Annotated in this window: 52 protein-coding genes and 2 pseudogenes (1 of these 54 cut by a window edge); 20 read left to right on the top strand and 34 right to left on the bottom strand. The window is 64.6% G+C overall.

From position 1 onward, the window contains the following. The 6 genes in view from QBK88_RS25715 to QBK88_RS25690 are tightly spaced (each overlapping or abutting the next) and all read left to right on the top strand, a layout consistent with a single transcriptional unit that may run on beyond the window. A protein-coding gene (locus tag QBK88_RS25715; RefSeq protein WP_277964242.1) for a monovalent cation/H+ antiporter subunit A crosses the window boundary here: on the top strand, positions 1-496 show its final stretch. The gene continues 2,426 nt to the left of window position 1, outside the view; only the last 496 of its 2,922 coding nucleotides appear in the window; its start codon lies beyond the left edge, outside the window; it ends in the stop codon at positions 494-496. After that, positions 496-840, top strand: coding sequence for a Na+/H+ antiporter subunit C (locus tag QBK88_RS25710; RefSeq protein WP_277964241.1), 345 nt, complete (start codon positions 496-498; stop codon positions 838-840). Before QBK88_RS25715 ends, QBK88_RS25710 begins: the two co-directional genes overlap by 1 nt. Beyond that, positions 837-2,453, top strand: coding sequence for a monovalent cation/H+ antiporter subunit D (locus QBK88_RS25705; protein WP_277964240.1), 1,617 nt, complete (start codon positions 837-839; stop codon positions 2,451-2,453). Before QBK88_RS25710 ends, QBK88_RS25705 begins: the two co-directional genes overlap by 4 nt. Beyond that, on the top strand, positions 2,450-2,938 hold the full coding sequence (locus QBK88_RS25700) for a Na+/H+ antiporter subunit E (RefSeq protein WP_277964239.1): 489 nt from the start codon (positions 2,450-2,452) through the stop codon (positions 2,936-2,938). The genes QBK88_RS25705 and QBK88_RS25700 overlap by 4 nt, the downstream gene beginning before the upstream one ends. Continuing rightward, positions 2,935-3,213: a K+/H+ antiporter subunit F gene (locus tag QBK88_RS25695; protein ID WP_268141392.1), complete on the top strand. Its 279-nt coding sequence runs from the start codon at positions 2,935-2,937 to the stop codon at positions 3,211-3,213. The genes QBK88_RS25700 and QBK88_RS25695 overlap by 4 nt, the downstream gene beginning before the upstream one ends. Then, positions 3,210-3,560 (top strand): Na+/H+ antiporter subunit G, encoded by a 351-nt coding sequence (locus QBK88_RS25690; RefSeq protein WP_277964238.1) that lies wholly within the window; start codon positions 3,210-3,212, stop codon positions 3,558-3,560. Before QBK88_RS25695 ends, QBK88_RS25690 begins: the two co-directional genes overlap by 4 nt. Before the next feature lie 88 nt (positions 3,561-3,648). On the opposite strand, the gene QBK88_RS25685 is transcribed toward QBK88_RS25690, so the two are convergent. Together QBK88_RS25685 and QBK88_RS25680 are read right to left on the bottom strand one after the other, a co-directional pair. Then, a complete protein-coding gene (locus QBK88_RS25685) occupies positions 3,649-4,647 on the bottom strand; it encodes an ABC transporter substrate-binding protein (RefSeq protein WP_277964237.1) in 999 nt (332 codons plus the stop codon). A gap of 52 nt (positions 4,648-4,699) precedes the next feature. After that, on the bottom strand, positions 4,700-5,167 hold the full coding sequence (locus QBK88_RS25680) for a hypothetical protein (RefSeq protein WP_158154749.1): 468 nt from the start codon (positions 5,165-5,167) through the stop codon (positions 4,700-4,702). Positions 5,168-5,545: 378 nt separating this feature from the next. On the opposite strand from QBK88_RS25680, the gene QBK88_RS25675 reads away from it, so the two are divergent. Both QBK88_RS25675 and QBK88_RS25670 read left to right on the top strand, forming a co-directional pair. After that, positions 5,546-5,797 carry a hypothetical protein gene (locus QBK88_RS25675; RefSeq protein WP_277964236.1) on the top strand — a complete coding sequence of 84 codons (252 nt, stop codon included), beginning with the start codon at positions 5,546-5,548 and terminating at the stop codon, positions 5,795-5,797. Between the two features lie 54 nt (positions 5,798-5,851). Next, positions 5,852-6,241, top strand: a complete 390-nt coding sequence (locus QBK88_RS25670; protein ID WP_277964235.1) for a hypothetical protein — start codon at positions 5,852-5,854, stop codon at positions 6,239-6,241. A gap of 95 nt (positions 6,242-6,336) precedes the next feature. On the opposite strand, the gene QBK88_RS25665 is transcribed toward QBK88_RS25670, so the two are convergent. Both QBK88_RS25665 and QBK88_RS25660 read right to left on the bottom strand, forming a co-directional pair. After that, entirely contained in the window at positions 6,337-6,915 is a 579-nt protein-coding gene (locus QBK88_RS25665) for a hypothetical protein (RefSeq protein ID WP_277964234.1), read from the bottom strand. Further along, positions 6,908-7,510 carry a hypothetical protein gene (locus QBK88_RS25660; RefSeq protein WP_277964248.1) on the bottom strand — a complete coding sequence of 201 codons (603 nt, stop codon included), beginning with the start codon at positions 7,508-7,510 and terminating at the stop codon, positions 6,908-6,910. The genes QBK88_RS25665 and QBK88_RS25660 overlap by 8 nt, the downstream gene beginning before the upstream one ends. A gap of 182 nt (positions 7,511-7,692) precedes the next feature. Here QBK88_RS25660 and QBK88_RS25655 point away from each other — a divergent pair, with 182 nt between their 5' ends. Then, positions 7,693-7,932, top strand: coding sequence for a DUF2789 domain-containing protein (locus tag QBK88_RS25655; RefSeq protein ID WP_268141382.1), 240 nt, complete (start codon positions 7,693-7,695; stop codon positions 7,930-7,932). Here the strand turns inward: QBK88_RS25655 and QBK88_RS25650 are convergent. The 13 genes and pseudogenes from QBK88_RS25650 to QBK88_RS25590 form a co-directional block, all read right to left on the bottom strand. Beyond that, positions 7,920-8,135, bottom strand: a complete 216-nt coding sequence (locus QBK88_RS25650) for a hypothetical protein (RefSeq protein ID WP_268141380.1) — start codon at positions 8,133-8,135, stop codon at positions 7,920-7,922. The two genes, QBK88_RS25655 and QBK88_RS25650, sit on opposite strands and share 13 nt — an antisense overlap. 118 nt (positions 8,136-8,253) lie before the next feature. Then, positions 8,254-9,282, bottom strand: a pseudogene (locus QBK88_RS31000) (methyl-accepting chemotaxis protein); the annotation flags it as partial. Positions 9,283-10,061: 779 nt separating this feature from the next. Further along, positions 10,062-10,466 (bottom strand): TraR/DksA family transcriptional regulator, encoded by a 405-nt coding sequence (locus tag QBK88_RS25640; protein WP_027979546.1) that lies wholly within the window; start codon positions 10,464-10,466, stop codon positions 10,062-10,064. 337 nt (positions 10,467-10,803) lie between these two features. Then, complete coding sequence (locus QBK88_RS25635; protein ID WP_268141374.1) at positions 10,804-11,829, bottom strand: ABC transporter permease; 1,026 nt, start codon at positions 11,827-11,829, stop codon at positions 10,804-10,806. 11 nt (positions 11,830-11,840) lie between these two features. Next, complete coding sequence (locus tag QBK88_RS25630; protein ID WP_277964232.1) at positions 11,841-13,397, bottom strand: sugar ABC transporter ATP-binding protein; 1,557 nt, start codon at positions 13,395-13,397, stop codon at positions 11,841-11,843. 27 nt (positions 13,398-13,424) lie between these two features. After that, positions 13,425-14,321: a sugar ABC transporter substrate-binding protein gene (locus QBK88_RS25625; protein ID WP_277964247.1), complete on the bottom strand. Its 897-nt coding sequence runs from the start codon at positions 14,319-14,321 to the stop codon at positions 13,425-13,427. A gap of 196 nt (positions 14,322-14,517) precedes the next feature. Continuing rightward, positions 14,518-15,552 (bottom strand): Gfo/Idh/MocA family protein, encoded by a 1,035-nt coding sequence (locus QBK88_RS25620; RefSeq protein ID WP_277964231.1) that lies wholly within the window; start codon positions 15,550-15,552, stop codon positions 14,518-14,520. A gap of 22 nt (positions 15,553-15,574) precedes the next feature. Continuing rightward, positions 15,575-17,512 (bottom strand): 3D-(3,5/4)-trihydroxycyclohexane-1,2-dione acylhydrolase (decyclizing), encoded by a 1,938-nt coding sequence (iolD, locus tag QBK88_RS25615; RefSeq protein WP_277964230.1) that lies wholly within the window; start codon positions 17,510-17,512, stop codon positions 15,575-15,577. Between the two features lie 54 nt (positions 17,513-17,566). After that, on the bottom strand, positions 17,567-18,388 hold the full coding sequence (locus tag QBK88_RS25610) for a TIM barrel protein (RefSeq protein WP_277964229.1): 822 nt from the start codon (positions 18,386-18,388) through the stop codon (positions 17,567-17,569). A gap of 122 nt (positions 18,389-18,510) precedes the next feature. Beyond that, on the bottom strand, positions 18,511-20,010 hold the full coding sequence (locus QBK88_RS25605) for a CoA-acylating methylmalonate-semialdehyde dehydrogenase (protein ID WP_277964228.1): 1,500 nt from the start codon (positions 20,008-20,010) through the stop codon (positions 18,511-18,513). A 25-nt stretch (positions 20,011-20,035) separates the two neighbouring features. Beyond that, complete coding sequence (iolB, locus tag QBK88_RS25600; protein WP_277964227.1) at positions 20,036-20,845, bottom strand: 5-deoxy-glucuronate isomerase; 810 nt, start codon at positions 20,843-20,845, stop codon at positions 20,036-20,038. Then, positions 20,842-21,750: a myo-inosose-2 dehydratase gene (gene iolE / locus QBK88_RS25595; RefSeq protein ID WP_277964226.1), complete on the bottom strand. Its 909-nt coding sequence runs from the start codon at positions 21,748-21,750 to the stop codon at positions 20,842-20,844. Before iolE ends, iolB begins: the two co-directional genes overlap by 4 nt. Positions 21,751-21,786: 36 nt before the next feature. Continuing rightward, on the bottom strand, positions 21,787-23,730 hold the full coding sequence (locus tag QBK88_RS25590; protein WP_277964225.1) for a bifunctional 5-dehydro-2-deoxygluconokinase/5-dehydro-2-deoxyphosphogluconate aldolase: 1,944 nt from the start codon (positions 23,728-23,730) through the stop codon (positions 21,787-21,789). Positions 23,731-24,037: 307 nt separating this feature from the next. Between QBK88_RS25590 and QBK88_RS25585 the strand changes: the two genes are divergently transcribed. Continuing rightward, on the top strand, positions 24,038-24,946 hold the full coding sequence (locus tag QBK88_RS25585) for a MurR/RpiR family transcriptional regulator (protein ID WP_268141358.1): 909 nt from the start codon (positions 24,038-24,040) through the stop codon (positions 24,944-24,946). 55 nt (positions 24,947-25,001) lie between these two features. Here QBK88_RS25585 and QBK88_RS25580 read toward each other — a convergent pair whose 3' ends face one another. Together QBK88_RS25580 and ercA are read right to left on the bottom strand one after the other, a co-directional pair. Next, positions 25,002-26,324 (bottom strand): hybrid sensor histidine kinase/response regulator, encoded by a 1,323-nt coding sequence (locus QBK88_RS25580; RefSeq protein WP_277964224.1) that lies wholly within the window; start codon positions 26,322-26,324, stop codon positions 25,002-25,004. Further along, a complete protein-coding gene (gene ercA / locus QBK88_RS25575; protein WP_277964223.1) occupies positions 26,308-27,471 on the bottom strand; it encodes an alcohol dehydrogenase-like regulatory protein ErcA in 1,164 nt (387 codons plus the stop codon). Before ercA ends, QBK88_RS25580 begins: the two co-directional genes overlap by 17 nt. Before the next feature lie 178 nt (positions 27,472-27,649). On the opposite strand from ercA, the gene QBK88_RS25570 reads away from it, so the two are divergent. Both QBK88_RS25570 and QBK88_RS25565 read left to right on the top strand, forming a co-directional pair. After that, on the top strand, positions 27,650-27,781 hold the full coding sequence (locus QBK88_RS25570; RefSeq protein ID WP_277964222.1) for a hypothetical protein: 132 nt from the start codon (positions 27,650-27,652) through the stop codon (positions 27,779-27,781). Positions 27,782-27,824: 43 nt separating this feature from the next. Continuing rightward, positions 27,825-28,490 (top strand): response regulator, encoded by a 666-nt coding sequence (locus QBK88_RS25565; protein WP_268141350.1) that lies wholly within the window; start codon positions 27,825-27,827, stop codon positions 28,488-28,490. A gap of 2,077 nt (positions 28,491-30,567) precedes the next feature. Here QBK88_RS25565 and QBK88_RS25560 read toward each other — a convergent pair. Beyond that, entirely contained in the window at positions 30,568-31,890 is a 1,323-nt protein-coding gene (locus QBK88_RS25560) for an EAL domain-containing protein (RefSeq protein WP_277964221.1), read from the bottom strand. A gap of 188 nt (positions 31,891-32,078) precedes the next feature. On the opposite strand from QBK88_RS25560, the gene QBK88_RS25555 reads away from it, so the two are divergent. Beyond that, positions 32,079-32,741, top strand: coding sequence for an HAD-IA family hydrolase (locus QBK88_RS25555; protein ID WP_277964220.1), 663 nt, complete (start codon positions 32,079-32,081; stop codon positions 32,739-32,741). A 7-nt stretch (positions 32,742-32,748) separates the two neighbouring features. Here the strand turns inward: QBK88_RS25555 and QBK88_RS30995 are convergent, their stop codons facing one another. Both QBK88_RS30995 and QBK88_RS30990 read right to left on the bottom strand, forming a co-directional pair. After that, complete coding sequence (locus QBK88_RS30995) at positions 32,749-33,450, bottom strand: methyl-accepting chemotaxis protein (RefSeq protein ID WP_445765000.1); 702 nt, start codon at positions 33,448-33,450, stop codon at positions 32,749-32,751. Positions 33,451-33,678: 228 nt separating this feature from the next. Further along, a pseudogene (locus QBK88_RS30990) lies at positions 33,679-33,750 on the bottom strand (hypothetical protein); the annotation flags it as partial. A gap of 923 nt (positions 33,751-34,673) precedes the next feature. Between QBK88_RS30990 and QBK88_RS25545 the strand changes: the two are divergent. From QBK88_RS25545 to QBK88_RS25535, 3 genes are read left to right on the top strand one after another with little or no spacing between them, the layout of a single operon-like run. Further along, entirely contained in the window at positions 34,674-35,393 is a 720-nt protein-coding gene (locus QBK88_RS25545; protein ID WP_277964218.1) for a DUF899 domain-containing protein, read from the top strand. Positions 35,394-35,451: 58 nt separating this feature from the next. After that, positions 35,452-35,934, top strand: a complete 483-nt coding sequence (locus tag QBK88_RS25540) for a GNAT family N-acetyltransferase (RefSeq protein ID WP_268141340.1) — start codon at positions 35,452-35,454, stop codon at positions 35,932-35,934. A 40-nt stretch (positions 35,935-35,974) separates the two neighbouring features. Next, the gene (locus QBK88_RS25535) at positions 35,975-36,493 is read left to right on the top strand and encodes a YbhB/YbcL family Raf kinase inhibitor-like protein (protein WP_277964217.1); all 519 of its coding nucleotides are present in this window, start codon (positions 35,975-35,977) and stop codon (positions 36,491-36,493) included. Between the two features lie 58 nt (positions 36,494-36,551). Here the strand turns inward: QBK88_RS25535 and eutC are convergent, their stop codons facing one another. The 3 genes from eutC to eat are packed head-to-tail and all read right to left on the bottom strand — an operon-like array spanning position 36,552 to position 40,134. Continuing rightward, entirely contained in the window at positions 36,552-37,352 is an 801-nt protein-coding gene (gene eutC / locus QBK88_RS25530) for an ethanolamine ammonia-lyase subunit EutC (protein WP_277964216.1), read from the bottom strand. A gap of 10 nt (positions 37,353-37,362) precedes the next feature. Then, entirely contained in the window at positions 37,363-38,757 is a 1,395-nt protein-coding gene (locus QBK88_RS25525; RefSeq protein WP_277964215.1) for an ethanolamine ammonia-lyase subunit EutB, read from the bottom strand. A gap of 15 nt (positions 38,758-38,772) precedes the next feature. Then, positions 38,773-40,134: an ethanolamine permease gene (gene eat / locus QBK88_RS25520; RefSeq protein WP_277964214.1), complete on the bottom strand. Its 1,362-nt coding sequence runs from the start codon at positions 40,132-40,134 to the stop codon at positions 38,773-38,775. Positions 40,135-40,506: 372 nt separating this feature from the next. On the opposite strand from eat, the gene qhpR reads away from it, so the two are divergent. Continuing rightward, positions 40,507-41,562 carry an AraC-like transcriptional regulator QhpR gene (gene qhpR / locus QBK88_RS25515; RefSeq protein WP_277964213.1) on the top strand — a complete coding sequence of 352 codons (1,056 nt, stop codon included), beginning with the start codon at positions 40,507-40,509 and terminating at the stop codon, positions 41,560-41,562. 5 nt (positions 41,563-41,567) lie between these two features. Here qhpR and QBK88_RS25510 read toward each other — a convergent pair whose 3' ends face one another. Together QBK88_RS25510 and QBK88_RS25505 are read right to left on the bottom strand one after the other, a co-directional pair. After that, positions 41,568-42,062 (bottom strand): GFA family protein, encoded by a 495-nt coding sequence (locus QBK88_RS25510; RefSeq protein ID WP_277964212.1) that lies wholly within the window; start codon positions 42,060-42,062, stop codon positions 41,568-41,570. A 61-nt stretch (positions 42,063-42,123) separates the two neighbouring features. Beyond that, a complete protein-coding gene (locus tag QBK88_RS25505; RefSeq protein ID WP_277964211.1) occupies positions 42,124-43,278 on the bottom strand; it encodes an MFS transporter in 1,155 nt (384 codons plus the stop codon). A gap of 303 nt (positions 43,279-43,581) precedes the next feature. Between QBK88_RS25505 and QBK88_RS25500 the strand changes: the two genes are divergently transcribed. Further along, entirely contained in the window at positions 43,582-45,588 is a 2,007-nt protein-coding gene (locus QBK88_RS25500) for a mechanosensitive ion channel domain-containing protein (RefSeq protein ID WP_277964246.1), read from the top strand. Positions 45,589-45,646: 58 nt separating this feature from the next. On the opposite strand, the gene QBK88_RS25495 is transcribed toward QBK88_RS25500, so the two are convergent. Continuing rightward, entirely contained in the window at positions 45,647-46,963 is a 1,317-nt protein-coding gene (locus QBK88_RS25495; protein WP_277964210.1) for a PAS domain-containing methyl-accepting chemotaxis protein, read from the bottom strand. A gap of 358 nt (positions 46,964-47,321) precedes the next feature. After that, a complete protein-coding gene (locus QBK88_RS25490; RefSeq protein WP_268141319.1) occupies positions 47,322-48,245 on the bottom strand; it encodes a hypothetical protein in 924 nt (307 codons plus the stop codon). Between the two features lie 249 nt (positions 48,246-48,494). Between QBK88_RS25490 and QBK88_RS25485 the strand changes: the two genes are divergently transcribed. Further along, positions 48,495-48,989 (top strand): DUF1003 domain-containing protein, encoded by a 495-nt coding sequence (locus QBK88_RS25485; RefSeq protein WP_277964209.1) that lies wholly within the window; start codon positions 48,495-48,497, stop codon positions 48,987-48,989. A gap of 391 nt (positions 48,990-49,380) precedes the next feature. Here QBK88_RS25485 and QBK88_RS25480 read toward each other — a convergent pair whose 3' ends face one another. The 3 genes from QBK88_RS25480 to QBK88_RS25470 are packed head-to-tail and all read right to left on the bottom strand — an operon-like array spanning position 49,381 to position 51,787. Beyond that, positions 49,381-50,253 carry a metal ABC transporter substrate-binding protein gene (locus tag QBK88_RS25480; protein ID WP_268141316.1) on the bottom strand — a complete coding sequence of 291 codons (873 nt, stop codon included), beginning with the start codon at positions 50,251-50,253 and terminating at the stop codon, positions 49,381-49,383. A gap of 8 nt (positions 50,254-50,261) precedes the next feature. After that, on the bottom strand, positions 50,262-51,122 hold the full coding sequence (locus QBK88_RS25475; protein WP_277964208.1) for a metal ABC transporter permease: 861 nt from the start codon (positions 51,120-51,122) through the stop codon (positions 50,262-50,264). Next, a complete protein-coding gene (locus QBK88_RS25470; protein WP_277964207.1) occupies positions 51,122-51,787 on the bottom strand; it encodes an ATP-binding cassette domain-containing protein in 666 nt (221 codons plus the stop codon). The genes QBK88_RS25475 and QBK88_RS25470 overlap by 1 nt, the downstream gene beginning before the upstream one ends. Positions 51,788-52,005: 218 nt before the next feature. Between QBK88_RS25470 and aroQ the strand changes: the two genes are divergently transcribed. After that, positions 52,006-52,443: a type II 3-dehydroquinate dehydratase gene (gene aroQ, locus QBK88_RS25465; protein WP_277964206.1), complete on the top strand. Its 438-nt coding sequence runs from the start codon at positions 52,006-52,008 to the stop codon at positions 52,441-52,443. A 106-nt stretch (positions 52,444-52,549) separates the two neighbouring features. Here aroQ and QBK88_RS25460 read toward each other — a convergent pair whose 3' ends face one another. After that, on the bottom strand, positions 52,550-53,644 hold the full coding sequence (locus QBK88_RS25460; RefSeq protein ID WP_277964205.1) for a DmpA family aminopeptidase: 1,095 nt from the start codon (positions 53,642-53,644) through the stop codon (positions 52,550-52,552). 13 nt (positions 53,645-53,657) lie between these two features. Further along, positions 53,658-55,022 (bottom strand): APC family permease, encoded by a 1,365-nt coding sequence (locus QBK88_RS25455; RefSeq protein ID WP_277964204.1) that lies wholly within the window; start codon positions 55,020-55,022, stop codon positions 53,658-53,660. Positions 55,023-55,144: the final 122 nt, after the last annotated feature.

The following is a 55,144-nucleotide window of genomic DNA, read 5'->3' as shown; positions in this document are numbered from 1 at the left end:
GGCCAGCGACACCGCGCTGGGCTTCATGATGGTGCCGGCGGTGCTGGTACGCCTGCTGTTGCCATTGGCGGTGGTGGTGTCCATGTACTTGTTCATGCGGGGGCACAACCAGCCCGGTGGCGGCTTCGTCGCCGGCCTGGTGATGGCAGTGGCGTTCATCCTCCAGTACATGGTGGCCGGCACCCAATGGGTGGAAGCGCAGATGCGCCTGCGGCCGCAACGCTGGATGGGCACCGGCCTGCTGTTCGCCACCCTCACCGGCGTGGGGGCCATGCTGCTGGGTTACCCGTTCCTCACCACGCACACGGCCCACCTGCACCTGCCCGTGCTGGGTGACGTGCACGTGGCCAGCGCGCTGTTCTTCGACATCGGCGTGTTCTGCGTGGTGGTAGGCTCGACCCTGCTGATCCTGACCGCCCTGGCGCACCAGTCGGTGCGCGCGCACAAACCCACCGGGCTGCCCAAGCCCATCGCCCCGCCACAAGGAAGTGCCTGATGGAAGAAGTCATCGCAATCGCCATCGGCGTGCTGGCCGCCTCCGGGGTCTGGCTGGTGCTGCGGCCACGGACCTTCCAGGTGATCATGGGCCTGTGCCTGCTGTCCTACGGCGTCAACCTGTTCATCTTCAGCATGGGCAGCCTGTTCATCGGCAAGGAGCCGATCATCAAGGACGGTGTCGCCCAGGACTTGCTGCACTACACCGACCCCCTGCCCCAGGCCCTGGTATTGACGGCCATTGTCATCAGCTTTGCCATGACCGCGCTGTTTCTGGTGGTGCTGCTGGCGTCGCGCGGCCTGACCGGCACCGACCATGTGGATGGCCGGGAGACGCGGGAATGAGCACGATGCCGTCACTGCTGATCGCCCCTATCCTGCTGCCGTTGCTGACGGCCGCGGTGATGCTGTTGCTGGGGGAAAAACACCGCCCGCTGAAGGCGCGCCTCAACCTGCTGTCGACCTTGACCGGCCTTGGCATCGCCGTGCTGTTGATGCTGGGCGTGCAGCAACAGGACCAGGCCAGTGCCATCGGTGTATACCTGCCCGGCAACTGGCAAGCCCCCTTCGGCATCGTGCTGGTTCTGGACCGCCTGTCCGCCTTGATGCTGGTGCTGACGGGTATCATCGCCAGCGCCGCCCTGGTGTTCGCCATGGCTCGCTGGGACCGCGCCGGGGCCAGCTTCCATGCGCTGTTCCAGATTCAATTGATGGGCCTGTACGGTGCCTTCCTGACCGCCGACCTGTTCAACCTGTTCGTGTTCTTCGAGGTGCTGCTGGCGGCGTCCTACGGCATGCTGCTGCACGGTTCCGGGCGGGCACGCGTGTCCTCGGGGCTGCATTACATCGCCATCAACCTGCTGGCTTCCTCGCTGTTCCTGATCGGCGCGGCGATGATCTACGGCGTCACCGGCACCCTCAACCTGGCCGACCTGGCGCAGAAGATCGCGCTGGTGCCGGAGGCCGACCGAGGCCTGCTGCACGCCGGGGTGGCGATCCTGGCCACGGCGTTTCTGGCGAAGGCCGGCATGTGGCCGTTGAACTTCTGGCTGGTGCCGGCCTACGCCTCGGCCAGCGCACCGGTAGCGGCCCTGTTCGCGATCATGACCAAGGTGGGCGTCTACACCTTGCTGCGCCTGTGGACCTTGCTGTTTTCAAGCCAGGCGGGGGCCTCGGCCTATTTCGGCGGTAACTGGCTGCTGGCCGGCGGGCTGCTCACCCTCGCCGTGGCGGGCATCGCCGTACTGGCAGCCCAGCGCCTGGAGCGCATGGCCAGCCTGAGTATCCTGGTGTCAGCGGGCACGTTGCTGGCGGCGATCGGCTTCGGCGTGCCGGCGATCACCGCGGGCGCCCTCTTCTACCTGGTCAGTTCGACCCTGGCGCTGGGCGCGCTGTTCCTGCTGGCGGAACTGATCGAGCGCTCGCGCTCGGCCAACGAGGTGGCCCTGGAAGACGACGGCGACCTGCTGCCGCGCCCCGTGGAGTCGCTGCACCCGCCCAAAGGCATCAACCTGGACGACGAACAGAAGGCGGTGGTCGGCCAGGTAATCCCCTGGACCATGGCGTTTCTGGGCTTGAGTTTCATCGCCTGCGCCCTGCTGGCGATCGGCATGCCGCCGCTGTCGGGCTTCATCGCCAAGCTGAACCTGATCAGTGCGCTGGTGCGCACTTCGGGTCCGGCGGCCTGGGCGCTGGTGGCGCTGCTGATCCTTTCGGGGCTGGCGACCTTGCTGGCCATGACCCGGTTGGGTATCCAGCGCTTCTGGACACCCCAGGAGCGGCCCTCGCCGCTGTTGCGACGTTTCGAATGCGTGCCCATCGTGCTGCTGCTGGGGCTGTGCGTGGTGCTGACGGTCAAGGGCCAGTGGCTGCTGGACTACACCCGCGACACCGCCGCGCTGCTCAATGACCCCAGCCACTACATCGACGCGGTAATGACCACCGAGGTGCGGCCATGAAGCGCCTGTTCCCTGCCCCTTTGCTATCGCTGGCCTGCGGCCTGCTGTGGTTGCTGCTGAACCTGTCGCTGAGCCCGGGCAACCTGCTGCTGGGCGCCGTGCTGGGCATTCTGGCACCCCTGCTGATGCGCTCGCTGCGGCCGCTGCCTGTGCGCATCCGCAAACCCGGGGTCATTCTCTGCTTGCTGGGCCGGGTGGGTATCGACGTGGTGGTCTCCAACCTGCAGGTGGCCTGGGCCGTGCTCAACCTGGGCCGCCGGCCGCCCCGCTCGGCATTCGTCAAGGTGCCCCTGGACCTGCGCGACGCCAACGGCCTGGCGGCCCTGTCGACCATCACCACGGTGGTGCCTGGCACGGTCTGGTCGGAACTGGCCCTGGACCGCAGCATTCTGCTGATGCATGTGTTCGACCTGGAGGACGAAGCCCGCTTCATCGCTCACTTCAAGGCCACCTACGAACGCCCTCTCATGGAGATATTCGAATGAGCGCCCTGCTGGACCACGTCATCGTGCTGAGCCTGGCGATCTTCGCCCTGGCCATGCTGCTGACCCTGTACCGCCTGTTCAAGGGCCCCTCCGCCCAGGACCGGGTGCTGGCGCTGGACTACCTGAACATCCTGGGCATGTTGACCATGCTGGTGCTGGGCATTCGCTACGCCAGTGAAACCTACTTCGAGGCAGCGCTGCTGATTGCCCTGTTTGGTTTTGTCGGCTCGTTTGCCCTGGCCAAATTCCTCTTGCGCGGCGAGGTGATCGAATGAGCGAAGTACCGGTGTGGGCTGAAATCGCCGTTGGGGTGCTGCTGTTGCTGGGTAGCCTCTTCGCCTTGCTGGGGGCGATTGGCATGGTCCGCCTGAAAGACTTTTTCCAGCGCATGCACCCTCCGGCCCTGGCCTCGACGCTGGGTGCTTGGTGCGTGTCGCTGGCGTCCATTCTTTACTTTTCGATGGTGCGGCACGAACCGGTGCTGCATGCCTGGCTGGTGCCCATTCTGCTGGCCATTACCTTGCCGGTCACGACCCTGCTGCTGGCGCGCGCCGCGCTGTTTCGCAAACGCATGGCGGGCGAGCCCGTGCCGGGTGAAGTCAGCAGTCGCGAAACCCCTTAGCGGCTTGCGCAGAGGGTTCAAGGTTGCCCTGGCCGCGTCGCGGTTTGCCCGATAGTGCGCGGCGTTCATGACGCGGCCAGGTCCGCTGCTACAGCGCGGCCGCGACTTTGTCGGCCACCGGGGCGGGTAACCAGGCACGCCACAGTTGCGGGTGGTCCTTGAGGAAGGCGGTCGCGGCCTGGCGCGGCGGCAGGTGCTTTTCGCTCATGGTGGCCAAGGCCTTGTTGAGGTCATCAATGGGCAACTGCACGTTCTCGAAGAAACCCACCAGTTGCGGGTAATCCTTGGCAAACGCCGTGGACACTCCCACCGACAGAACCGATGGCGGCGAGCGTGTGGGCCGGGGCGCCGGGTTGTCGGCCTGGGTCAGGGTTTTCCAGGCTTCGGGGTCGAACGCCGGCTCCTGCAGTTGCACCAGGCGGTAACGCCCCAGCAGCGGCGTTGGCGACCAGTAATAGAACAACACCGGCTGGCCCCGCTTGATCGACGAAGTGATTTCAGCGTCCAGCGCCGCACCACTGCCCGAACGGAAGTTGGTGTAGCTGTCACTCAGGCCATAAGCCTTGAGTTTCTGACCGTTGACCACCTCTGAGGTCCAGCCGATAGGGCTGTTCAGAAAGCGGCCCTTGCCGGGGTCCTCGGGGTCGCGGAACACGTCTTTGTAGCGCGGCAGGTCACTGACACTGCGCAGCTCGGGCGCCAGCGGCTTGATGCCCCGCGCGGCGTCGCCCTTGATCACGTATTCCGGCACCCACCAGCCTTCGGTCGCCCCCGCCACCAGGTTGCCCAGCCCCTTGACCTGGCCTGCGGCCTCGGCCTTGACCCACACGGGGCTGCGCCCGGCCCACTCTTCGGCGATGACCTGAATATCATTCTTCGCCAGGGCGGTTTCCAAGGTGATGGTCGTGCCGGGCAGCGTATCGGTGGGCAGGTCGTAGCCTTTTTCTACCACCAGGCGCAGCACCTCGGTGATCAGGCTGCCACTTTCCCAGTTCAGGTCGGCAAAGTGAATGGGCGCCGGCGCGGCGCGCAACGGCGACGCCCCCAGCAACAACCAGCAGAACACAGCGGACACTATCATTTTCATCGGCACAGCCTCGACAATCAGCACCCACTGACTGTAGACCACTGCGCCGGTGTTACTCGCTGGGCTTGAACGTCAGCTCGCCCTTGCGCCATTTGGCGGCCTTGGACGAGGCAGCCTTGAGGGTCTTGGCCAGGCCACCCTGCAGTTGCTCGTTAGCGGCGAACACCATGACCACGGTCTGGCCTTCCTTGAAGACGATACCGTTGCCATCGGCCGTGCTGACAAAGGCGTATTCACCCAGCCCATACACCGCCAACTTGATTTCGCGGAACTTGATTTCAAACTTTCCGCCTTCTCGGCTGGGCAATACCGCAGCCCGGAAGTGGTCGCCCACTTTCAGTTCCAGGCGGGGCTTGTCGTCCACTACCAGTGCGCTTTCGGTGTCGAGCTCGGCCATGTAAATGCCTTCGGCGGTTTGCTCGGTGACATACACAAAACGCGATTGAAACAGTTTTACCAGTTTGGCGCGAAGATCGCCCAGCACGAACAGCGCGTGCATTTCCAGATTACTTACTGCCAATTAAAAATCCTCGAAATGAAAACACTGCCCCCGTCCAGCACGGGCAGCCGAACCCAACCCGGCCGGACCCGAACACCAAGGCCCGGCGTGATGAAAACAAGTCCAGAAAAGACCAGGCCAGCCCTGCCACCAGAAAGGGCGAGGCTCGCTCCGCAGCGCAGAAGACTAACGGAAACAGCCCAGGGACGACGCCCGCAGGCAGAAACTGACCTCGAAGGAAAAAACCACCTAGCGTGTAAGACGTTGCCCATTCACTGGAATCAGCAATACGCCACAGTCCGCGGTACCTTTTCCGACATCCTGACGCAGTGAAAAATGCGATAGCTATGCAGGCCACTGCGCACAGGGCGCACAGCTCCCTCACGAGAAGGAACGAACATGCACGATTCAACGGAAAAGCGTCGAGCATCCATCGACGAGGCCAACACGACTATCGACTTCGGCGCTCTATTGTACCGACACATGGGGTCACAGGGCTACCACTCCACGCCCCGCTGCCATGTAATTCCGGCCGGACGCAACTTCTATCATATTCAGGAACGCGATTCGGGGCGCACCCTGGGGTTTCGCAGTGGCCACCTTGAAGCATGTGCGTTGGCCCGGCAACTGGAAAGCGGTGTACCCGCCTAAAGGAGTTTGTAGTATCGCCGATACAATTGGCGAACCCTCTTCGAGATGATCGCCATGCTAGAAATCAACCCGGTCCTCGGCCTGCTGGCGCAGCCGGACGAGGACACGGCGCGGGTACGTGCCGAAGCCGAAGCCGCCGCGGCCAAGGAGGCTGCCACCAAGCGCCAGGCCCAGCAGACCGCCAGCCGCCGGCGCACGCGCCAGCACAACCAGCGCATTGCCGAACTGCAGAACCAGGCCAGGCATGAACAGCACCAGTACATGGCGGCGCAGAACGCCGACTACCCCAGCGTTGCCGAGCGCAACCTGGCACTGATCCGTGCTCGAGCCAGCATGATGGCCGCGCACATCGCCAGGGACCTGGCGACCACCGTGCCCGCCACGCCACAGCAGCAGGCCGGCACCGGGAATGTGGACTCGCGCAGTATCGACACCGACGCCTGAGGGGCTCGGTCGCCCTGGCAGGTGCTGGCTGCCAAGCCAGCGCCTGCAGGATAAGCGTGACTACACGGCCCTGACAGGACCGGCGCCACACCCCATCAGATCAGCTTGCGCTGCAGCGCTTCCTGCAGCGAGCTTTGCGCCAACTGCTTGATAATGGCGTCGGGGCCCGGGTTGAACGGCACCGCGAAGATCAACAGCGTCTGCATCCAGGTGGTCAGCGACTCGCTCCTGGTCACTTTCCCCAGCACCTTGCCGTCACGGTCCTTGTACACCGTTTCCAGGGTGAGCACGTTCTCGACCCTGGACGGCACCAGGAACAGGGTGAAGCCCGTGATCCAGGCCAGGGCCATGGAGCCCCTTTCCGAATTGAGCAGGTGGGCCTGGGCATACACGTCGGACTCGACCTTCTGGCTCGTCACCTGACTGAACAGCCCGGAATCGGTGTAAGTATCGACCAACGCCTTCTGCCAGCGTAACGGGGCGATACCACCGGCGGCCGCGGCGCCATTCATCTGGTGCTCCGACTCCAGGCTTACATACACCCGCGGCTTGTGCTCGGCGGCAGGGGCGGCGGGTGGCCAGTTCTGCACCTGAGGCAGGTCATGGTGCGAATAGGACAGGCAACCGCCCAACTGGGTCAGGGCCAACAACAGCAACAGGCGAACCTTATTCATGGGCCGCCAGCTCCTGCTTCGGCAACTTCGCCGTGCCGTCAGCCAGCAGCTTGGCGACCAGCTCGCGCAGTTGCGGCGCGCCCCGGGTCATCGCCCAGTATTCGCGGTCGTACAGGCCTACATTGCGCTTGAGGTTAACCTGCTGCTCGGTCTTGGCCAGCACCTTGCCGTGGGTGTCCTCGATGGTCAGGCTGCCGGCCAGGTCAAAGGTGTCGACGTAGATCGGCCCGTCTACCCAGATCCAGATGGTCAACGTCAGCAACGCGCCTGGCAGGTAACCGGCGTGCATGGCACGGTGGCCGTACAGGGAGGTGAAGTCGAACTTGAGCACCACGTCCTTGTCACCGGCCTTGGTGGGAAAAGTGATGACCTGGTTGAAGTAATCGGTCTGGGCGACGTAGCGGGAAACCTGGTCGGTCAATTGCTGGCTGACCAATGCCCGGCGGGTGTCATTGAGGCGCGGGGCATCCACCGCCACGTCCACCACCTGGGCACCCATGGGCAGGGTGACCGGGGCCTTCGCCAACGGCGCGCCCAAGGGGCCGGTCGGGGTGTACGACATGCAACCGGCCAACGAGGCCACGGCCACCGCCATCAACAACTGGAGAATCCTGTTCACTGTACCTAAGTCCTTGTTTCAGATTGAAGACCACGGTGTCGGCCGCTCTGGCACAAGGTTTAGGGTTGGATCGAACTCTTTTGCATGAAACTTTTCATAGCCTAGACAGGCGCATATTCAGCCACGCACCGGCAGGCCCCCCCTGCCTTGGAGATGACATGGAAACCGAACAAACCAATCTGGGCACCCTGTTCGCACAACTGGGGCTGGACAGCGACCCTGACAGCATCGACCGTTTCATCGCTGCTCACCCTTTGCCAGCGGACGTCAAACTGATCGATGCCCCGTTCTGGGAAGAACGTCAGGCGCAATTTCTGAAAGAAGAGCTACGCGCCGATGGGGGCGACTGGGCCATTCCCATCGACGAATTGAACCAGCGCCTGCATCAGCAGGCCTGACGGGCCGGCAACAGGCCGGGGTCGACGGCCAGTTGCGCGACCCAGGCGTCGCGGCACTCCAGCGCTTCGGCGCGGCTCGCAAAGGCGGTGCCGCGCCGCTCGCCGTTGACCAGCACTACCCAGCACACACGTTTGCCCACGGCCTGAAGGCCGGAAGGCACACCGCTGCCGATCATGACGGCCACATCAACTTTGCTTTGCATGATTTCCCTCCCGAGATTTCATTAGCTAGCTAACAATGTAACTATCATAGTGCCTTCGGTGATGAAGAAACAGTGAACTCTGGTATAGCTTCGTTACAGAAACGGTAACAAAGGCGGGTTAACCTCGAGCGTTTTGCGGTGTGTATCCCAGCCGAAACCCGCCCCAGTGCCGCCCCTTGATATGTATCGGCACCGACAGATCGTGCATGAGCTCCCCGGTATCGCGCGTGTAGGTTTGCAGCAGCACCGCCTGCTCATGGCTGCCGCAGCGGGCGCCGGTACGGTCGTCGAACCTGCGCTTGCTACGGTTGCGCAGGGTGTCCTGGGCCGCATCGCCGGTCAGAGGCTGGTTGAACGCCTGGTTATGGGTAGGCACATAACCATGGGGCGTGCAGGCAATGGCGAACACCAGGCCTTCGTGGCGCTGCAGCAGAGGCTCCTGAATCGGCGGCAGCACTTGGTCGGTGTACCGGTCGAAACGGGTGTGGAATTTGGTCGGGTGGGTATTGGCGATGGGAAGGTAGTGGCGGTCGAACAGGTCGTCCAGGCTGATACGCCCGCTGTCGATGTCCTGCTCGAACTGTCCCGCGATCTGCGCGGCGCCTTCGCGGGCCAGGTCGTAGATGCGCTGGTGGTATTCGTCCAGCCCGACTTCGGCCAAGCGCTCACTGATGCTTTCGGCCTGGGCTTCCATCTGCACCGCGGCCTTGGCGAGGTGCTGGGTCTGGCTGTCGCTGACGGCCAGGTCGCCGCGCATCTGCTCCACCGCCTGGAACAGGCTGGCCAGCTGCTCGCGGTTGGTTCGGGCGCCCCGGGCGATTTCGCCCACCTGGCTTTCAACCCCCGCCGCCAGGGCCGCGATGGTCTTCAACTGCCCGCCGGTGTGCTCCACCTGCACCACCCCTTCGCCCAGGTCGCTGGACAACTGGCGGATCTGCTCTACCACCTGGGCCGTGCGCAACTGAATGTCGGCCACCATCTGCCCCACCTCTTGCGTGGCAGTCGCGGTGCGCCCTGCCAGGCCGCGCACTTCATCGGCGACCACGGCAAAGCCGCGCCCGTACTCACCGGCACGGGCCGCCTCGATGGCCGCGTTGAGGGCCAGCAGGTTGGTCTGACTGGCGATGGACTGAATGACCGCCGTGACCCGCTGGATATCTTCGCTACGCTGGCTCAGCGCCTCGACCAGTTCGCGGCTGGCCGTGGCACGTTCGCTGAGCTGGTGCATGCGGGCGATGGACACGGCCAGCACCTCGCGGCCCGCCACGCCATGGCGATGGACCTCGCCGGCGGCGCCCAAGGCTTGCTCGCTGAGCTGGGAGGTGACCTGTTCGGTGCCGATCATGACCTCGGCGCTGCTGACGATCTGCGCGGCCGCGCCAAGCTGTGACTGCACGCGCGCCGCCAACTGGCGCACGGAAAATGCCACGCCCGCGGCGGACAATGCGTTGTGGCTGGTGGTGCGGGACAAATCACGGGTCAGGTCCGCGAGGGGCGGCGCCGTATCGAGCACCGTCGCCGCAGGCGCGGGCTGGCCCAGGCGCGGTAGCCACAGGCACAACAACGCCAGGGGAGCAGCCAGGTAGAAGGACAGGCTGGCAAACGCCATGGCGGTCAGCAGGCCCAGCAAGGCCAGACTTTGCAGGGCAGGCAACCAGGAGTGGGGGCGGCGCACGGCCGATGGCCGGGCAACGTCGAGCAGAGATCCGTCTCTCATCATTTCAAGCACCTCGTGGGCATTGTCATTGTTCTGACGTCATTAAACGCCACAACAAGGCAATTGGCCACTACCGCTCGCTCCACGCCGCCCTGGAACGCGGCGTGGCCGCGTGCCGGGCGCCGCGTGGCGTCCGGCACATCGCGTGTACTGCCGACGCGGCCAGGTCCGCTGCTACTGGTCAGCGGGGCTCGCGCCCCTGCGCCCCATCAGGCCTGGCGCTGGTGCTTGTCGATCTGCTCGTGGCGCTCTTGGGCCTCGATGCAGTATTTGGTGGTCGGGCTGATCAGCAGGCGCTTGAGGCCGATCGGCTCGCCGCTGTCGTCGCACCAGCCGAAGCTTTCGTCGGCAATGCGGCCCAGGGCCTGTTCCAGTTGTGGCAGCGAACGTTGGTCGCGGTCGATGACGTTGACCAGCCAGTGGCGCTCTTCTTCGACGGAAGCAGCGTCAGCCGGGTCAGCCGGGGTGTCCAGGCTCTCGATGGCGATGCGGCTCTGCTCGATACGCTCGTGCGTCTCGACCTTGAGCGCCTGCAGCAGCTCGGTAAAAAATGCCAGCTGCTCGGCGTTCATGTAGTCATCGGCCGGCATGGCCAGCAACTTTTCCTTTGTCATTGATTTCTCTATAAAAAATACGTGCATTAAGGCGAATCAAAATGTGCTGCCGGACCCGGTCCGACCCCACGGAATTCTTCAAGCGCCAACCGGCACTCAATTTATGAGGGGCGGCAGTCTAAGGCGGGTTTTCGCGCGCAGCAACTGAATTGAAGGCAGATTTGACCAATAACCTCCATCTTTGCGCAATGGCACCGGCGTCGCACCGGCCCAGGGCTGGCGTAGCCGAATAAAATGCCGCCAACAGGCGGCCATCTTCGGACTAAACGCAGCAAAAAGCAAAAAAGCCCGCAGGGCGCCGAAAACGGCGCCGCGCGGGCAAAAAATCGCAACCCCGTCAGCGCTTCAACAAGCGCTTGCTGCGATACTGGTCGATGATCACGGCCACCACGATGATCAGCCCTTTGATGATGTCCTGAACGTAGGCGTCGACCCCCACGAAGGTAAAGCCGGATGCCATCACGCCGAGAATCAGCGCACCGATGACCGTGCCGCTGATGCGCCCTACCCCGCCCACCAGGCTGGTGCCGCCGATCACGGCCGCGGCGATGGCGTCCAGCTCATAGGACATGCCCATACCGGCCTGGCCGGTGGCGGCCCGTGCCGAGGCCACCACCCCGGCCAGGCCCGCCAGCAGGCCGGCGATGCTGTAGACGATGACCAGGTGGCGCTTGACGTTGATGCCACTGGTACGCGCTGCCTGCATGTTGCCGCCGATGGCGTAGGTGTACTTGCCATAGCGGGTATAGCGCAAGGCGATGTGGAAGATCACCGCCACCACCAGGAAGATGATCACCGGCATCGCCCCGCGGCCAATGGCCGTGTAGCTGTCCGACAGCATGCTGATAGGCTGCCCTTCGGTATACAGGCGTGCCAGTCCGCGGGCCGACACCATCATGCCGAGGGTGGCGATGAAGGGCGGGATGCCCGTCAGCGCGATGATGCTGCCGTTGATGGCCCCCGCCAGCAGGCCCACGCCCAACCCCGCCAGCACCGGTGCCCACACGGGCAAGTCGGTGAGGTGCGGGAACACCGCGCGGGCATAGTCCGAGCTTTGCGCCAGGCTGGCGGCGACCATGGCCGACATGGCCAGCACCGAGCCTGAAGACAGGTCGATGCCGGTGGTGATGATCACCTGGGTGACGCCAATGGCGATCAGGCCGATGATCGACACCTGCAGGATCATCAGCACCAGGCGCTGGGAGTTCATCAGAAAGCTCTGGTCCCGTACGATCCAGCCAAATACCTCGAACACCAGGCCGATGCCGATCAGCACCAGCAGAATGCTCAGTTCGGTGGGCATGCGCCGCCGGGAGCGGCTGGGCGGCGCGGCGACAGGTTTGTTGTCAGTCAGGGTGGTCATGGTCTGGTTCCTTATTGTGGGTACGCGGGCGCGGCGGTTTCCAGCGTGCTGGTCGCGACGCCCGAGGCCAGGTGCATGATGCGTTCCTGGGTCGCGTCGGCGCGGTCCAGGGTGCCGGTCATGTGCCCTTCATGCATGACCAGGATGCGGTCACTCATGCCCAGCACTTCCGGCAATTCGGACGAAATCATGATCACTGCCAGGCCCTCGTCGGCCAGGTTGGCGATCAGGCGGTAGATTTCGGCCTTGGCACCGACGTCGACGCCCCGGGTAGGCTCGTCGAGGATCAGCACCCGGGGCTGGGTCATCAGCCAGCGCGCCAGCAAGGCCTTCTGCTGGTTGCCGCCCGATAGGCTGTCGATGCACTGGTCCAGGGACGGGGTCTTGACCCGCAAACGCTTGCACATGTCATCGCACAGCAGGCGCAGGGCCTTCTGGTGCACAAAGCCGTGGCCCACGTAGTGCGGCAGCACCGCCACTTCCATGTTCTCCAGCACTGACAGGCAGGAAAACAACCCGCTGAGCTTGCGGTCTTCGGTCAGCAGCGCCAGCCCCAGGTGAATGGCCTGGCCCGGGTCGCTCATGCGCACCGGCTTGCCATCGACGAACATCTCGCCTTCGGTGGCCGGGGTGATGCCGAACAGGGTTTCGGCGATGTTGGTGCGCCCTGCCCCCATCAGCCCGGCGATGCCGAGCACCTCGCCAGCCCTCAGCTCAAAGGAAACGCCTTCGAACACCCCCTTGAGGCCCAGGTTGCGCGCTGCCAGGCGCACTTCGCCCAAGGGCTGGGTACGTTGCGGAAACAACTGGGTCAGCTCGCGCCCGACCATCAGCGTGATCAGGGTGTCGCCATTGAGGGTGCCTGCGGGGTACTGGCCAATGAAGCAGCCATCGCGGAACACCGCTACCTGATCGGCGATGGTGAACACCTCGTCCATCTTGTGGGTGATATAGACGATGGCTTTGCCCTGGGCCTTGAGGTCGCGGATGATGGAGAACAGGTGCGCCACTTCCTTCTCGGTGATGGCCGAAGTGGGTTCGTCCATGATCAGGATCTCGGAGTCGTAACTGACCGCCTTGGCGATTTCCACCATCTGCCGCGCGGCGATGCTCAGTTCGCCTACCAGATCATCCGGCGTCAGGTCGATGCGCAGCCGGTTAAGCAGCTGCGTGGTGGCCCGGTGCATGGCACCGTGGTCGACCGTGTGCCATGGGGTCAGCGGCTCGCGGCCTATCCAGATGTTCTCGGCGATGCTCATGTGCGGCATCAGGTTGAGTTCCTGGTGAATCATGGCGATCCCGGACTTCAAGGCCGCGAGGGGGTTGTCCAGGGTCACGGCCTGGCCACGCAGGCGCAGCTCACCGCTGTCGGGCTGGTGGATGCCGGCGATGATTTTCATCAGCGTCGACTTGCCCGCGCCGTTCTCGCCCATCAGGGCCAGCACTTCACCGCGGTGCACGCTGAGGCGAACGTTGTCCAGGGCGGTCACGCCGGGGAAGCGCTTGGTCACGCCGGCCACTTCCAGCAGGCATTCATGTTCAACAGGGTCGTTGGCATAGGCAAACATCGGGGAGCACTCCAGGGCGAGCGGCAATCAGTGTTTGAACTGGTCGGCGTTTTCAGCGGTGATCAGTTGGAACGGCACCATGAGCCGGGGCGCCACGGTTTCCTTTTTCGCCAATTTCACGGCCGCGTCCACCGAGGCATCCGCCTGGCCCTTGGCGTCCTGATACACCGAAACGGCCAGATCGCCCTTCTTCACCGCATTGAGGCCATCGGGCGTGCCGTCCACACCGCCGATCAGCACTTTGCCCTTCTCGACACCGGCCTGCTCGAGCGCCATCGCCGCACCGATGGCCATTTCGTCATTGTTGGAGAACACGGCGTTGAACTCACGGCCCTGGGTGATCCAGTCATTGACCAGGTCCATGCCTTTCTGGCGCAACCAGATACCACTCTGCTCCTGGTCGATCTTGATGCCGGGGTATTTGGCCAGGATTTCCTTCACGCCCTTGGTGCGGTTCTGGGTGGAGTTGTTGGCCAGGTCGCCCAGCAGGATCACCACATTGCCCTTGCCGCCCAACTTGTCGGCCAGGTACTGGGCCTGCATTTCGCCGGCCTTGACGTCATCGGAGGCCACCACCACCACGCCCTTGGGCTGGTTGGGCTCATCCGGGCTGCGGTTCACGTACACCAGCGGAATGCCAGCCTCGGTGGCCTCCTTGGTGATGCGCCCGGTGGCTGCGGTGTCCACCGGGTTGACGATGATGGCGTCGACCTTCTGGCTGATGAAGCTTTCAACCTGGCTGAGCTGCTTGACCACGTCCCCGCGGGCGTCCTCGAATTGCAGCGACACGCCTTCGGGCAAGGACTTGGCCTTGGCGCCCATGGCTTCGCGCAGGTAGGTCAACCAGGTGTCATCGAATTGCGACATGGCCACACCGACCTTGAGGTCGGCCAAGGCAGCACCGCTGGCCAGGGACAGGGCCATTGCCAGGCAGAGGCGGCGGATGGCAGACGAGCGTGTGGAGCGCAGCCGCGTGGCTGACGGGGTGGAGGTTTTCATCGACGGCACCTTTTTATTGTTGTGCTTGGTTTTTTCATCCGCCGCGCCGGATGCGCGGTGGATGTGAAAGTCGGAACCTGCAATTGACTCTAGTAGAAAATAAATTCCATATCAAATGAATTTAGAATTTTGTTACAGCTTCCAGCGTAACCACTTCATGCCGGGCAGCACTGCGCCGGGCGGCGTCCAGCACCACCAGGGCCTGCACCGCATCGCGGGGGTCGACCGGCAACGGCGCGCCCTGGTCGACGGCGGCTTGCAACTGCTGGTAGAACCGCGGCCAGTTGCCGCGTTCGGACGGTACTTTCTCCCGGTCCTGGCCCTGCTCGAACCAGCCCCAGCGTCGGTGCTCCTCCACGCCCCAGCTATCGCCGGCGCTGGCGGGGGTCAGCCCGGCCTCGGCCTGCTCGCTCTGTACGTCGAGGCCCTCGACACAGTAACTGCCATGCTCGCCACTGACGCGAAACCGTGGCCTTGGCGCACTTTCCAGGGCATGGCCGTACAAATGGCTGACGACCCCGCTGGCGTGGGTCAAGGACACGAAGAAACCATGGTCGACGCTATGCTGGGGTTGTTGTTCAAGCTCGGCATACACCTGGCTGACCGGGCCGAACAGCAGCAACGCCTGGTCTACCAAGTGGCTGCCCAGGTCGCGCAGCCAGCCGCCACCGCTGTCGTTACCGACGCTGTCGGGCTCGAAACGCTCAATGGCCGACTCGAAACGGTGCACCCACCCCAGGGCTCCGGTGTCCAGCAGCTTGCGCACCGTAAGAAAGTCCGAGTCCCAGCGCCGGTTCTGGTACACGCTCAGCGGCACCGCCTGGCGCTCGGCGGCGTCCACCAGCACCCGCGCCTGTTCAGCGTCGGCTGCGAACGGCTTGTCGCTAACCACCGCCACCCCATGCTCGATCGCTTCGAGCACCAGGCCAGGGCGGCCCTTCAACGAGGTCGAGATCACCACCGCGTCGACCCCCGCCGCCACCAGTTGAGCCAGGTTGTCGTACGCCGCGACGCCGGGATAATCCGCTGCCAGTTGCGCCCGCCGCTCCGGCGACCGGGTGACCACCCCCACCCAGGTGGCGTTGCTCAGCGATGCCAGCAGTGGCGCGTGAAACACGCGGCCGCCGCGGCCATACCCTACCAGTCCTATACGCATGCTGCGGTCCTCCTGTTGCGGTTCAGTACTGGCGCGCCCGCGCCAGTTGCTGGTCCTGCGCGCGCCGCGCCTGGGCGGTACGGTCGCTGGTGGAGACCTGCGCCACGCCTACCCGCCACCACGACAGGTAACCGTGCACCATGGTCTTGGGCAGTACCTTGATGTCGATCAGGGTCGACACTGTCTGCTGGCGGGCATCGATCAGCGCCGCGTGCAGCTGGGCCAGGGTGCTGACCTTGTAGGTCTTGCAACCATAGGCCGCGGCGCTCATGGCAAAGTCCACCGGGATGAAGCCGCCATCCAGGCGCCCGGTCTCGGGGTCGCGGTAACGGAACTCGGTGCCGAAGCTGCCCATGCCGTTGCCCATCTGCAGGTTGTTGATGCAGCCGAAGGTCATGTTGTCCAGCAGCAGCACGTTGATCTTGCGCCGCTCCTGAATAGAGGTGACCAGCTCCGAATGCAGCATCAGGTACGAACCGTCGCCCACCAGGGCGTAGACCTCACGCTCGGGCTCGGCCAGTTTCACCCCCAGGGCTGCATTCACTTCATACCCCATGCAGGAATAGCCGTATTCCACGTGGTAGCTGTTGGCGCTGCGGGTCTGCCAGACGCGCTGCAGGTCACCCGGCAGGCTGCCAGCCGCCGCGACCACCACGGCGCTGGCCTCGATTTCGCGGTTGATCACGCCCAGCACCTGGCTCTGGGTCAAGGCCGAACCGGTCAGTTCAATGAATTCGCGCAGCACGGCCGGGTCCAGGCCATCGACCACTTCCGGCACGAAATCCTGGCTGCGGTAACCCACGCTGTAGACGCGCTCCACCTCGGCCTGCAACTGCGCTCGCGCCTCGATCACCTGGTTACCCCAACCGGCGCGATAGCCCTGGCGTGCCAGGGGTTCGGCCAACTGCTGCAGGGCCAGCTTGGCATCGGCGAGCACCTGCACGGCGTCCAGCTTGAGCACGTCGGCGCCATTGACGTTGAGGTTGAGGAACTGCACCTCGGGGTTCTGGTACAACCACTTGGAGGACGTGGTGAAGTCGGTGTAACGGGTGCCGATGCCGATGATCAGATCGGCCTCAAGGGCCAACTGGTTAGCCGCCAGGCAGCCGGTTTCGCCAATGCCGCCCACATTCAGCGGGTGGCTGGACACCAACGTGCCCTTGCCCGCCTGGGTTTCGGCGAAGGGAATGTCGAAGCGCTCGGCGAACGCCTGCAGGGTGTCCCCCGCGCCGGCGTACTTGACCCCGCCCCCGCAGATGATCAGCGGTTTGCGCTTGCCCGCCAGCAACGCAGCGGCGTCGGCGATGGCGGCGTCCACCGGCGGGCGACGGTCCACGCGGTGCACCCGCCGGGCCAGGAAACTGTCAGGGTAGTCATGGGCCTCGGCCTGCACGTCCTGGGGTAGCGCCAGGGTCACGGCACCCGTCTCGGCCGGGTCGGTGAGCACACGCATGGCCTGCAGGGCAGCGCTGATCAGTTGCTCGGGACGGTTGATGCGGTCCCAGTATTTGCTCACGGCCTTGAAGGCATCGTTGGTGCTGATGCTCAGGTCATGGAACTGTTCGATCTGCTGCAACACCGGGTCCGGTTGGCGACTGGCGTAGACGTCGCCCGGCAGCAACAGCAAGGGGATACGGTTGGCCGTGGCCGTAGCCGCCGCCGTCAGCATGTTCGCCGCACCCGGCCCCACCGATGAGGTACAGGCGTAGATTTTACGGCGCAGGTGCTGCTTGGCGAAGCCGATGGCGGCGTGGGCCATGCCCTGTTCGTTGCGGCCCTGGTGCACCACCAGTTGGCCGCCGTCCTGCTCCAGGGCCTGGCCCAGGCCCAGCACGTTGCCATGGCCGAAAATGGTGAACACGCCTTCGACGAACTTGCTCTGCACGCCGTCCACTTCGATGTACTGGTTGTCCAGGAAACGCACCAGGGCCTGGGCCATGGTCAATCGTGTCGTGCTCATGTTCGCACCTTTTATTCTTCAAACGGTTTCTGTGGTCAAACCGACGCCCCGGAATCAGCTCAACTGCTGGCTCAGGTAGCTCATGCTCTGCCCCAGCGCCTGACGGATATCGGCCAGGCCATGGACGCTCTCGGCGAACGGTTCCCATGACACGTAACCGTCATAGCCGCTGCTGAGCAGGCTGTCGATCTGCGCGGCGTTGCCAAGGATGTCGTGCTCGCCGATCAGCACGCGGTGCCCGTCCTGGATGCTGGCGAGCGGTGCCTCGCCGTCTTCCACGCCGCTGATGTGCACCAGCCCGGTAAGCGCCGGGAAGAACGCCTGCTCACCGGCCAGGTGGTGGTGAAAGGTGTCATGCACCAGCCGGAACACATCCAGGCCGCCGATAGCCTTGATCGCCTCCACGGCCTGGCCCTTGCGCCGCAGCGCAGACTGCTCGAAGCCCAGGGGTTCGACGAACCCCAGCAAGCCGTGCTCGCGCAGGATCGGCGCCAGCTCGGACAGCGCGGTACGCAGGCCCGCGGCGCGGGCAGCCGTGTCGCGGGTATCGCCGTGCTCGTTGAGCGGGCACATCACCAGGCCCGTGGCACCGCAATCGCGGGCATAGGCCGCCAGCTTCAGGGCCTGGGCGCGGCGTTCATCGTTCCATACGTCGAAGGGGTAAAGCGCGTTGATCGACAACACGCGAATGCCGTGTGCGGCGCACAAGTGGCGAATACGTTCCGGTGGCGTGCCGTCTTCGATCTCGACGCCCTTGAGGTCGTTGCGGATCTCGATGGCATCGGCTTTCAGGGCCACGGCCAGGTCGATGAACTCGGCCAGTGGCAGGTGGGGGGCGACCATGCGGTTGAGGGCGAAACGCAGGGGCTGGCGCATTTGTCATTGTTCTCCGGAAGAATGGCGCGGACGGTTTTGAATACGCGATGGCCGCTTCCCGAGCTTCGCCCGGTCCCACAGGGAAAAGAGCAGCCATGCTGTGGGGGCAGGCGACGCCGGGACTATTTGGCCGTAGGCATGCTGAACTCGGCGCCCTTGGCGATGCTGTCGGGCCAGCGCTGCATCACGCTCTTGTAGCGGCTGTAGAACCGCAGCCCTTCTTCGCCGTAAGCATGGTGGTCGCCGAACAGCGAGCGCTTCCAGCCCCCGAAGGAATGCCAGGCCATGGGCACCGGAATCGGTACGTTGATGCCAACCATGCCCACCTTGATGCTACGGGCGAAAGCCCTGGCGATGCCGCCGTCACTGGTGAAGCACGACACGCCGTTGCCGAATTCGTGGGCGTTGATCAGTTCTACCGCGGTGGCGAAATCCGGCACGCGGATGATGCCCAGCACCGGGCCGAAGATTTCCTGCTGGTAGATGCTCATCTCGGCAGTCACGCCATCGAACAGCGTGGCACCGACGAAGAAACCCGCCTCGCTGCCCGGCACCTTCAGGCCGCGGCCATCCACCAGCAGCCTGGCACCCTGCTCCACGCCCTGGGCAATGAAGCCCTCGACCTTGGCCTTGTGCTCGGCGGTCACCAGGGGGCCCATCTCGCTGTCAGCGTGCAAGCCATTGCCGACCTTGAGGCGGTCGATGCGCGGCAGCAGTTTTTCCACCAGTTTGTCACCCACGTCACCCACCGCCACAGCGATGGAAATCGCCATGCAGCGCTCCCCCGCCGAACCGAAGGCCGCGCCCATCAGCGCATCCGCGGCCTGGTCGAGGTCGGCGTCGGGCATCACGATCATGTGGTTCTTGGCGCCCCCCAGGGCCTGGACACGCTTGCCGCGGCTACTGGCCTGCTGGTGGATGTACTCGGCGATGGGGGTGGAGCCCACGAACGAAATGGCCTCGATGTCGGGGTGCTGCAGCAAGGCATCCACGGCCGTCTTGTCACCTTGCACCACGTTGAACACGCCATCCGGCAGCCCGGCCTCGGTCAGCAGCCGGGCCATCAACAGACTGGCGCTGGGGTCACGCTCCGAGGGCTTGAGCACGAAGCAGTTGCCGGTGACCAGGGCCATGGGGATCATCCACAGCGGCACCATCACCGGAAAATTGAAGGGCGTGACACCCGCGCATACCCCCAGGGGCTGGCGCAGGTTCCAGTTGTCGATACCGCCACCGATGTTGTCGCTGAAGGAGGTCTGCAGCAGGCTGGGCGCCCCGCAGGCGAACTCGACGATCTCGATGCCACGGGTCACTTCGCCCTTGGCGTCGGAAAACACCTTGCCGTGCTCCCGGCAGATCAATTGCGCCAGCTCGTCGTGGTGCTGATCCAGCAGTTCCTTGAACTTGAACAGAATGCGTGCGCGGCGCAGGCTCGATTGCTCGGCCCAGGCCGGGAAGGCTTTTTTCGCCGAGGCCACGGCCTGTTCCACCGTTTCCACGCTGGCCAGGGCCACGCGCGCCTGCACCTCACCGGTGGCCGGGTTGAACACCGGGCTGTGGCGCTGGGCCTCTTCACTGACGCGGCCGTGCAGGTAGTGGCCGATTACGGGGGCTTCGCTCATGGTCGTTCTCATGTCCTGAAGGGAGTCAAAGGTCCAGCAGCCATTCATGCTGCGGGTCGTTGTGGAACTGCCACACCCGCTTGGGCCCGGCCATCACGTTGAGGTAGTAGCTTTCGTAGCCGTACGGCACGCTGACCGGGTGGTAGCCTTCGGGCACCACCACCAGATCGTTGTTCTCCACGGCCATGGCCTGGTCTATATGGCGGTCGTCGGTGTACACCCGCTGGAACACGAAGCCCTGGGGTGGGTTGACCTGGTGGTAGTAGGTCTCCTCCAGGAAGCTCTCGGCCGGCAGCGCATCGCGGTCATGCTTGTGGGGCGGGTAACTGGAGCTATGGCCCGAAGGCGTGCGCACCTCCACCACCAGCAGGGAATGGGCCACCTCGGTGTCCGGCAGGATGTCGCACACGTAGCGGGTGTTGGCGCCCTTGCCGCGGCTGCTGCGCTTCATGCTCTGGGGGGTGATCAGCCGTGCGTTCAACTCGCCGGCCGGCGCGCCAGGGGCGGCGCACACCGCCACCTGCAGGTCGCTCAGGGCTTCCAGGCGGGCTTGGCTGCCGCTGGGCAGGTACACCGCCCAGGGCGATTTCTCCTCGAACACCGAGTGCCGTTCCCCCAGGTTGTCCCAAGTGAAGGCGCCCTGAACGGGCGCCTCGCCGCTGAGGCTCGCGCGCCCGGTGAGGATCACCACGCACAGCTCCTTGTCGCCGGCCGCCAGGGGCAGGCTTTCGCCCAGGCTGAGGCGGTGTGCGCTGAAGCCCACGTATTCCAGGGTATTGTCGGCCAGGCGTACCACCTCCTGGCCCTGTTGATGACTCTTGACCAGCAGGCTCATGCAGCAGTCCTCCGTTCACGGGCTTGGGCAAGCAAGGTGTGCAGGGTATCGAAACCCTTTTTGGCGTAGGCATAACTGGGGGCCACGGCAGGGTCCTGTTCGGCCTCCACCACCAGCCAGCCCTGGTAGTCCACGGCCAGCAGTTCATCGATCAGTGGCGCGAAATCGATATCACCGTCGCCCGGCACGGTGAAGGTGCCGTTGACGATGCAGTCGGGGAAACTCCACAGGTTGTTGCGCGCCAGCTGCACCACGGGCTTGCGTACGTCCTTGAAATGCACGTGGCACACCCGCTGGATATGCGTGCGCAGCACCGTCAGCGGGTCACCGCCGCCCATGTAGCAATGGCCGGCATCGAACAGCAGGCCCACTTGCGGGCCGGTCAGGGCCATCAGGGTGTCGATGTCCTGGGGTGCCTCCACGTAGGCGCCCATATGATGATGGTAGGCCAGGCGCACGCCCTGGCTGAGGGTAAAGGTTGCCAGTTCGTCGAGTTTCCCGGCGTACGCTTGCCAGGCCTGCTGGCTATGGAAACGCGGGCGTTCCACCAGGGGAATACGCTTGCCCTGGATGGCGTCGGCCACTTCGCCGTACACCAGTACGCTGGCGCCATTGAACGCCAGCAACTGCACGTGACTGGCAATGGCATCGATCTCTTCGGCGGCCGTGCGCTGGGCCAGGCGCCCGGAGTACCAGCCCGACACCAGGGCCAGGTCATGAGGCTTGAGCACCTGGGCCACGCCCGGGCCGTCCTTGGGGAATTTGCCATTGAGTTCGAAGCCCTCGTAGCCGATGGCCTTGCCTTCGCTGAGCGCGGTGCTCAGCGGGGTTTCGCCGCCCAGGGACGGCAGGTCGTCGTTGCTCCAGGAAATCGGGTTGATGCCGATACGAATCGCGGATGGCATGGCTGCACCTGTTGTTGTTATCGGTGGGGGTGACGTTCAGCGGCCGTGGCGGGCCGAACGCCAGGCCTCGATCAGTTGGCTGAATCGTTGACGCACCTGGGCCACCAGGCCGGCGTCGTCGAGTTCGCCGTTGAACCAGGCACGGCTGGGCTCATGGAAAATCGTGCGGCCCACGGCGAAACCGCGGCAGGTCGTGCTGGCAGCGGCTTGGGCAAAACCTTCGGCCAACTCGCTGGCCGGGGCGTTGAGGCCCAGCAGCACCACGCCACGGCAATAGGGGTCACGCTCCTGGATCAAGGCATCCAGAGCCTGCCATTGCTCAGCGCTCTGGGCCTCTATTTTCCACCACGCCGGGTAGATACCCAGGTTGTACAGGCGCTTGATGGCACGGTAGAGCACGTCGGGGTGGGCGCCGGGCAGGTCCTTGGGCGGAATGATTTCAAGCAGCAGCTCATGGCCGCTGGTGATCGACGCCTCGTACAGGCCACGAATCTGCGCTTCCTGTTCCAGGCGCAGCAAGGGCTCATCATCAGGGTGGAACTGCACCAGGCACTTGATGATCTGCTCGCTGGGCCAGGCGATCAGGTTGCTGGCCACCGAACGGCCATGCTCGAACGCCAGGGGCCGCGAACCTTGCACCTCCACCGGCCGGGCGATCCACCAGCCGCGCCCGCTGGCCGCGTTCAGTGCATCCTGACCAAAGCGCTGGTCGGCCAGCAGCCCGACATCGGCGGCGATGCCGCGCTTGGCCAGGTCCGCCTCCACTTCTTCTATGGCGCGCAGAAACAGCTGCTTGAGCACGGGAATCGTGGCCAGGTCACGGCCGGCCTGCTGAGCCAGCTCCACCAGTTGCCCGCGGTGGTCGAAGGCGAAAATGAACAGTTGCTGCCATTGCTTGCGCGGCGTCGTGACCCGGTGCAGGCGTTGCAAGGTATCGTCCTTGTCCGGGCGGGTAATGGGCACCGGGCTGTTGAACAGGTAATCCAGCTCGGCCGGTGTCGGCATGGCCGGGGCACAGGCGTGGCGCGACACCACCAAGCCACCACAGGCATTGGCCAACTGGCAGCAACGGGCGTCATCGGCGTCGTTGAGCCAGCCGCTGAGGAACCCCGACATGAACGCATCACCCGCGCCCAGTACATTCAGCACTTCCACCCGGGTACCCGGGTGAATCTCGCCGTCTTCCAGGCGCGCCGGTATATCGCCATGGATCACCGTGCACCCCTGAGCGCCCAGCTTCACCACCAGGGTGGCGCTGCTCAGCTCGCGCACGGTGCGCAGGGCACTGAGCAAATCGGTGCTACCGCCGGCGATGAGAAACTCTTCTTCGGTGCCGACGATCAGGTCGAATCGTGGCAGGATACGTTGCACATGGGCGCTGACCTTGTGGTCGGCGACAAAGCGCGTCTCGCCGTCTGCTTTGCCCGCCAGGCCCCACAGCACCGGGCGGTAGTCGATATCGAGCACGCGCTTGACGTTGTGCCGCTCGGCATAATCCAGGGCCTGACTGCTGGCCTGGTAGACGCCGTCGGTAGAGAAGTGGGTGCCGGTGATCAGCAGCGCCTTGCTGGAGGCGATGAAGTCTTCGCGCACGTCTTCGGCGCGCAGGGCCATGTCGGCGCAGTTCTCGCGGTAGAACACCAATGGAAAGGTTTCACGGTCCTTGAGGCCCAGCAGCACCATGGCGGTGAGGCGCTCGGGGTCGACCTTGATGGCCGAGGTGTCGCAGCCTTCACGCTGCAGCGACTCGACCAGGAAGCGCCCCATGTGGTCGTCCCCTACCCGGCTGAGCATGGCCGACTTGAGGCCCAGCCGCGCAGTGCCGAAGGCAATGTTGGCGGAAGAACCGCCCAGGTACTTGGCGAAGCTGGAAACATCTTCCAGCCTGGCCCCCACTTGCTGGGCATAAAGGTCTACGCCCAGGCGGCCCAGGCAAATCAGGTCCACGTGTCGACCGGTGGCAAAACGAGTCTGGCCCATGCTGGCTCCTGTTATTGTTATCAGCCTGCGACACGGCTTGAGGCGGCCGGTATCGCTTTCTTGAGCTCCAGACTAGAACGGCTTTTCTACCGGATCAACTTTTTTTCTATAAATTTTTCAAGCGGAATTTATTTTCCAACTTAAAGCCCGCATACTGTGTTTGAGCGTTTCTGGCGGGTTCGTCATTTGAACTGGACCTTTTGCTCAGGTTTTTTTCCCGGCCTACCCTGTAGACTGCGTGTGCCAGCCACCACCTGGGACCCGCGTGCAAAAAGGGGCCCGAACGAATACGTAGAAGGATACGACCATGTCCCGCCCTGATCAGCAGGCCTCCCCCGAGCCGTCAGCCGCCAGCGCCCCGGCCAGCGCCGAGCAGTTGCTGCAACTGATCACCCGCGAATACGAAGGGCTGCCGCGCCAGCTCAAGCGTATCGCCAGCTACATGAGCCAGCAGAGCGACCGCATCATGGTCGACCGCATCAGCGACATCGCCGGCGAATGCGAAGTGCACCCCTCCGCCATCGTGCGCTTCTCCCAACGGTTCGGCTTCAGCGGTTTCAGCGAAATGCAGGCCCTGTTCCGCGAGGCCTATACCCACAAAGCCACGCCGGTGCAGAACTACCAGCAGCGCATCCGCAGCCTGATCGCCAACAAGTCGCAGAAAGCCAGCGGCGCCGACCTGGCCCGCGAATGCATCGACGCCACCCTGTCGGGCATCGAGCGCCTGGGCGGCGAGCTGGATGACGAAGCGTTCGAGAAAGCCGTGGACCTGGTGGTCAACGCCGAGAACATCTACGTGGTGGGCGTGCGTCGTTCATTCGCGGTGGCCGACTACCTGGTCTATAACCTGCAGCACACCAACAAGCGCATCCATCTGGTGTCGGGCCTGGGTGGCAGCTACCGCGAGCAGATGCGCAGCGTACGCCAGGGCGACCTGGTCATCGCCATCAGCTTCACCCCCTACGGCAAGGAAACCCAGCACTGCCTGCGCATCGCCCAGCACCACCTGGCCAAGACCCTGATCATCACCGACTCCACCCTCTCGCCCCTGGCCAAGCGCGCCAACAGCGTGCTGCTGGTCAATGAGGGCAGCTCGTTCGCCTTCCGCTCATTGAGCGCCACGCTGTGCCTGTGCCAGGCGTTGTTCATCGCGGTGGCGTACCGGCTGGAGTTGAAGGTGGACGAGATGCATGAGCAGGTGGGTTTTGAGGATTAGTACGGTTGTGGCCTGATGCCAGGATGAAAACGCCAGCCGGGCTGGTCGACAACCTTCATCCCAACAGCTGACTCAACACCGCCCTCAACTTCCCCGCTTTCACCGGTTTGTTCAGCACCGGCGCACCCAACCGCTGCATCTGCCGCCGAAACGGGTCGCTGCGTTCGGCGGTGATCATGACCGCCGGGATCGCCAGGGCGTAGTGCTCACGCAGGCGCTTGATCACCTGGCAGCCCGTCACGCCGCGGTCCAGGTGGTAGTCGGCGATGATCAATTCCGGCGCGTGCCCGGCCAGCACCGCCATGGCCCCGGCCTCGTCCGTGGCGGTCAGCACCTGGCAGCCCCATTGGCCCAGCAGGTCGGCCATGCTGCGCAGAATGGCCGGCTCATTGTCCAGCACCAGCAGACGCCGCCCCGGCAACGGGTTGCCCAGGCGCGGTAGCGTTGGCAGGCTGGCCAGCGGCGGGCGGGGCGCCAACGGCACCAGGATGCTGAACACCGAACCGCGCCCCGGAGTGGAACGCACCTGCACACTGCTATCGAGAATGCGCGCGATGCGCTCGACAATCGCCAGACCCAGGCCCACCCCCTTGCGCTGCGCAGCGAGGCCCACATCCAGTTGGTTGAACTCTAGGAAAATGGCCTGCAACTGGTCCGGGGCGATGCCCCGGCCAGTGTCCCAGACCTCGATACGCAGGTGCTCGCCCCGACGACGCGCACCCAACAGAATGCGGCCTTGCTCGGTGTAGCGGCAGGCATTGCTGAGCAAGTTGCGCAGAATACGCGTCAGCAACCGCAGGTCGGTGCACACGGCAAACTGCCCGCAGCGCAGGCTCAGCCCCAACCCGGCTGCCTGCGCCACGGGCTGGAATTCGGAAGCCAGCGGCGCCAGCACTTCCTCCAGGCGGTAGACCTCGACGTCCGGCTTTACCGCGGCCTGGTCCAGGCGCGAGATGTCGAGCAAATCGGTGAGCAGGTCTTCGGCGCCTTCCAGGGCCTGATGGGTGCGCTCCACCAGGCCCTTTTCAGCCGCCGGCAAGGGCCGCTCGCGCAGGGTGGAAATCAGCAGGCGAGCCGCGTTGAGTGGTTGCAGCAAATCGTGGCTGGCGGCCGCCAGGTACTTGTCCTTGCTGAGGTTGGCCGCCTGGGCGGCGTCGCGGGCTTCGCGCAACTCCTCGGTGCGCTCGCTGACCCGCCGCTCCAGCTCATCATTGAGCTGCTGCAAGCGCAGGGACAGGGCCTGGTAACGGTTGCGCTCGGTTTCCAGTTCCTGCAGGCGCGCGGCCAGCTCCGGGTAATGGCTTTTGCGCACCGAGTGGTTGGTCAGCCCCAGTAGCCCGGCCAACGCCTCCTGGCGCGGGTCAGAGGGCTTCGCCAAACACCACCTCGACGTCACGCTGGCTGGAATGGCGCGGGTTGGTGAGGATGCACGGGTCGTGCATGGCGTGGTGGGACAGGAATGGGATGTCGGCCATGCGCACCCCGTGCAACCCCAGGGTTTCGTGGAACCCGATGGCGCGCTTGAGGGCGATCAAGTGGTCCACCAGGCGCTGGCGGATCTGCGGGTGGCCGAGCCCACGGCAATCGATACCGCAGGTCTGGGCAATCACCTGGAAACGCTCCGGGGCGGCGCTGTAATTGAACGCCACCACGTGTTCGATCAACACCGCGTTGCACAACCCGTGGGGCAGGTCGAGAAAACCACCCAGGCTATGGGACATGGCATGCACCGCCCCCAGAATGGCATTGGAAAACGCCAGCCCGGCCTGCATGCTGCCCAGCATGACCTTTTCACGCAGGGCCAGGTCATGGGGGTTGGCGATCATCTGCACCAGGTGGCCGTTGATCAGGCGGATGGCCTCCAGCGCATGGGGGTCGGTCAGTGGCCCGTGGCCGGTGGACACAAAGGCTTCGATCGCGTGTACCAACGCGTCGACGCCGGTACAGGCCGACAGGAACGGGTCCATGCTCAGCGTGGTTTCCGGGTCGATCAACGCCACGTCGGGGACAGCGCCCTTGCTGACGATGGAAATCTTCATGCGCTGTTCCTGGTTGGACAGGATCACGAACTGCGACACGTCCGCCGAGGTGCCGGCCGTGGTGGGAATCAGGATCAGCGGCGGGCTGGGCACCCGCAGGGTGTCCACGCCTTCGAACTCGAGAATATGCCGGTCGTGGGCCACCACGATGCCAATGGCCTTGGCGCAGTCCATGGGGCTGCCGCCGCCCACCGCGACAATCACATCGCAGTGCTCGGCGCGGTAGCACTCGGCGCCTTGCATCACTTCTTCGATACGCGGGTTGGGTGAAACCGCGCTGTACAGCGCATAGTCGATGCCCTCGGCGGCCAGGCTGGCCTCCACATCCGCCACCCAGCCAGCGTTGATGACACCGGGGTCGCTGACCAGCAGCACCTTGCGGGCACCGAAGTTCTTGGCGTAATTGGCGACGTGGTGGCGGCACCCGGCACCGAAGATGATCTCCGGCGAGACGAATTTGCGCAGTTGGCTGATGGCGGGGCTCATGGGCTGTTCTTCTGGCGGGGACAGTTGCGGTCAGGGTAAAGCATTGGCACGGCAATGCGCAGCCTGCCTGCGCCGTGTCGACTACTACTTTGGTACTGGGGTGACGTGCCAAAGTAGCATAGGCAAAACGCCGCACCGCGCCTGTAATGCCCGCATAACTAGAAAGAGCCTGCCCGCCATGATTCGTGTCCTTGTCTCTTTGCTCTGCCAAGCACTGGTCGGCCTCATGCTTGGCCTGCTCATCGCCACCCTCGCCCACGCCGCCAGCCCGTCCCAGGCCCCCCGTGCCAAGTGGGTCCGCGCCTTGTGATACCCTGTTCCAGGCCCGTTGCCCACAACAAGAACCTGCCCCCATGTACCGATTCCTGATTGCCGACGATCACCCGTTGTTCCGCGAAGCCATGGCCCGGGTGCTGCTTGACGCCTTCGCCGGCTGCGAAGTGCTGGAAACCGCGGACCTGGACACCACCCTGGCGCTGACCGACGCCCACGATGACCTGGACCTGATCCTGCTGGACCTGAACATGCCTGGTATGCACGGCCTGGCCGGGTTGCTGACCTTGCGCAACCACGCACCGACCATTCCCGTGGTGATCGTTTCGGCCGAGCAGGACAAGCAGGTGGTGCTGCAGGCCATCACCTACGGCGCCGCCGGCTTCATCACCAAGTCATCGCCGCGGACGCAGATGACCACTGCCATCACCCAGGTGCTGGACGGCGACGTCTACCTGCCTGCCGACATCATCCGCAGCGCCGCCAGCCGCCCGGCCCAGCCTGGCACCTCGGTGCCGGGGCTGACGGTGGAACTGCTGGAAGCCCTGACCCGCAAGCAGTTGCAGGTACTGGAGCGCATGGCCAAGGGCGAGTCGAACAAGCAGATCGCCTGGCACCTGGACATCGCCGAGACCACGGTGAAGGCGCATGTCTCGGCGATACTGCGCAAGCTGAATGTGCATAATCGGGTGCAGGCGATATTGAGCGCCGGGGAGATAGATTTCGGTGCCTATCTTCGGCGGTGACAGCCGCGAAACACGCTCACCTGCACCGGGTGGCCCTGACCTAATTCCAAGGCAAACAAACAAGGCGGTCCAGGCAATCTCACAGACATAACTGGCCCGAAACAGATGTGGGACCGGGCTTGCCCGGGAAGCGCCGCGCGGGCGGCGCGCGGTCTCAAGGGCGCAGGATATCTCCAGCCATGCACTTGGCGGCCTTCATACGGTTCCATGCCGGAAAAACAAGGCGGTCCAGGCAATCCCACAGGCATAACTGGCCCGAAACAGATGTAGGAGCGGGCTTGCTCGCGAAGCGCCGCGCGGGCGGCGCACGGTCTCAAGGGCGCAGGATATCTCCAGCCATGCACTTGGCGGCCTTCATACGGTTCCATGCCGGAAAAACAAGGCGGACCAGGCAATTCCACAGGCATAACTGGCCCGAAACAGATGTAGGAGCGAGGGGGGCGCCTAGCCCTTGCTCGCGAAGCGCCGCGCGGGCGGCGCGCGGTCTCAAGGGCGCCGGATATCTCCAGCCATGCACTTGGCGGCCTTCATACGGTTCCATGCCGGAAAAACAAGGCGGACCAGGCAATCCCACAGACATAACTGGCCCGAAACAGATGTAGGAGCGGGCTTGCTCGCGAAGCGCCGCGCGGGCGGCGCGCGGTCTCAAGGGCGCCGGAAAAACCAAGGCATGCACCTGGCGGCCCTAACCCCATCCAAAGCCAAACAACCAAGGCGGTCCAGGCAATCCCCCAGACATAACTGGCCCGAAACAGATGTAGGAGCAGAGCTTGCTCGCGAAGCGCCGCGCGGGCGGCGCGCGGTCTGAAGAGCGCTACAACAACATCGACTAGCGCTTGGTGGCCATGATGAGATCTCCAGCGGGGCCCCCAAAAGCCTGTCATGAAATCGCATCAGGGCCTCCAGGTGCATGCCTTGGTTTTTCCGGCGCCCTCGAGACCGTGCGCCGCCCGCGCGGCGCTTCGCGAGCAAGCCCGCTCCTATATCTGTTTCGGGCCAGTTATGCCTGTGAGATTGCCTTGTCCGCCTTGTTTTTCCGGTTTGAGACCGCATCATGGCCTCTGGGTGCATGGCTTGGGTTTCTCCAGCGCCCTTGAGACCGTGCGCCGCCCGCGCGGCGCTTCGCGAGCAAGCCCGCTCCTACATCTGTTTCGGGCCAGTTATGCCTGTGAGATTGCCTTGTCCGCCTTGTTTTTCCGGCTTGAAACCGCATCATGGCCTCTAGGTGCATGGCTTGGGTTTCTCCAGCGCCCTTGAGATCGAGCGCCGCCCGCGCGGCGCTTCGCGAGCAAGCTCTGCTCCTACATCTGTTTCGGGCCAGTTATGCCTGTGCCATTGCCTGGACCGCCTTGTTGGTTTGGCTGGGGATTGGGTCAGGGCCGCCAGGTGCATGCCTTGGTTTTTCCGGCGCCCTTGAGACCGTGCGCCGCCCGCGCGGCGCTTCGCGAGCAAGGGCTAGGCGCCCCCCTCGCTCCTACATCTGTTTCGGGCCAGTTATGTCTGTGCCATTGCCTGGACCGCCTTGTTGGTTTGGCTGGGGATTGGGTCAGGGCCTCCAGGTGCATGCCTTGGTTTTTTCGGCGCCCTCGATACCGTGCGCCGCCCGCGCGGCGCTTCGCGAGCTTCGCCCGCTCCTACATCTGTTTCGGGCCAGTTATGTCTGTGCCATTGCCTGGACCGCCTTGGTTGTTCGCCTGGAGATGGGGTCAGGGCCTCCATGTGCATGCCTTGGTTTTTTCGGCGCCCTCGAGACCGTGCGCCGCCCGCGCGGCGCTTCGCGAGCAAGCTCTGCTCCTACATCTGTTTCGGGCCAGTTATGTCTGTGAGATTGCCTCGTCCGCCTTGTTTTTCCGGCTTGAAACCGTATCAAGGCTGCCAGGTGCATGGCTCAAGGTTTCCGGCGCCTTTGAGACCGTGCGCCGCCCGCGCGGCGCTTCGCGAGCAAGCTCTGCTCCAACGTTTGTTTCGGGCCAGTTATGCCTGTGAGATTGCCTGGTCCGCCTTGGTGGTTCGGCTGGAGATTGGGCAGGGCCGCCAGGTGCATGCCTCAAGGCTTCTGGCGCCTTTGCGACCGTGCCTATTGCGCCAACGGAAACACCCCGCTTTCGCTCCAGGCCAGAAACTGCCCTTCATCCATCGGCTTCGCAAAGAAGTAGCCCTGCGCCTCGTCGCAGCCAAACTCACGGATCATCTGCAGGCAACGGAACGTTTCCACGCCCTCGGCTACGGTGCGGTAGCCCAGCTCGCGGGCGAGGCTGAGGATCGAGCGGGCAATCTTCTGGTAACGCGGGTTGCCTTCGATGCCGGTGACCATGGACTGGTCGAGCTTGACCACGTTGGCAGGAATCTCGTGCAAGTAGGAAAAATTGCTGTAGCCAGAGCCGAAGTCGTCGATGGCTACGTCGATGCCCAAGGCGCGGATCTGCGCCAATTCCCCCAGCACACGGGGATTGGACCGCAACCATTCGCCTTCGGTGATCTCGACTTCCAGGCGCTGGGGGTCGATGCCGTGGGCATGGCAGAGGCGCCGCAGGGTACCGCTCACGTCGTGGCCGTCGAAATCCATGGGGGAGAGGTTAATGGACAGTTGGCCGAAGGTCTGGCCTTGCCATTGCGCCAGCCGGACCAGGGCGCTGTCGATGACCCAACGGGTCACTTCATGAATCATGCCGTTGCGCTCCAGCACCGGGATGAACTCAGCCGGTGACACCGCGCCCAGGCGCGGGTGCTGCCAGCGTAGCAGTACCTCGGCGCTGACCTGGGCGCCATCGGCGATGGCGAAGCGCGGCTGGAAACGCAGGCTCAACTGCCCGTCGGCCAGGGCCTCGGCGATGTCGGCCACCAGGTAGAACGCGCGGCGGTAGGCGGCGTCACGCACCGGGTCAAACGGCGCCCAGCGCAGGCCGGCCCGCAACGCCAGCTCGCCCGCGTACATGGCCTTGCGCAGCACATCACCCACCGCCTCGGTGTTCAACGCGAAATCGACGCTGCCTGCGCGCACCGTGGGGCGGATCGGCAGGCTATCCAACAGAATCGGCTTGCGCAGGCTGTCTACCAACCCCTCGATGAAGGCCGGAAAGTCGTCACCAGTGGCGGCCAGCACGAAACCGAAACGCTTGACCCCAATGTGATACACCTGCGCCACGCCGTCGAGCTGCTCATGCAGGCGCGAGGTGATGCAACGGATGATGTCCTCGAACGGCGCCAGGCCCATGGCCAGGGTCATGCCATGGGCCCACGCCATGTCCAATGCATCAACCAGCACCAAGGTGCGCGGTTGCCCGGGGTGCTGGCAGGCGAGTTTTTCCAGGTCGACGGCGAATTGCACACGGTCCGGCAACCGGCTGATGGGGTCCAACCGCGCGGTCGCAGGCGTCAGGGCATAAACGTCTTGTAGCATGGGCAACTCCTGGTGGTCCGGCCGTTGAAAAAGCCGGTCCTGAATAATAGCTAAACAACATCAGCCCTAATTGATCGACAGCAATCGAGGGGCTGGCGCAATGCCTGACGCCTTGGGCAACACCTGCTAGGATGGCCCGCTCAATGCTTTCAGCCTGTGCATCTCGACCCCCTTGAATGGATATCGCCATGCTTACCGCCCTGCTCTTCGACCTCGACGGCACCCTCACCGACACCGACAAACTGCACCTGCTGGCCATCCAGCAACTGCTGGCCGAAGAGGGCCGGGATTTCACCGAGCATGACTTCGTGCTGCATTGCAGCGGCCGGGCCAACCCCGACATGTGCCGCAACCTGTTCCCCGACCGCTCGGTGGAGGAACACCAGGTGTTCGCCGACCGCAAGGAAGCGCGGTTCCGCCACCTGTCCCCGCAACTGGCGCCCTTGCGCGGCCTGCCCCGCCTGCTGGACTTCGCCGACGCACAGGGCATTGGCATGGTGGTGGTCACCAACGCCCCACGCGCCAATGCCGACCACATGCTTGGCGCCCTGGGCATCGCCCCGCGCTTCCAGAGCGTGGTAGTCGCCGAAGAACTGCCACGGGCCAAACCCGATCCCCTGCCCTACCTCACCGGCCTTGAGCGCCTGGGCGCCCAGGCGTCCCAGGCCATGGCCTTCGAAGACTCGGTGCCGGGCCTGACCGCCGCGGTCAAGGCTGGCGTCTTCACCGTGGGCCTGACCACCAGCCAGAGCCGCGAAGCACTGCTGGCGGCCGGCGCGCACCTGGTCATCGACAACTTCGACGATGAACGCCTCTGGGAGGCCCTTCGGGAGCTGCAAGCCACACGTTGAAGCTGCGTCACCCCAACCTGGCCGTCACCTCATTGAGCTGACGCGACAGGTCGTGCAACCGGCGGCTGGCCACCTCGGTGCGTTGCACGTTGTCCTGGTTGGTGCTGGCAATCTGGGTGATGTCCGTCAGGTTGCGCGAGATGTCCTCGGCTACCGAGGTCTGCTCCTCGGCCGCCGTGGCGATCTGCCGGTTCATGTCGCGAATCGCTTCCACCGCCGAGGTGATCTGGCGCAGCATGTCGCCCGCCTGGGTCACCTGGGCCACGCCTTCTTCACTGCGTGACTGGCCACTCTGGATCGCCTTCACGGCGTCGCTGGCACCGGCCTGCACAGCATTGATGATCTGGTTGATCTCGATGATCGACGCCGCCGTGCGCTGTGCCAGGCTGCGGACTTCGTCGGCGACCACGGCGAAGCCGCGCCCGGCCTCGCCGGCACGGGCTGCCTCGATGGCAGCGTTCAAGGCCAGCAGGTTGGTCTGCTCGGCGATGCCGCGAATCACTTCCAGCACCTTGCCGATGCGTGCGCTGTCGTTTTCCAGGTTGCCGATCACCTGGGCGGTGGTGGAAATTTCCGTACGCATGTGGGTGATGGTGTCGATGGTGGCGCGCATCACCTGCTCACCCTTGTGAGCCGAAGCGTCAGCCTGGTCAGCGGCCTGGGCCGCGTCCCCGGCGTGGCGCGCCACTTCCTGGGCGGTGGCGGACATCTCGTTCATGGCCGTGGCCACCTGGTCGGTGCGGTTGAACTGGTCGTGGGTGCCCTGGGACATCTGCCCGGCGATACCGTGCAAGTCGGCGCTGGCGCCATCCAGGTCACCGGCGTTGCGCTTGAGGCCCGTGAAGGTCTCGGCAAGGAAGTCACGCAGGGTGTTGGCGGCTACCGCCAGGCGCCCCAGTTCGTCCTGACGACGGCTGTCCACGCGCTGGTTGAAACGGCCACGGCTGAGGTCAGCGACGTACTCGATCAGTTGCTGGATCGGCACCACCAGGAAACGGCTGACCAGCATCACGCTGAACAACGCGATCACCAGCCCCGACACCAGCAACACCACCAGGCCGACCCACACCGTGGTGTCGGCCGACTCGCGAATGGCCGACGCCTGCTGCTCACCGTCCTTGCGGATCTGGCTGACCAGCTTGCTCATCTGCTCGCTGACGGCGCGGTCAACGCCTTTCACGGCGGTATCACCGGCCGCGGCGTCGCCCCCAGCGGCGGCAAAGGCATCACGGCCACGCTGGTAGGCATCACCCAGCGCACGGTGTTCATCACGCAGGCGCACGATATCGCTTTTCAGCCCCACGTCGATACCCGGCTGCGCCGCGAGCCGCCCGAGGATGTCCTGTACATCGCGCTGGCGGTCCTGGAACTGGCCCCAGTATTGAGCCAGGTCCGCCGGCTGCTTGCCGCGCAGCAGTACGTTCTTCCATTCCTGCACCTGGATCTTGAACTGCAGGTTGGCTTCGTCGATCAGTTGCGAGGTGCGCAACGGGCCCTCGATCAATTGGTGGTAATCCCTTACCCCGTTGGCCAACAGGTGAAAGCAGGACAAGGCGATCAGCAGCATGGCTAGCAGGCTGCCGCCAATCAGGGTCAGCATCTGGGCTTTCAGGGATTTTCGTACGAACATCGATAGGCACTCGCGACAGGGATATATCACCGCGCCAGGGTCACTGGCCGGCGTCGAAGACATCCCTTTCTTCATGCGTAAAAACGATGCTTCATGCCACCTGTCGGCGCTGTTGGCGCCTTCTTGAATGCTGTTCGTCGGTGGGCAATCTGCCATCAAACGCTGACGGATAATTGTGACAGCAATATGACAAATCAAAGACTTGGGGGGCCCATGGCAAAGCGTCCACAGGTCGGGCCAGGCGGGGAGCACCGCCATTGGCTGGTATAACGGAAGGGTCGGTTTCCTTTGGAGTACCCGTCATGAACCACCCTGTCGTTTCCCGCGAACAATGGCTCGCCGCCCGCCTCCACCACCTCGAACACGAAAAAGCCTTGACCCGTGAACGTGACCGCCTGGCCCAGGAGCGGCGTGAGCTGCCGTGGGTGCGTGTCGACAAGCCCTACCACTTTCAGGGGCCCAACGGCTCGATGAGCCTGGCCGAGCTGTTCGGCGACCACAGCCAACTGATCGTCTACCACTTCATGTACGCCCCTGAATGGGTCGCTGGCTGCACCGGTTGTTCGCTGCTCAGTGACCACCTGGATGGTCCCAACCAGCACCTGGCCCACCACGACGTGGCGGTGGTGGCGGTTTCCCATGCCCCACTGGCCCAGCTGCACGCCTACCGCGCCCGCATGGGTTGGCACTTCGACTGGGTGTCGTCATTGGGCAGCGACTTCGACGTGGACTTCCAGGTTGCCGCCAGCGACCAGCAGAAGGCCGACGGGCAGATGACCTACAACTACGAGCCCATGGAGGCCGCTGGCGAGATGCCCGGGTTGAGCGTGTTCTACAAGGACGACCAGGGCCAGGTCTTCCACACCTACTCCACCTACGCCCGTGGCCTGGACATGCTGGTCGGGGCCTACAACCTGCTGGACTTGACACCCAAGGGCCGCAACGAAGTGAAGATCATGGACTGGGTACGGCTGCACGACGAATACGAAGACAAGCCCCAGGGCGGATGCTGCCACCACTGACGGGGCGGTTGAGGCACAATAGGCGGCTACCCCTTCATCGCCGCAGAGAGGAACCGCCGTGCCACTGAACATCCGCCCCGCCACCCCCGCCGATGCCGAGCTGATACTGGGCTTCATCACCGAACTGGCCATTTACGAAAAGGCCGAGCACGAAGTCATCGCCAGCGTCGAGGACATCCGCCACAGCCTGCAGGACCCGGAAGGCTACGCCCGGGCGCTGGTCGCCGAAGTGGACGGCGAGGCCGTGGGCTTTGCCTTGTATTTCCTCAGTTACTCCACCTGGCTGGGGCGCAAGGGCATCTACCTGGAAGACCTGTACGTATCGTCGAAGCACCGCGGTGTGGGCGCCGGCAAGGCATTGCTCAAGCATCTGGCCCAGATCGCCCATGAGAGCGGTTGCGGCCGCCTGGAGTGGAGCGTACTGGACTGGAACGAACCCGCCATCCAGTTCTACGAGTCCATCGGCGCCGCTGCGCAGCCGGAGTGGATTCGCTATCGGCTGGCGGGCGATTCGCTGAAAACTTTCGCCCAGGCCGACTGACTTCTAGACTGCCAGGCAACTGGATAAAAGGAGACGTTCCATGTTGCCTCGCGTAGTGACACTGGCCCTGTGCCTGAGCCTGCCCTTGCTGGCCCAGGCGCAGCCGGCCTTCACCCTGACCACCCCGGACGGCGCCGATAACGCCCTGCTGAGCCGGGCCAACGCGGCCAACACCGGCGACTGCGGCGGCGACAACGTGGCGCCGGCCCTGAGCTGGAGCAACGCGCCGGCTGGCACCCGAAGCTTTGCCGTGGTGCTGCACGACCCCGATGGCCAGAAAGGCCTGGGGGTGGACCACTGGGTGCATTACGGCATTACCGGTCATGGACTCAAGGGCGGCGCTGATGGCGTGGGAGGCACCAACAGCAAGGGCCTGACCACCTATAGCGGGCCATGCCCGCCAGTGGGAGAGAACCCGCACCATTACGTGATTCAGGTGTACGCCCTGGACCTGGCGCCCGATGCCCTGCCGGCCGGGCTCACCCGCGAGGCGCTGCTGGGGCAGATCAAGGGGCATATCCTGGGCAACACCAGCGTGGTGCGGCGGTACGGGCGCTAACACTGCGTGCCGAGCTTTGCCCCGACCGGGCGAAGCTCGGGAAGCGGCACCCTATCATTCAGCCCAGCAGAAAATTCCCCGGCCCCGCATTGCCCTCCAGCACCGGCACCTGCGCCTCATCCTTGAGGTTGACCCCCGACAACTGCCGCCGCCACGCTTCGCGCATGAGGTACAGCAGCTTGTGCGCGGCCATGGCGTAGCTCATGCCCTCGAGCCGTACGTTGGAAATGCAGTTGCGCGCGGCGTCGTTGAGCCCCGCCTTGGGCGCATAGGTGAAATACAGCCCCAGGCTATCCGGTGAGCTGAGCCCCGGCCGCTCACCAATCAGAATAACCACCATGCGTGCGCCCAGGCGTTCGCCGATCTCATCGGCAACCGCCACCCGGCCCTGCTCTACCAGGCTCACGGGCGCCTGGCGCCAGCCCTCGGCGGCGGCCAGTTCATCGATGCGCTGCACCATCGGCAGGCTGTGGCGGTGCACGGCCAGGGACGACAGGCCATCGGCGATGACCACGGCCAGGTCGTAACCATCGGGATTCAACTGGCGATGTTCATCCAGTTGCCGCGCCGAGGCCTCATCCAGCCGCCGGCCCAGGTCCGGGCGCTGCAGGTACTGGTGACGGTCGCTGGCGCCGCTGTGCAGCAGCAGGGTCTGGCCGTTGAGCTGGGCTGCCAGCGTGGCACGGTCGAACGGTGTGTGCACCGCGTCCCGCGCTTGTGCATGGGCGTACTGGAAATCCAGCTGCGCGGCCGTCGGCAAACTGGTGCCGGCGCGCCCCAGGGCAATGCGTGCCGAGGTCAGGCTGCGCAGTTGCTGCCAAGGGTCGGCCTGGGCCGGTTGCTTGTGTTCGTCAGTCATCGCGTGGCCCTCACTTCAACTGCGCCAGTGCCTGGCGGAACGCCGGTGGCAAGCCCTTGCCCAGCTGCAGGGTGCCGTCGCCCTGGGTCATGATCTGCATGCGCGCCAGCCAATCCTCGAACTCCGGCGCGGGCCGCAGGCCCAGGGTCTTGCGGGCGTACAGGGCATCATGGAACGAGGTGGTCTGGTAGTTGAGCATGATGTCGTCGGAACCGGGAATGCCCATGATGAAGTTGATACCGGCCACCCCCAGCAGGGTCAACAGCATGTCCATGTCATCCTGGTCGGCCTCGGCATGGTTGGTGTAGCAGATATCACAGCCCATGGGCACACCCAGCAGCTTGCCACAGAAGTGGTCTTCCAACCCGGCGCGGATGATCTGCTTGCCGTTGTACAGGTACTCGGGGCCAATGAAACCGACCACGGTATTGACCAGGAACGGCTTGAAATGCCGGGCCACGGCGTAGGCACGGGCTTCGCAGGTCTGCTGGTCGACACCGTGGTGGGCATTGGCCGACAGCGCGCTGCCCTGGCCGGTCTCGAAATACATGAGGTTCTGGCCCACGGTGCCGCGCTTGAGGCTCAGGCCTGCCTCGTAGCCTTCACGCAGCAGCTCAAGGCTGATACCGAAGCTGGCATTGGCCGCCTCGGTACCGGCGATGGACTGGAACACCAGGTCCAGGGGCACACCGCGCTCGATGGCGGCGATGGACGAGGTGACGTGGGTGAGCACGCAGGACTGGGTGGGAATCTCGTAGCGCTGGATCACACCGTCAAGCATCTTCAGCAGCTCGGTGATGGCGCTGAGGCTATCGGTGGCCGGGTTGATGCCCAGCATGGCGTCGCCATTGCCGTACAGCAGGCCGTCGAGCACGCTGGCGGCGATGCCGGCCGGGTCATCGGTGGGATGGTTGGGCTGCAGCCGGGTCGACAGCCGCCCGCGCAGGCCCACGGTGTTGCGAAAGCGGGTGACCACGCGGATCTTCTGCGCCACCAGCACCAGGTCCTGCACGCGCATGATCTTGGACACCGCCGCGGCCATTTCCGGGGTCAGGCCCGGCGCCAGGGCGCGCAGGCTGGCCTCGTCGGCCTCGTCGCCCAGCAGCCAGTCGCGAAAGCCACCCACGGTCAGGTGGCTGACCAGCGCGAAGGCCGCCACGTCGTGGCTGTCGAGGATCAGCCGGGTCACCTCGTCCGCCTCGTAGGGGATCAACGCTTCATTGAGAAAGCGCTTGAGCGGCACATCCGCCAGGGCCATCTGCGCCGCCGCGCGCTCGGCGTCGCTGCTGGCGGCCACCTCGGCCAGGTAGTCACCGGAACGCGCCGGGCTGGCCTTGGCCATCAGTTCCTTGAGGCTGTCGAAGCGCCACACCTGGCCGCCCGCGGTATGTACGAAACCACTCATTGCGTCACTCCTTTGTCATGCGTTGCCGGCCAGTGCGGCACGGGCAGCGCCACGGCCCAGCACAATCTTGCAGAACACTGCGCCTGCAATCATCAGGCCGGCGAACACGCAGGCGATCTGCCCGTTGAACCAGATCATCGCTACCAGGCACACCACCGCCAATACCAGGGCGATGGCCGGTACCACCGGGTAGCCCGGGGCACGAAAGCTGCGTTCCAGGTTCGGCTCGGTCTTGCGCAGGCGGAACAGGCTCAACAGGCTGATGATGTACATCACGATAGCGCCGAACACCGACATGGTGATCATGGCGGCGGTCAGGCTCATGCCCTGCAGGTTGACCAGGCCGTCACTGAAGATCGAGGCGATACCCACCACGCCGCCGGCCAGGATGGCACGGTGCGGGGTCTGGAAGCGCGACAGCTTGGCCAGGCCGGCGGGCAGGAAGCCGGCACGGGCCAGGGCGAAGAATTGGCGCGAGTAACCCATGATGATGCCGTGGAAGCTGGCGACCAGGCCGAACAGGCCGATCCACACCAGCATGTGCATCCAGTTGGAGTTGTTGCCCACCACGGTTTTCATGGCCTGGGGCAGCGGGTCGTTGAGGTTCGACAGGGCTTTCCAGTCGCCCACGCCGCCCGCGAAGACCATGGTGCCGATGGCCAGCACCACCAGGGTGAGGATGCCGGAGATGTAGGCACGTGGAATGGTTTTCTTCGGGTCCTTGGCTTCTTCGGCGGCCATGGCGGCGCCTTCGATGGCCAGGAAGAACCAGATGGCGAATGGGATGGCGGCAAACACACCGGACAAGGCGCCGAAGCTGAAGGTATCGCTACCGGCCCAGCCGCCCAGCACGAAGTTGCTGAAGCTGAAGCCGGGGGCGACCACGCCCATGAACACCAGCAGTTCCAGCACGGCAAGCACGGTGACAATCAGCTCGAAGGTGGCGGCGATGTTCACGCCGACGATGTTCAGGGTCATGAACACCACGTAGGCACCGGCGGCGGCCCACTTGGGGTCAAGACCCGGGAACTGTACGTTCAGATAGGCACCGATGGCCATGGCGATGGCCGGCGGGGCGAACACGAACTCGATCAGGGTGGCCATGCCGGCGATCATCCCGCCGCCCACGCCGAAGGCACGCAGGCTGTAGGCGAACGGCCCACCTGCGTTGGGGATGGCGGTGGTCAGCTCGGTGAAACTGAAGATGAAACAGGTGTACATCACTGCCACCATCAGCGTGGTCATCAGAAAGCCCAGGGTGCCCGCGGTGCCCCAGCCATAGCTCCAGCCAAAGTACTCGCCGGAAATCACCAGGCCCACGGCGATGCCCCACAGGTGCAGGGTGCCCAAAGTCGGTTTGAGTTGCGTGCTGCTCATTGTGTCGTACCTTCGAGAGGATGCCTGGGCTCCAGCTTATCGAAGCATTCGCTTGCAAGACTTGACCGGTCAAAGCCGGTTTTCGTGCCCTGCGGTCAAGTTTGCCGGTGGGTGCGCAATGGCGGGGCACAACGCCGACCCAGTGCACCGAATCGGCTCTCATTCTGCAGGGCAGGCTTGCCAGCGGGCGGTCAGAACCCGCCCACACTTGACTGGCCTGCCCTCACGCGCAACCGGTTACCGATCTTCCCATTGTGCAGTGACCACGAATTTGGCCCTGCCCCCTGGAACGCTCTACCCCGGGGCGAACGGAAATTCGGAACAACTCTTGCTTGAAGTTTTTTCATGATGACCGCTGAAAAGGTAACCGCCATGACCCCGTCCCTGTTTTCCCCCGCCGCGCCGCCAAGCTCCCGGGCGAACAACCGTGGGGTACTGTCGGCCGCCGCCAATGGCCTGGACCAGTTCATCACCCACCACGGCGGTGACCTGGACCGCGTGTTCGGCCGGGCGGGCATCGACGCCGAGCAACTGCGCCACCCCACCCTGAGCCTGGCCCTGCCCAACTATTGCCAGGTGCTGGAAGAAGCCGCGCGCCAGACGGGCTGCGACAACTTCGGCTTGCGCTACGGCGAACAATTCAAGCCCCAGGCCCTTGGCTTGCTGGGCTATGTAGGGCTGTGCTCGGCCACCCTGGAGGAAGCGCTGGTCAACTTCGCCGCGGCCTTCCCCTTTCACCAGCACAGCACCTTGATCCAACTGGTGGACCAGGGCGAGTGTTACCGTTTCGACTACCAGGTGCGCCACGGCGCCATCCTGGAAAAGCGCCAGGACGCCGAGTTGACCATGGGCATGGCCATGAACCTGGTGCGCCACGTACTCGGCCCGCGCTGGGCGCCGCGCGAGGTACAGTTCGAGCATGCCCGGCCCATGGATTGGCAAGAGCACCGTGAGGTGTTCGACGCGCCAGTGCGTTTTGACCAACCCTGCAATGCCATCCTCATTCCCAAGCATGAACTGCAGGGCAAGCTGATGCCGGGCCATGACCCGGTGCTGCTGATGCTGGTCAAGGATGCGATTCGGCAACTGGGTGAGGTGGATCTGGGGCCCGACTTGCTCGAGCAGGCGCGCCAGGTGATCCGCACGGTGCTGCACCAGGGCGAACCAGTGCTGGAACTGATCGCCGAACAACTGGAGCTCTCCGACTCCACCCTCCAGAGACGTCTGCGCGACCATGGCTTGAGTTTCAGCCAGCTGGTCGACCAGACCCGCCAGGCCCTGGCGCGCCAGTACCTGCGCCAGCCGAACCTGTCCATCAGCGAACTGGCGCCGTTGCTGGGGTACTCGGAGACCAGCGCCTTTTCTCGCGCCTTCAAGCGCTGGTTCGGCGTCAGCCCGCGCCAGTGGCGCCAGAACAGCCTGAACTGATTCGGTCAGCGGGGTGTGACCAGCCCCAAACGCTCATGCCACTGTGCAATGGACTCTTCAGGGTAGCCCTGGAACTGCTTGTCCCCGGGCTTGGCATCCACCTCCACCCACGGCGCCTTGGAATCGAGCAGCAGGTGGGTATGCTCCGGTGGCACGGGCAAAGGCGTGTCGATGGCGCTGGCGAAGGGGTGAATCAGGTCTGGCCACTCGGGGCTGAACAGCCACAGCGCCGTGCCGCACTGGTTGCAGAAATGCCGTTCGGCGGTGCTGGCGTGGGCGCGGCTGTCGCCTTTTTCCTTCATGCGGGCGTGGTAGATGGAGATGTGCTTGCGGCCCTTCACGTGCAGTGACCTGGCATCGCCCCCCAGATTGATGGCATAGCCGCCCCCACCCTGGGTCTTGCGGCAGATGGAGCAGTAGCAACGCTGGTACGGATATGGATGGGCGCTGTCGAGGCTGAACGCCACAGCGCCACAGTGGCAGGAACCTTCAAGCTTCATGGGAATGTCCCCCTGGGTGGTCAGGTGTCAGGACACTAGACCATCCCTGCGGACCCTGCGTTCACCCCCGTGCCAGCACCCGACCACTGGCCGCGACAAAGCCCAGCAGCAGCACCATTACCCCGAGGGCCACCGCCAGGCTGCTGGCATGGGCGATGAAACCAATGGCCGCGGGGCCGATGAGGATGCCAGCGTAACCCAGGGAGGTCATGGCCGGGATGGCCGCGCTTTGCGGCATGGTCTTCTGCCGGCCGACCGCGGTGAACAGCACCGGCACGATGTTCGAACACCCGGCGCCCACCAGGGCGTAGCCCAGCAGCGCCAGCGACCAGCCCGGCGCCAGAATCGACAGGGCCAGGCCCAGCGCCGCCACCAGCCCGCCGATGACCACCACGCGGGCGCCCCCCAGGCGCGTGACGATCATGTCGCCGGTCAGCCGGCCCACGGTCATGGTGCTGGCGAACGCGGCGTAGCCCAGGCCGGCATAGCGTGGGTCCATGCCGTGGTCGCCCACCAGAAACACCGCGCTCCAATCCAGCACCGCACCTTCGGCCTGGAACACGATGAAGCACAGCACGCCCATGAACAGCACGATGCCCCGGGGCCGTGCGAACAGCGGGCCGGGCTCGCCATTGCCGAAGTTGAGCAGGTGCGGCGCCGCCGACAGCAGCCCCAGCACCGCCAGCGCGATCACCACCAGCACCGCAGCCAAGGGTTCCATGCCCAGGCTCAGCAAACCGGTCATACCCGCCGCACCGGCGATGCCGCCGACACTGAACAGTCCATGAAAGCCGGACATCATTGCGCGACCGCTGGCACGTTCCACCAGCACGGCCTGGATATTCATGGCGCAATCCAGGCCGCCGAGGCCGGCACCGAACACGAACACGGCGCTCATCAGCAGCCAGGGGCTGGCGGCGGTGGCCAGCAACGGCATCACCAGGCACAGCAAGGCCCCGGCGGCCAGGATCACCCGCCGGCAGCCCAGCCGCGACGTCAGGTAACCGGCCACCGGCATGGTGATGATGGAACCTGCACCCAGGCACAGCAACAGCATGCCCAGCATACCGTCGTCCAGGCCCGCCCGGGCCTTGGCCAGCGGCACCAGCGGCGCCCAGGCCGACATGGTGAACCCGGCGATGAAAAACGCCACCCGGGTGGAAAAGAATTCGTACTTGCCAGGCTCCGCCTGGACAACCGTGGTACTGGAGGACATCGGAGACAGCCTTATCTCGCTGAACAAAGTCTGCCTTACCTTGGTGCCGCGAGGGCCAAAATGCAAGCGCGTGCGGTTGGCCATGGTTCTGCGGGATGCTTGAAATCGAGCGCCGCGCGGGCGGCGCTTGATCTCAGGAACAACCTACCCCTTAGCGCCGAACACCTGGCTGGCATCCCACAATCTGCCCCCTGAATCAACCAAGCGCCGAACTTGCACGGCTTTTGTCGATCAGTTTCAGGAGACCCCTGTCGGTAACCAAGGAGAAATCGGGTGTTATCCACGAAGGCCAAACCAATTCTGATGTGGGTTCTGGGCGCTGTGCTCAGTGTCAATCTGGGGCTTGCCAGCGCCGCCACAGCCCCGGCGGCCAGTGCACCGGCCAAGCCCGAGGTGCTGGTGCAAGGGGGGCTGCTGGGAGCGCTGTCGTCCGGCATCGACGATGTGCAGGACAACCTCGACCTGGACGGCCACCTGGTGGACAGTTGGCGACTGCGCGCCGACCGCGCCGCCGACGAGGTCGGCAGCCTGGTGGACCAGCATGACGCCAGTTCCGCCCTGGGTATGGCCGGTGACTTCTCTATCCTCACCCTGTGCTGGGTGGCGATCTTCGGTGGCCTGAGCCTGCTGGGCCACCTGTTCGTCAAACGGCTGGGCCGCCAGCGCTTCATTGTCCAGCGGCCTCGGGTACAGGGCCTGCTCAGCTACCTGCTGCCCTTCACCGCGCCTGCGCTGGTGAGCCTGCCACTGACCCTGACCATCAGCCATTACCTGGACGTTTCCGTGGCCCGCGCCCTGGCCCTGTGCCTGGCCTACGCCACCAGCAGCGGCCTGGTCTCCAGTTCCATCATCCTGTGCCTGATTGTGCTGTTCGACTCCGGCCACAAGCGCACCGCCGTGCGTATTCTGCGCCAGCGAGCGCCGCGGCGGCTGTTCGTGATCGGCTTTCTGGCGGCGCTGGGCGACGCCCTCAACAGCCCGCAGATCGCCCGCCAACTGGGCGGCAACATCACCGCCAGCCTGGCCGTGGTGTGCGGCCTGCTGGCGACCCTGGCCTTCGCCGTGCTGGTCATCCGCATGCGCCGGCCCGTGGCGCACCTGATCCGCAACCGCTCGCTGAATCAGCGTCTGCACCACCGTGCCGTGCAGGAAACCCTGCGGATCTTCTCCGGGGTGTGGTACCTGCCGATTCTGCTGATGATCCTGGTGTCCATGGTGCACCTGATCGGCGCTGGCGCGGAAAGCCAGCGAGCCCTGCAGAGCGCCATGCTGACCACCCTGCTGCTGGTCGGCACGGTGTTCCTGAGTACTCTGTTGCAGCACCTGTTCCAACCGGGCGAAGCCGCACCACGCCAACGCGTGCGCCCCTATATGGAATTGCTCCGCAACCTGGCCCATGCCCTGTCACGCATCGCCATGGCGGTGGCGTTCATCGAGCTGCTGGGGCGGATCTGGGGCGTGTCCATCCTGGGCTTCGCCGCCAGGAACAGCCTGGGCCGGGCCATCAGCGATTCGCTGAGCAGCATCGGCCTGATCCTGCTGGTGACCTGGCTGCTGTGGGTGGTGATCGACACGGCCATTCAGGAAGCGCTAAAGCCTGCGGTGGGCAAGCGCGCCGGGCGCGAGCCCAGCACCCGGGTCAAGACCATCCTGCCCATGGTGCGCAACGCCATCAAGATTGTGCTGGTGGTGATCTGCGCCATCACCACCATGGCCAACCTGGGCATCAATGTCGCGCCGTTGCTGGCGGGCGCCGGGGTCGTGGGCCTGGCCATCGGTTTCGGTTCGCAGCAACTGGTGCAGGACGTGATCACCGGGCTGTTCATTCTCATCGAAGACACCATCGCCATCGGCGACTGGGTGGTGCTCGACTCTGGCCATGCCGGTACCGTCGAGAGCCTGACCATCCGCACCCTGCGCCTGCGCGACGGCAAGGGCTTCGTGCACTCGGTGCCCTTCGGCCAGATCAAAGCGGTCACCAACCAGTCACGGCAATTTGCCTACGCGTTCTTCTCGGTGCAGGTCAGCTACGACAGCGACATCGACACTGCGCTGGAACTGATCCGCGAGGCGGGACGTTCCATCAGCGATGACATTGTGCTCAAGCACAACCTGCAAGGACCGTTACAGGTGTTCGGCGTCGACAAGATGGACCTCAACGGCATCTCGCTGACCGCGCAGTTCCGCACCATTTCCGGGGGCCAGTACGGGGTGAACCGGGCGTTCAACGAACGGCTGAAGAAGCTGGTGGACCAGAGTGACAATGTCCGCTTCGCCCAGTACTCGCAGCCGGTGCTGGCGGTCTCGTAGCACGGCGTCGGCTGAACGCAGCAGGGCCGGGCGAAGCGAGGGAACCGGCCCGCGCGATCTAACGTTGTTCGCCGACAAAAATACTCACGGCCTCGACGGCGCGGCTGGCCCCTTCGCAGATCTGCACAATCACCTCCCCTGCCTGGTCCGCCAGCTCCACGCTGCGCCCCGTCTGCTGACGCGTAGCGTCCATGCTGGCAATGGCCGTGCGGGTTTCCGCCTGGATGCGCTCGATCATCGCCGAAATCTCCGCCGTGGAACCGCTGGTGCGCCCAGCCAGTTGCCGCACTTCATCGGCCACCACGGCAAAACCACGGCCCATGTCACCGGCCCGCGCCGCCTCGATGGCCGCGTTCAACGCCAGCAGGTTGGTCTGGTCGGCAATACCGCGGATGGTGTTGACGATGGCGGTGATCTGCTCCGAGCGCTCACCCAGTTGCCCCAGGATCCGCGAGGACTCGTCGATGTTGCCGGCGATTTCGCGCATCTGCCCGGCCGCCTGGTGGATCACCTCGGTGCCCTGCTCCGCCACGCGCCGGGTGTCCATGGAGATATGGTAGGCACGCGCCGCGCTCTGGCCATCTTCGGCCTGCTTGACGATGCGCGCGGTAATATCGAAGGCGAATTTCACTACCTTCGCCAAGCGCCCGCTGGCGTCGTACACCGGGTTGTAGTTGGCTTCAAGCCACAACACCTGGCCGTGCTTGCTCACACGTTCGAACTGGCCACTGAAGAACTCGCCCTGGTTCAACCGGCGCCAGAAGTCCTGGTAACCCTTGTCCCGTACCAAAGCGGCTGGGCAGAACATGGCGTGTTGCTTGCCCTCGATCTCAGCCAGCGTGTAGCCGGTCAGGGCCAGGAAATTGGCGTTGGCGGTGATGACGCGACCGTCCGGTTCAAATTCGATGATCGCCATGGCCCGGTCGATGGCGTGCAACTTGCCCTGGGCTTCATTTTCGCACTGCACACGCGCGGTGACGTCGGTGGCGAACTTGATGATCTTCTCCACCCGCCCCTGTGCATCACGCACCGGGTTGTAGCTGGCTTCCAGCCAGATGGCCTGGCCGGCAGCGTTGACGCGCTCGAAGGTCTCTGCCACGAACTCGCCAGTCTTGAGCCGCGCCCATAACTGGCTGTAGGGAGCGCTGCGGGCGTATTCAGGGGTACAGAACATGCGGTGGTGCTGACCCACTACCTGGTCGGCGCGGTAGCCCACGGTCTTGAGGAAGTTGTCGTTGGCGCGCAGCACCAGGCCATTGAGATCGAATTCGATCACGGCCATGGAGCGTTCGATGGCGGCCAGCAGGCTGGCTTGTTGCGCGTTGTGGTATTCCAGGTCGGCGATGGCCTGGCGCAGGCCGGAGTTGAATAGCATGGTCAGCATCTCGTGTGCTCAGGGTTGAGGTTGATGCTCGACCTTGAGCAGACAGACGTACTTGTCGATCGCTGGCCCAGGGGCCACAGCAGCGTCGTGTCGGAAATTGTTATCATTTTGCTCGTCCGGAAGGCACCTGAACGCAGTGATATCAAAGTGCCAAGCCTCAATTTAAATCCTATACAAGACTTGTACAAACCACAATGTCATCTGACAAAAAAACCGCCCCTTGGTCACAAGGGGCGGCGGGGTCAGGCGACTGCGGGTATCAATGCATGAACAGCGCAATCAGAATGATCACAGGAATTGGCACACCGAGGAAAAACAGCAGTAATGAGCGCATGGTGATGCTCCTTGGTTAACGGATGGGGGCGGTAGTGGTGTAGGCCTCGGTATGAACCAGGACCACTGCGTCGCGACGACGACCACCGAAAGTTGCCGCCAGGCTGGCGAAGAAGGCACCGCACAGCAGCGCTACAAACATCCACAGCGAGGTCCAGGCCGCCACTTTGGTGGCGGTGTCCGCGGCTTTCTGCGCAGCGACCTTGGCATCTTCAACGGCTTGACGAGCCTGGCCGTAGACCTGGTCGACACGTTGCTGCGCCTGCTCTGGGGTCAGGTTGGTGCGCTGGCTGACCAGTTGCGCAAGGTAGGCACGGTCTTCAGGGCTCAGTTGCCCGCCGTTGTTGACGGTACGGGCGAAGACACGGGTGACCTGTGCATGGGCAGCGTCATCGCTGACGGCCGCAGGACGGTCATCACGGAAAAGGGTATCGACGAAGTAACCGAACGGGTCGCTGCCACCGGAAGCCTGGCTACCCGCCGCGGCGCTGGCAGCGGTCACGGCACCGGCCGCCACGCTTGCACCGGCTTTGACACCACCACTGACCACACTGCTGACCGAACCGAGCACCAGCGCAGCGGTGACCAGGGTGGCCACGGCCCAGGACAGGAAGCCGTGAGCGGTATCGCGGAAGTACACTTCGTCACCATGCACGGTGGCCCATTTGACTCGCAGGCGCCCGGCCAGGTAACCACCCATGCCCGCGGCGATGATCTGGGTCACGGCCAGCCAGACGATCCCGGAAATGCCCAGGGTCTTGGCACTGGCACCCTCCCCGGCCCACGGCGACACCGCCGAGAAGCCTAGGCCGAAACCCAGCAGGATGAGAATCAGCGACAACGCGGCGGCCGCGGCGGCCCCGGCAAATATCGCTGCCCATGAAACACCCGAGTGGTTGGACCCCTCGGCGGCAGTGGCAAGTTCAGCTTGGGTAGTCATTGTTGTAGTGCTCCTGGCAAACAGTCAGTAAGTCATGCACAGGTGTTAGTGCAGCGCGCGTGCCAGCCATGCCAAAAAACAATACCTTTACTATTCAATACGTTAGCGCGGCGGTGTTTTGCGACATCATGCAAAGTGCATGATAAGCCCCTGTGGCGGCAGGCGTTCTGCATCCTGCCGCCTTCATGATGGGGCCCCGAGCGTTGTGCTTAGATGGTCGGGTATCCCTCTGAACCGCTGGAGTCGTGCATGTCCACCCCACTCAAAGACCACCTGCGCTTTCACCGCGAACACGACCACCTGAACACTACGTTTGGCAATGACACCTTCGCCCTGAAGGCCGAAGCGTTCGCGCGCTTTTTCGGCACGCCGACCTTTCTCGGCGCGCAGACGCTGGTGGTAGTGTTGTGGGTGCTGGCGAACGTGACGGGGCTGGTGACGTTCGACGTCTACCCCTTCATTCTGCTGAACCTGGCGTTCAGCCTGCAGTCGGCCTATGCCGCACCGCTGATTCTGCTGGCCCAGACCCGCCAGGCCGCCCGCGACAAGGCCCAGTCAGATGCGGATGCCCTGCACCGCGAAGACCTGGCCAAGGCCAACATGGAACGCCAGGAACGCGCGGAGAAGAACACCGCGTTGCTGCTGCAGTTGATGGACCAGAACACTCAGCTCACCGAGACCACCCGTCAGTTGGCTGAACGGGTAGAACTGCTGACCCGGCAGATTCACCAGAAACTGGTGTAGCGCCCGCGCCACAAGCGCCGCGCAGCCAGGGCCAGGGCAATCCTGTGGGACCGGACGAAGCTCGGGAAGGGGCCCGCCAGATCGACCGCGTCGTTTGCTTCCCGAGCTTGCGCCCGGTCCCACAACGGCACGCTGCCACAGGGCCATGGCAATCCTGTGGGACCGGGCGAAGCTTGGTAAGGGGCCCGCCAGATCGACCGCGTCGTCTGCTTCCCGAGCTTGCGCCCGGTCCCACAACGGCACGCTGCCACAGGGCCGTGGCAGTCCTGTGGGACCGGGCGAAGCTCGGGAAGGGGCCCGCCAGATCGACCGCGTCGCCCGCTTCCCGAGCTTGCGCCCGGTCCCACGACGGCATGCGCGGACCTGGGCGCGTGACGAACGCCGCGCGGGGTCAGTCCTTCAGGGCCTTGCCCAGGGTCTCGATGTTGGCGCGGTAGAAGCCCAGGTAGGTACTGGCCGGGCCGCTGGCGGTCAAGGCATCGGAATACAGGGTGCCACCGATGCGCGCGCCGCTTTCCTCAGCGATCTGGCGCAGCAGGCGGGCGTCTTCGATGTTCTCGATGAATACCGCCTTGATATGGTCGGCGCGAATCTGCCGGATCAGCGCCGCCACTTCACCGGCCGACGGCTCGCGCTCGGTATTCAGGCCCTGGGGCGCCAGGAACTGGATGCCGTAGGCCTGCCCCAGGTAACCGAAGGCATCGTGGGAGGTGACGATGCGGCGGTTGCCTTCCGGCAGGCTGTCGAAGGTCTGCCGGGCGACCGCCAGCAGCGCACGGATCTGCGCCACGTAGGCATCATGGTTACGCTGGTATTGGCTGGCGTGGGCGGGGTCGACCTGGGTCAGGCCGCGCAGGATATTGCCGGCGTACACCTCGGCATTGGCCAGGCTGTTCCAGGCATGCGGGTCGGGCACGGTCTGACCTTCCTCATCCAGGGTGCGCGGCAGCACGCCCTGGCTGGCCTTGATGACCTTGGCGGTGGTTTCACTGCTGGTTACCAGGCGGTCCAGCCAAGGCTCGAACGACAGGCCGTTCTCGATGATCAGGTCTGCCTGCTGCACATGGCGGGCGTCATCCGGCGAGGTCTCGTAGACATGGGCGTCCTGGTCGGGGCCCACCACGTTTTCCAACTGGATGTAGTCGCCGCCGATCTGCCGGGTCATGTCAGCGAGAATACTGAAACTGGTCACCACCTTGACCTTGTCGGCGGCCTGGGCCAGCACGGGCAACAACACGGACAACAGCACAATCAATACACGCATGATCAGACTCACTGAGGAATGGGCGAACCGTCACGGCGCAGCACGCCATGCACCGGGCCGAACAGCACGGACAACAGGTAACCGGCACCGGCTACCACGACAATCGCGGGGCCACTGGGCAGCGACAGGTAATAGGACACCAAGAGGCCCAGCCACACCGACAGGCAACCGATCAGCGCCGCGCACAGCAACAGCACCGGCAGCCGGCGGCTCCAGAACCGGGCGGCGGTGGCGGGCAGCATCATCAGGCCCACCATCATCAAGGCACCGATGGCCTGGAAACCCACCACCAGGTTCAGCACCACCAGGCCCAGGAACAGGCCGTGGGCCAGCGGCCCGAAGCGGCTGACGCTGCGCAGGAACAAGGGGTCGAGACTGTCCAGCACCAGCGCCTTGTAGATCAGCGCCAGCACGGCCAGGCTGCCGATGGCCACCCAGACCATGGCGTCCAGGGTGGTCTGGTCCACCGCCAGGGCCGAGCCGAACAGCAGGCCCAGCAAATCCAGGCGCTTGCCGGCCAGGCCCAGGATCAGCACACCGGAGGCCAGGGAAATGGGGTAAATGGCCGCCAGGCTGGCGTCTTCGCGCAGGCCGGTGTTACGGCTGATCCAGGCCGCCAGCCCGGCCACCGCCAGGCCAGCGGTAAGGCCGCCCAGGGTCAGCGCCGGCAGCGACAGGCCGGCTATCCAGAAGCCGGTGGCCGCGCCGGGCAGAATGCCGTGGGCAATGGCGTCGCCAATCAGGCTCATGCGTCGCAGCACCAGGAACACCCCCAGCGGGGCGGCGCTGGCGGCCAGCAGCAAGCCACCGAACAGGGCACGGCGCATGAAGGCGAATTCAACGAAGGGTTGCCACAGGTGCGCGAGCATCAGGCCACCTTGCGCAGGCTGGCGCCGGCGATCAGTTGGGCGCTGTGGTCCAGGCGGCAGCCCTGGGGGGCGATCAGCAGGCATTGGTCGATGCGCTCGCGCACCGCCGCCAGGTCATGGCACACCAGCAACAGGGTGCGGCCCTGGTGGTGCCATTGCAGCATTTGTTGCCACAACAGGCTTTGGCTGGCTTCATCGAGGCTGGCGTCAGGTTCGTCGAGCAACAACAGCGGTGCTTCGGTCAGGCTCAGGCGCGCCAGCAGCGCGCGCTGCAGTTCACCCCCGGACAAGGCCTGCAAATGGCGGTTTTCCAGACCACCCAGGCGCCAGTCGTCCATGGCCCGGCTCAGCCGCGCCCGGCGCTCGGCGCGCGACAGGCGGCTGCCCCAGAACCCGGCACTGACCAGTTCGCCCAGGCTGATGGGAAATTGCCGGTCGATGGCCTGTTGCTGAACCAGGTAGCCAATGCCACCGGTGCGCGCCGTCACCTGCAGCTTGCCCGCCAACGGCCGTTGCAGGCCGGCGATGCACTTGAGCAGGCTGCTTTTGCCGCAACCGTTGCCACCGATCACCGCGGTGAGGCTGCCGGCAGGCAGGTGCAGGTCCAGTGGCGGTGTCAACGGGCGCGCGGCCGGCCCCCATTGCAACTGTTGGCAGGTAATCAAGGGCGCCCCCCTGAGACGGAAGCGGTATGGGTAAACGAAAAGGGCATGATCGAGACAGCGTCGGCGGGCTGGGGAGGTTATGATATAACATATTTAACCACCGCAGATGAAAAATCTGTCATCACCCCGACGGTTCGTATTGCCCTTCGTTTACCGTTATCCTGAGCGCCGCCTGTAACCTGCTATCGGTATTCGCCTGTCATTACAAGGAACACACAATGTCCAAAATCATCCTGGTACTCAACGGCCCCAACCTGAACATGCTCGGCCTGCGCGAGCCGGCCGTCTACGGCCACGAGACCCTGGCCGATGTCGAAGCCATGGCCAGCCGTCACGGCGAGGGCCACGGTTTTACCGTGGAATGCAAGCAGACCAACCACGAAGGCCAGATGATCGACTGGATTCACCAGGCCCGCGGTCGCGTGGCCGGTATCGTCATCAACCCCGGCGCCTGGACCCACACCTCGGTGGCCATTCACGACGCATTGATCGCCTGTGAAGTGCCAACGCTGGAAGTGCACATTTCCAATGTGCACAAGCGTGAATCGTTCCGCCACCATTCCTACGTATCGCTGGTAGCAGTGGGCGTGATCGCAGGGTTTGGTACTCAGGGCTACACCCTGGCGATCGACCGGTTCGCCACGCTGCTCAAGTAACGCCAGGGCGCTACCGTGGGCCGGGCCAAGCGTGGGAAAACACTACCGCGCCCCCACTGATCCTGCGCGCTGCGCCGTTTCTCAGTGTTGCCCGGCCCCGCAAGGTTCACCGCCAGCCGCTGGCCCGCAACGCGGCCAGCAACACCTGCGCCTTGAGCCCCTGCACCGGCGTGCCGTCATCGGCGCGCATGTCCTCCCCCGCCAGCAGCACGTTGATGATCGCCTCCTCCACCGCCTCCGCCGCCGCCGCGAACAGCGCCGAGATGTGGTCGTTGTTGACCATGCTCAGCGCCGTGGTCAGCGGCAGGTCCTTGCGCCCGTAATCGGCGGGTGGCAGGTCGCGGTTGCCAGTGGCGAATGCCAGGAACACATCCCCACTGGAATCCTCGGTGCCGCCACCCGTACGCCCAATCCCGATGGACGCCCGCTGGGCCAGGCGCTGGCACTGGTGCGGCAGCAACGGCGCATCGGTGGCCAGGACCACCACGATCGAGCCCATGCCCGGTGTGCCCTGCTCGGCGAAGGGCGAGGGTAGCTCGCCCAAGTGGCGCCCCACTGGGTAGCCGTCCACCCGCAACTCGCCGCGCTTGCCATGGTTCGCCTGCACCAGGGCGCCCACTGTCCAGCCACCCTGCCCGGCCGCCAGCTTGCGCGAGGCCGTGCCGATGCCGCCCTTGAACTCGTGGCAGATCATGCCGGTACCGCCACCCACGGCCCCTTCGGTGACAGGGCCCGAACGGGCCGCCGCCAAGGCTTGCTCGACCTGAGCGGCGCCCACGTGCTGGCCCCAGATGTCATTGAGCACGCCATCATAGGTTTCCATGACCACCGGCATGCACCAGTACACCGCCGGGTCACGCAGGCTGTCACGCTCGTGGGCAATGAGCGCATCGCGCACCACCCCCACGCTGTGGGTGTTGGTGATGGCGACCGGCGTGGTCAGCAACCCTGCCTCGCGAATCCACTCCAGCCCCGTGGCATCGCCATTGCCGTTGAGCACATGGCACCCGGCGAAGCACGGCTGCTGGCGCGCAGCGCCGGGCCGTGGTTCGACGACGGTGACACCGGTACGCACGTGTTTGCCCTCGACCACCGTGCGCAGCGTGCTGTGGCCCACCCGCACACCCGGTACATCGGTAATCGCATTCAGTTCGCCGGGCGTGCCCAGCCCCAGGGTGATGCCCAATTCACGCGCACGCATGGTGGCTCCTGTTTCAGAGTTTCTGGAAAGCCGGGCTCAGGCGCCCGGTGGTGCAATAAAGGATGACCGATACCGCCAGCAGTCCTGTCAGCACCATCACATCGCGGCTCGACGCATCGGCCAGCAAGGTCAGCATCAGGTAACCGGCCCCCGCGGTGGCCAGCAGCGCCGGCATCGGCCACAGCGGCATGCGGTACGGGTGCTCGCGGTCGCGGCGCAGTACCCGGCTGAACAGCGCGCACAGGGCGACGATCAGGTACACCAGCACGATCAGCAGCACGCTGAACGAGGTCAGGCTGGCCAGATCCGAGTTGAACGTCAGCGCCGCCGAGGGTACGGCCAGGAACAGTGTGGCCAGCCATGGTGACTCCCAGCGCGGGTGGATCTTGCTGAAGGCCCGGTTCAACGGCGCTGTCCACAGTGCATCGCGGCCACTGCTGAACACCACCCGGCCGGTCTGGATAACGATGGCCACCAAAGCGTTGAACACCGACAGGAAGATGCCGGCGCTGACCAGGCGTGCCAGCAGCGGGCTGCCATGGCTGGTCAGCAGGTAGCCGATAGGGTCGGGGCTGGCGATCATCGCGCTCAGGGACGGCGCGCCGATCAGCAATGCGCTCAGCGGCACCAGTTCGATGATCACCACCAGCACCAGCGACCACAGCACTGCCTTGGCCACGCCATGACCGCCGTCGTGCATGTCCTCGCCCAGCAGCACCGCACCACCGTAGCCATTATAGGAGAACAGCCCCACGCCGACCGCACCGATCACCAGCGCCCAGGGCGCGGCCTGCAAGGCGCCGTCGACCACGACCTGCGGGTGCACCAGCACGCTCATGGGCTGTTCAGCGTGGCCGTAGCCCAGGGCGACGATCACCAGCAGCGCCGCCACTTCCAGTATCAGGCAGGTGCCGGTCACCCAGGCATTGAGCTTGATGTTGAGCACGCCCAGGGCAAAGCTGGCGACGACGATCACCAGGGCCACCGTCTGCGCGTCGAAATGAGTACCCAGCGCCGCATTCAGGTAAGTAGACGCACCCGTGGCAAGCACGGGCGGAATGAACAGCAACATCACCAGCACCGTCAGGAACGTGGCGTACCCGGCCATGCCGCCGAACACGCGCTTGGCGTACACATACTCGCCACCGGCACTGCGGTGGGCGCGGCCCAGTTCGGCGTAGCAAAAGGCAAACATCAGCGCCAGCACCGCGGCGATCAGGAACGCCATGATCATCCCTGAACCGGCCTGCTTGATGGCGAAAGGCGCGATCACGAACACGGAGCTGGCCGGGGTCACCGCCGAGACGGTGATGGCGACCACATCGAACACTTTCAGGGTGGGCTTGAGCGCAGGGGCCTGCGCGGGGGCATCGCTCATGTCGTTATCCTCTTGGTTGTTCTAGGTATACGGAGGCAGCAACGAAAAGTGAGAACCAGCGCGCTCTGGCGGCGCGTCCGGCTGGGTGAACCCTACGGTGCGCATCAGGCGCTGGCTATTCC

The organism is Pseudomonas sp. RIT-To-2 (genome assembly GCF_029623465.1).
Classification (GTDB): domain Bacteria; phylum Pseudomonadota; class Gammaproteobacteria; order Pseudomonadales; family Pseudomonadaceae; genus Aquipseudomonas; species Aquipseudomonas silvicola.
This window is presented reverse-complemented; position numbering and strand designations above follow the sequence as displayed.

What these genes read in the sequence shown, in the direction of transcription:
- QBK88_RS25640 (WP_027979546.1), bottom strand. Translation starts at nt 10,466, where the DNA reads ATGACAAAGGAAAAGTTGCTGGCCATGCCGGCCGATGACTACATGAAC.
- eutC (WP_277964216.1), bottom strand. Translation starts at nt 37,352, where the DNA reads ATGACTGACGAACACAAGCAACCGGCCCAGGCCGACCCTTGGCAGCAA.
- QBK88_RS25665 (WP_277964234.1), bottom strand. Translation starts at nt 6,915, where the DNA reads ATGAATAAGGTTCGCCTGTTGCTGTTGTTGGCCCTGACCCAGTTGGGC.
- QBK88_RS25500 (WP_277964246.1), top strand. Translation starts at nt 43,582, where the DNA reads ATGTGGGTTCTGGGCGCTGTGCTCAGTGTCAATCTGGGGCTTGCCAGC.
- QBK88_RS25675 (WP_277964236.1), top strand. Translation starts at nt 5,546, where the DNA reads ATGCACGATTCAACGGAAAAGCGTCGAGCATCCATCGACGAGGCCAAC.
- QBK88_RS25460 (WP_277964205.1), bottom strand. Translation starts at nt 53,644, where the DNA reads ATGCGTGCGCGTGAATTGGGCATCACCCTGGGGCTGGGCACGCCCGGC.
- QBK88_RS25560 (WP_277964221.1), bottom strand. Translation starts at nt 31,890, where the DNA reads ATGCTACAAGACGTTTATGCCCTGACGCCTGCGACCGCGCGGTTGGAC.
- QBK88_RS25705 (WP_277964240.1), top strand. Translation starts at nt 837, where the DNA reads ATGAGCACGATGCCGTCACTGCTGATCGCCCCTATCCTGCTGCCGTTG.
- ercA (WP_277964223.1), bottom strand. Translation starts at nt 27,471, where the DNA reads ATGAGCCCCGCCATCAGCCAACTGCGCAAATTCGTCTCGCCGGAGATC.
- QBK88_RS25620 (WP_277964231.1), bottom strand. Translation starts at nt 15,552, where the DNA reads ATGCGTATAGGACTGGTAGGGTATGGCCGCGGCGGCCGCGTGTTTCAC.
- QBK88_RS25690 (WP_277964238.1), top strand. Translation starts at nt 3,210, where the DNA reads ATGAGCGAAGTACCGGTGTGGGCTGAAATCGCCGTTGGGGTGCTGCTG.
- QBK88_RS25535 (WP_277964217.1), top strand. Translation starts at nt 35,975, where the DNA reads ATGTTGCCTCGCGTAGTGACACTGGCCCTGTGCCTGAGCCTGCCCTTG.
- QBK88_RS25490 (WP_268141319.1), bottom strand. Translation starts at nt 48,245, where the DNA reads ATGACTACCCAAGCTGAACTTGCCACTGCCGCCGAGGGGTCCAACCAC.
- aroQ (WP_277964206.1), top strand. Translation starts at nt 52,006, where the DNA reads ATGTCCAAAATCATCCTGGTACTCAACGGCCCCAACCTGAACATGCTC.
- QBK88_RS25510 (WP_277964212.1), bottom strand. Translation starts at nt 42,062, where the DNA reads ATGAAGCTTGAAGGTTCCTGCCACTGTGGCGCTGTGGCGTTCAGCCTC.
- QBK88_RS25635 (WP_268141374.1), bottom strand. Translation starts at nt 11,829, where the DNA reads ATGACCACCCTGACTGACAACAAACCTGTCGCCGCGCCGCCCAGCCGC.
- QBK88_RS25590 (WP_277964225.1), bottom strand. Translation starts at nt 23,730, where the DNA reads ATGGGCCAGACTCGTTTTGCCACCGGTCGACACGTGGACCTGATTTGC.
- QBK88_RS25570 (WP_277964222.1), top strand. Translation starts at nt 27,650, where the DNA reads ATGATTCGTGTCCTTGTCTCTTTGCTCTGCCAAGCACTGGTCGGCCTC.
- QBK88_RS25480 (WP_268141316.1), bottom strand. Translation starts at nt 50,253, where the DNA reads ATGCGTGTATTGATTGTGCTGTTGTCCGTGTTGTTGCCCGTGCTGGCC.
- qhpR (WP_277964213.1), top strand. Translation starts at nt 40,507, where the DNA reads ATGACCCCGTCCCTGTTTTCCCCCGCCGCGCCGCCAAGCTCCCGGGCG.
- QBK88_RS25605 (WP_277964228.1), bottom strand. Translation starts at nt 20,010, where the DNA reads ATGAGCGAAGCCCCCGTAATCGGCCACTACCTGCACGGCCGCGTCAGT.
- QBK88_RS25650 (WP_268141380.1), bottom strand. Translation starts at nt 8,135, where the DNA reads ATGCAAAGCAAAGTTGATGTGGCCGTCATGATCGGCAGCGGTGTGCCT.
- QBK88_RS25710 (WP_277964241.1), top strand. Translation starts at nt 496, where the DNA reads ATGGAAGAAGTCATCGCAATCGCCATCGGCGTGCTGGCCGCCTCCGGG.
- QBK88_RS25660 (WP_277964248.1), bottom strand. Translation starts at nt 7,510, where the DNA reads ATGGCGGTGGCCGTGGCCTCGTTGGCCGGTTGCATGTCGTACACCCCG.
- QBK88_RS25685 (WP_277964237.1), bottom strand. Translation starts at nt 4,647, where the DNA reads ATGAAAATGATAGTGTCCGCTGTGTTCTGCTGGTTGTTGCTGGGGGCG.
- QBK88_RS25700 (WP_277964239.1), top strand. Translation starts at nt 2,450, where the DNA reads ATGAAGCGCCTGTTCCCTGCCCCTTTGCTATCGCTGGCCTGCGGCCTG.
- QBK88_RS25475 (WP_277964208.1), bottom strand. Translation starts at nt 51,122, where the DNA reads ATGCTCGCGCACCTGTGGCAACCCTTCGTTGAATTCGCCTTCATGCGC.
- eat (WP_277964214.1), bottom strand. Translation starts at nt 40,134, where the DNA reads ATGAGCAGCACGCAACTCAAACCGACTTTGGGCACCCTGCACCTGTGG.
- iolD (WP_277964230.1), bottom strand. Translation starts at nt 17,512, where the DNA reads ATGAGCACGACACGATTGACCATGGCCCAGGCCCTGGTGCGTTTCCTG.
- QBK88_RS25485 (WP_277964209.1), top strand. Translation starts at nt 48,495, where the DNA reads ATGTCCACCCCACTCAAAGACCACCTGCGCTTTCACCGCGAACACGAC.
- QBK88_RS25545 (WP_277964218.1), top strand. Translation starts at nt 34,674, where the DNA reads ATGAACCACCCTGTCGTTTCCCGCGAACAATGGCTCGCCGCCCGCCTC.
- QBK88_RS25505 (WP_277964211.1), bottom strand. Translation starts at nt 43,278, where the DNA reads ATGTCCTCCAGTACCACGGTTGTCCAGGCGGAGCCTGGCAAGTACGAA.
- QBK88_RS25555 (WP_277964220.1), top strand. Translation starts at nt 32,079, where the DNA reads ATGCTTACCGCCCTGCTCTTCGACCTCGACGGCACCCTCACCGACACC.
- QBK88_RS25525 (WP_277964215.1), bottom strand. Translation starts at nt 38,757, where the DNA reads ATGAGTGGTTTCGTACATACCGCGGGCGGCCAGGTGTGGCGCTTCGAC.
- QBK88_RS25565 (WP_268141350.1), top strand. Translation starts at nt 27,825, where the DNA reads ATGTACCGATTCCTGATTGCCGACGATCACCCGTTGTTCCGCGAAGCC.
- QBK88_RS25655 (WP_268141382.1), top strand. Translation starts at nt 7,693, where the DNA reads ATGGAAACCGAACAAACCAATCTGGGCACCCTGTTCGCACAACTGGGG.
- QBK88_RS25495 (WP_277964210.1), bottom strand. Translation starts at nt 46,963, where the DNA reads ATGCTATTCAACTCCGGCCTGCGCCAGGCCATCGCCGACCTGGAATAC.
- QBK88_RS25625 (WP_277964247.1), bottom strand. Translation starts at nt 14,321, where the DNA reads ATGGCCCTGTCCCTGGCCAGCGGTGCTGCCTTGGCCGACCTCAAGGTC.
- QBK88_RS25610 (WP_277964229.1), bottom strand. Translation starts at nt 18,388, where the DNA reads ATGCGCCAGCCCCTGCGTTTCGCCCTCAACCGCATGGTCGCCCCCCAC.
- QBK88_RS25695 (WP_268141392.1), top strand. Translation starts at nt 2,935, where the DNA reads ATGAGCGCCCTGCTGGACCACGTCATCGTGCTGAGCCTGGCGATCTTC.
- QBK88_RS30995 (WP_445765000.1), bottom strand. Translation starts at nt 33,450, where the DNA reads ATGTCCGCCACCGCCCAGGAAGTGGCGCGCCACGCCGGGGACGCGGCC.
- QBK88_RS25455 (WP_277964204.1), bottom strand. Translation starts at nt 55,022, where the DNA reads ATGAGCGATGCCCCCGCGCAGGCCCCTGCGCTCAAGCCCACCCTGAAA.
- QBK88_RS25630 (WP_277964232.1), bottom strand. Translation starts at nt 13,397, where the DNA reads ATGTTTGCCTATGCCAACGACCCTGTTGAACATGAATGCCTGCTGGAA.
- iolE (WP_277964226.1), bottom strand. Translation starts at nt 21,750, where the DNA reads ATGCCATCCGCGATTCGTATCGGCATCAACCCGATTTCCTGGAGCAAC.
- QBK88_RS25585 (WP_268141358.1), top strand. Translation starts at nt 24,038, where the DNA reads ATGTCCCGCCCTGATCAGCAGGCCTCCCCCGAGCCGTCAGCCGCCAGC.
- QBK88_RS25670 (WP_277964235.1), top strand. Translation starts at nt 5,852, where the DNA reads ATGCTAGAAATCAACCCGGTCCTCGGCCTGCTGGCGCAGCCGGACGAG.
- iolB (WP_277964227.1), bottom strand. Translation starts at nt 20,845, where the DNA reads ATGAGCCTGCTGGTCAAGAGTCATCAACAGGGCCAGGAGGTGGTACGC.